Source organism: Herbiconiux sp. VKM Ac-1786, assembly GCF_015350805.1.
Taxonomy (GTDB): domain Bacteria; phylum Actinomycetota; class Actinomycetes; order Actinomycetales; family Microbacteriaceae; genus Herbiconiux.
Map to the genome: position 1 here is coordinate 1,756,715 of NZ_JADKSG010000001.1, position 53,248 is coordinate 1,809,962.

At 72.4% G+C, this 53,248-nt stretch carries 57 protein-coding genes and 1 pseudogene (2 of these 58 cut by a window edge); 27 read left to right on the forward strand and 31 right to left on the reverse strand.

Features of this window, described 5'->3' with window-relative positions:
* On the forward strand, positions 1 to 294 hold the end of the coding sequence (locus ITJ64_RS08635) for an alpha/beta hydrolase (protein ID WP_194680241.1). Its footprint begins 402 nt before the window's first position; only the last 294 of its 696 coding nucleotides appear in the window; its start codon lies off the left edge, out of view; it ends in the stop codon at positions 292 to 294.
* On the opposite strand, the gene ITJ64_RS08640 is transcribed toward ITJ64_RS08635, so the two are convergent.
* Complete coding sequence (locus ITJ64_RS08640) at positions 291 to 737, reverse strand: VOC family protein (protein ID WP_194680242.1); 447 nt, start codon at positions 735 to 737, stop codon at positions 291 to 293. The two genes, ITJ64_RS08635 and ITJ64_RS08640, sit on opposite strands and share 4 nt — an antisense overlap.
* A 136-nt stretch (positions 738 to 873) precedes the next feature.
* Here ITJ64_RS08640 and ITJ64_RS08645 point away from each other — a divergent pair, with 136 nt between their 5' ends.
* On the forward strand, positions 874 to 1,941 hold the full coding sequence (locus ITJ64_RS08645) for a 2,3-butanediol dehydrogenase (RefSeq protein WP_194680243.1): 1,068 nt from the start codon (positions 874 to 876) through the stop codon (positions 1,939 to 1,941).
* The gene (locus tag ITJ64_RS08650; RefSeq protein ID WP_194680244.1) at positions 1,938 to 2,930 is read left to right on the forward strand and encodes a zinc-binding dehydrogenase; all 993 of its coding nucleotides are present in this window, start codon (positions 1,938 to 1,940) and stop codon (positions 2,928 to 2,930) included. The genes ITJ64_RS08645 and ITJ64_RS08650 overlap by 4 nt, the downstream gene beginning before the upstream one ends.
* Here ITJ64_RS08650 and ITJ64_RS08655 read toward each other — a convergent pair.
* From ITJ64_RS08655 to map, 4 genes are all read right to left on the reverse strand, one after another.
* Positions 2,927 to 3,346 carry a VOC family protein gene (locus tag ITJ64_RS08655; RefSeq protein ID WP_194680245.1) on the reverse strand — a complete coding sequence of 140 codons (420 nt, stop codon included), beginning with the start codon at positions 3,344 to 3,346 and terminating at the stop codon, positions 2,927 to 2,929. The two genes, ITJ64_RS08650 and ITJ64_RS08655, sit on opposite strands and share 4 nt — an antisense overlap.
* The gene (locus ITJ64_RS08660; RefSeq protein ID WP_194680246.1) at positions 3,343 to 3,624 is read right to left on the reverse strand and encodes a metalloregulator ArsR/SmtB family transcription factor; all 282 of its coding nucleotides are present in this window, start codon (positions 3,622 to 3,624) and stop codon (positions 3,343 to 3,345) included. The genes ITJ64_RS08655 and ITJ64_RS08660 overlap by 4 nt, the downstream gene beginning before the upstream one ends.
* Before the next feature lie 69 nt (positions 3,625 to 3,693).
* Positions 3,694 to 4,329, reverse strand: coding sequence for an LppP/LprE family lipoprotein (locus ITJ64_RS08665; protein WP_194680247.1), 636 nt, complete (start codon positions 4,327 to 4,329; stop codon positions 3,694 to 3,696).
* A gap of 137 nt (positions 4,330 to 4,466) precedes the next feature.
* Positions 4,467 to 5,234 carry a type I methionyl aminopeptidase gene (gene map / locus ITJ64_RS08670; RefSeq protein WP_194680248.1) on the reverse strand — a complete coding sequence of 256 codons (768 nt, stop codon included), beginning with the start codon at positions 5,232 to 5,234 and terminating at the stop codon, positions 4,467 to 4,469.
* A gap of 60 nt (positions 5,235 to 5,294) precedes the next feature.
* On the opposite strand from map, the gene ITJ64_RS08675 reads away from it, so the two are divergent.
* On the forward strand, positions 5,295 to 5,564 hold the full coding sequence (locus tag ITJ64_RS08675) for a helix-turn-helix domain-containing protein (protein WP_194680249.1): 270 nt from the start codon (positions 5,295 to 5,297) through the stop codon (positions 5,562 to 5,564).
* A 9-nt stretch (positions 5,565 to 5,573) separates the two neighbouring features.
* Here the strand turns inward: ITJ64_RS08675 and ITJ64_RS08680 are convergent, their stop codons facing one another.
* From ITJ64_RS08680 to ITJ64_RS08695, 4 genes are all read right to left on the reverse strand, one after another.
* Entirely contained in the window at positions 5,574 to 6,053 is a 480-nt protein-coding gene (locus tag ITJ64_RS08680; RefSeq protein WP_194680250.1) for a GNAT family N-acetyltransferase, read from the reverse strand.
* On the reverse strand, positions 6,050 to 6,952 hold the full coding sequence (locus ITJ64_RS08685; protein ID WP_194680251.1) for a DUF808 domain-containing protein: 903 nt from the start codon (positions 6,950 to 6,952) through the stop codon (positions 6,050 to 6,052). The genes ITJ64_RS08680 and ITJ64_RS08685 overlap by 4 nt, the downstream gene beginning before the upstream one ends.
* A 100-nt stretch (positions 6,953 to 7,052) precedes the next feature.
* Positions 7,053 to 8,078 (reverse strand): YhcG family protein, encoded by a 1,026-nt coding sequence (locus ITJ64_RS08690; RefSeq protein WP_194680252.1) that lies wholly within the window; start codon positions 8,076 to 8,078, stop codon positions 7,053 to 7,055.
* Positions 8,079 to 8,113: 35 nt separating this feature from the next.
* The gene (locus ITJ64_RS08695; protein ID WP_194680253.1) at positions 8,114 to 9,190 is read right to left on the reverse strand and encodes an alkene reductase; all 1,077 of its coding nucleotides are present in this window, start codon (positions 9,188 to 9,190) and stop codon (positions 8,114 to 8,116) included.
* Positions 9,191 to 9,350: 160 nt separating this feature from the next.
* Here ITJ64_RS08695 and ITJ64_RS08700 point away from each other — a divergent pair, with 160 nt between their 5' ends.
* From ITJ64_RS08700 to ITJ64_RS08715, 4 genes are all read left to right on the forward strand, one after another.
* Positions 9,351 to 9,989, forward strand: a complete 639-nt coding sequence (locus ITJ64_RS08700; RefSeq protein ID WP_194680254.1) for a hypothetical protein — start codon at positions 9,351 to 9,353, stop codon at positions 9,987 to 9,989.
* A gap of 182 nt (positions 9,990 to 10,171) precedes the next feature.
* Positions 10,172 to 11,239, forward strand: a complete 1,068-nt coding sequence (locus tag ITJ64_RS08705) for a glycosyltransferase (protein ID WP_194680255.1) — start codon at positions 10,172 to 10,174, stop codon at positions 11,237 to 11,239.
* Positions 11,236 to 12,114, forward strand: coding sequence for a galactosyltransferase-related protein (locus ITJ64_RS08710; RefSeq protein ID WP_194680256.1), 879 nt, complete (start codon positions 11,236 to 11,238; stop codon positions 12,112 to 12,114). The genes ITJ64_RS08705 and ITJ64_RS08710 overlap by 4 nt, the downstream gene beginning before the upstream one ends.
* Complete coding sequence (locus ITJ64_RS08715) at positions 12,111 to 13,340, forward strand: glycosyltransferase (RefSeq protein ID WP_194680257.1); 1,230 nt, start codon at positions 12,111 to 12,113, stop codon at positions 13,338 to 13,340. Before ITJ64_RS08710 ends, ITJ64_RS08715 begins: the two co-directional genes overlap by 4 nt.
* Positions 13,341 to 13,625: 285 nt before the next feature.
* On the opposite strand, the gene ITJ64_RS08720 is transcribed toward ITJ64_RS08715, so the two are convergent.
* Together ITJ64_RS08720 and ITJ64_RS08725 are read right to left on the reverse strand one after the other, a co-directional pair.
* Positions 13,626 to 13,913 carry a PadR family transcriptional regulator gene (locus ITJ64_RS08720; protein ID WP_194680258.1) on the reverse strand — a complete coding sequence of 96 codons (288 nt, stop codon included), beginning with the start codon at positions 13,911 to 13,913 and terminating at the stop codon, positions 13,626 to 13,628.
* Positions 13,914 to 13,996: 83 nt separating this feature from the next.
* Positions 13,997 to 14,662, reverse strand: a complete 666-nt coding sequence (locus ITJ64_RS08725) for a helix-turn-helix domain-containing protein (RefSeq protein WP_194680259.1) — start codon at positions 14,660 to 14,662, stop codon at positions 13,997 to 13,999.
* A gap of 151 nt (positions 14,663 to 14,813) precedes the next feature.
* Here ITJ64_RS08725 and ITJ64_RS08730 point away from each other — a divergent pair, with 151 nt between their 5' ends.
* A complete protein-coding gene (locus ITJ64_RS08730; RefSeq protein ID WP_179546609.1) occupies positions 14,814 to 15,071 on the forward strand; it encodes a DUF6458 family protein in 258 nt (85 codons plus the stop codon).
* Between the two features lie 82 nt (positions 15,072 to 15,153).
* Positions 15,154 to 15,318, forward strand: coding sequence for a hypothetical protein (locus ITJ64_RS08735; RefSeq protein ID WP_179546608.1), 165 nt, complete (start codon positions 15,154 to 15,156; stop codon positions 15,316 to 15,318).
* A 68-nt stretch (positions 15,319 to 15,386) separates the two neighbouring features.
* Here the strand turns inward: ITJ64_RS08735 and ITJ64_RS08740 are convergent, their stop codons facing one another.
* The 3 genes from ITJ64_RS08740 to ITJ64_RS08750 all read right to left on the reverse strand — a co-directional run bounded on the left by ITJ64_RS08740 (position 15,387) and on the right by ITJ64_RS08750 (position 17,241).
* Positions 15,387 to 16,322, reverse strand: coding sequence for an aldo/keto reductase (locus ITJ64_RS08740; protein WP_194680260.1), 936 nt, complete (start codon positions 16,320 to 16,322; stop codon positions 15,387 to 15,389).
* Complete coding sequence (locus ITJ64_RS08745) at positions 16,319 to 16,702, reverse strand: hypothetical protein (RefSeq protein ID WP_194680261.1); 384 nt, start codon at positions 16,700 to 16,702, stop codon at positions 16,319 to 16,321. Before ITJ64_RS08745 ends, ITJ64_RS08740 begins: the two co-directional genes overlap by 4 nt.
* A 68-nt stretch (positions 16,703 to 16,770) precedes the next feature.
* The gene (locus ITJ64_RS08750; RefSeq protein ID WP_194680262.1) at positions 16,771 to 17,241 is read right to left on the reverse strand and encodes a MarR family winged helix-turn-helix transcriptional regulator; all 471 of its coding nucleotides are present in this window, start codon (positions 17,239 to 17,241) and stop codon (positions 16,771 to 16,773) included.
* Between the two features lie 182 nt (positions 17,242 to 17,423).
* On the opposite strand from ITJ64_RS08750, the gene ITJ64_RS08755 reads away from it, so the two are divergent.
* Complete coding sequence (locus ITJ64_RS08755; RefSeq protein ID WP_194680263.1) at positions 17,424 to 17,750, forward strand: hypothetical protein; 327 nt, start codon at positions 17,424 to 17,426, stop codon at positions 17,748 to 17,750.
* Here ITJ64_RS08755 and ITJ64_RS08760 read toward each other — a convergent pair.
* Positions 17,747 to 19,063, reverse strand: coding sequence for an MFS transporter (locus tag ITJ64_RS08760; protein WP_194680264.1), 1,317 nt, complete (start codon positions 19,061 to 19,063; stop codon positions 17,747 to 17,749). The genes ITJ64_RS08755 and ITJ64_RS08760 overlap by 4 nt on opposite strands.
* A gap of 82 nt (positions 19,064 to 19,145) precedes the next feature.
* Between ITJ64_RS08760 and ITJ64_RS08765 the strand changes: the two genes are divergently transcribed.
* A complete protein-coding gene (locus ITJ64_RS08765; protein WP_194680265.1) occupies positions 19,146 to 20,042 on the forward strand; it encodes a LysR family transcriptional regulator in 897 nt (298 codons plus the stop codon).
* A 44-nt stretch (positions 20,043 to 20,086) separates the two neighbouring features.
* Here the strand turns inward: ITJ64_RS08765 and ITJ64_RS08770 are convergent, their stop codons facing one another.
* Entirely contained in the window at positions 20,087 to 20,359 is a 273-nt protein-coding gene (locus tag ITJ64_RS08770) for a hypothetical protein (protein WP_194680266.1), read from the reverse strand.
* Positions 20,360 to 20,467: 108 nt separating this feature from the next.
* Between ITJ64_RS08770 and ITJ64_RS08775 the strand changes: the two genes are divergently transcribed.
* The gene (locus tag ITJ64_RS08775) at positions 20,468 to 21,397 is read left to right on the forward strand and encodes an aldo/keto reductase family oxidoreductase (protein WP_370545104.1); all 930 of its coding nucleotides are present in this window, start codon (positions 20,468 to 20,470) and stop codon (positions 21,395 to 21,397) included.
* Here the strand turns inward: ITJ64_RS08775 and ITJ64_RS08780 are convergent.
* A complete protein-coding gene (locus ITJ64_RS08780) occupies positions 21,369 to 21,566 on the reverse strand; it encodes a hypothetical protein (protein WP_194680267.1) in 198 nt (65 codons plus the stop codon). The genes ITJ64_RS08775 and ITJ64_RS08780 overlap by 29 nt on opposite strands.
* 104 nt (positions 21,567 to 21,670) lie before the next feature.
* Between ITJ64_RS08780 and ITJ64_RS08785 the strand changes: the two genes are divergently transcribed.
* Positions 21,671 to 22,198, forward strand: coding sequence for a hypothetical protein (locus ITJ64_RS08785; protein WP_194680268.1), 528 nt, complete (start codon positions 21,671 to 21,673; stop codon positions 22,196 to 22,198).
* Positions 22,199 to 22,207: 9 nt separating this feature from the next.
* On the opposite strand, the gene ITJ64_RS08790 is transcribed toward ITJ64_RS08785, so the two are convergent.
* Complete coding sequence (locus tag ITJ64_RS08790; RefSeq protein ID WP_194680269.1) at positions 22,208 to 23,116, reverse strand: hypothetical protein; 909 nt, start codon at positions 23,114 to 23,116, stop codon at positions 22,208 to 22,210.
* Positions 23,117 to 23,238: 122 nt separating this feature from the next.
* On the opposite strand from ITJ64_RS08790, the gene ITJ64_RS08795 reads away from it, so the two are divergent.
* On the forward strand, positions 23,239 to 24,255 hold the full coding sequence (locus ITJ64_RS08795; protein WP_194680270.1) for a PHP domain-containing protein: 1,017 nt from the start codon (positions 23,239 to 23,241) through the stop codon (positions 24,253 to 24,255).
* A 15-nt stretch (positions 24,256 to 24,270) separates the two neighbouring features.
* Here the strand turns inward: ITJ64_RS08795 and ITJ64_RS08800 are convergent, their stop codons facing one another.
* Positions 24,271 to 25,350: an SDR family oxidoreductase gene (locus ITJ64_RS08800; RefSeq protein ID WP_194680271.1), complete on the reverse strand. Its 1,080-nt coding sequence runs from the start codon at positions 25,348 to 25,350 to the stop codon at positions 24,271 to 24,273.
* A gap of 220 nt (positions 25,351 to 25,570) precedes the next feature.
* On the opposite strand from ITJ64_RS08800, the gene ITJ64_RS08805 reads away from it, so the two are divergent.
* The 4 genes from ITJ64_RS08805 (at position 25,571) to ITJ64_RS08820 (ending at position 31,409) form a co-directional block, all read left to right on the forward strand.
* On the forward strand, positions 25,571 to 26,584 hold the full coding sequence (locus ITJ64_RS08805; protein WP_194680272.1) for an ABC transporter permease: 1,014 nt from the start codon (positions 25,571 to 25,573) through the stop codon (positions 26,582 to 26,584).
* Between the two features lie 71 nt (positions 26,585 to 26,655).
* Positions 26,656 to 27,765 (forward strand): substrate-binding domain-containing protein, encoded by a 1,110-nt coding sequence (locus ITJ64_RS08810; protein WP_194680273.1) that lies wholly within the window; start codon positions 26,656 to 26,658, stop codon positions 27,763 to 27,765.
* A gap of 81 nt (positions 27,766 to 27,846) precedes the next feature.
* Positions 27,847 to 30,354: an ATP-binding cassette domain-containing protein gene (locus ITJ64_RS08815; RefSeq protein ID WP_370545105.1), complete on the forward strand. Its 2,508-nt coding sequence runs from the start codon at positions 27,847 to 27,849 to the stop codon at positions 30,352 to 30,354.
* Entirely contained in the window at positions 30,354 to 31,409 is a 1,056-nt protein-coding gene (locus ITJ64_RS08820; RefSeq protein ID WP_194680274.1) for a zinc-binding dehydrogenase, read from the forward strand. The genes ITJ64_RS08815 and ITJ64_RS08820 overlap by 1 nt, the downstream gene beginning before the upstream one ends.
* 921 nt (positions 31,410 to 32,330) lie before the next feature.
* On the opposite strand, the pseudogene ITJ64_RS19335 reads toward ITJ64_RS08820, so the two are convergent.
* The 3 genes and pseudogenes from ITJ64_RS19335 to ITJ64_RS08835 all read right to left on the reverse strand — a co-directional run.
* Positions 32,331 to 32,606, reverse strand: a pseudogene (locus ITJ64_RS19335) (putative protein N(5)-glutamine methyltransferase); the annotation flags it as partial.
* Between the two features lie 193 nt (positions 32,607 to 32,799).
* On the reverse strand, positions 32,800 to 33,807 hold the full coding sequence (locus ITJ64_RS08830) for a cell wall-binding repeat-containing protein (RefSeq protein ID WP_194680276.1): 1,008 nt from the start codon (positions 33,805 to 33,807) through the stop codon (positions 32,800 to 32,802).
* Between the two features lie 85 nt (positions 33,808 to 33,892).
* Positions 33,893 to 34,372 carry a glutathione peroxidase gene (locus ITJ64_RS08835; RefSeq protein WP_194680277.1) on the reverse strand — a complete coding sequence of 160 codons (480 nt, stop codon included), beginning with the start codon at positions 34,370 to 34,372 and terminating at the stop codon, positions 33,893 to 33,895.
* Positions 34,373 to 34,487: 115 nt separating this feature from the next.
* On the opposite strand from ITJ64_RS08835, the gene ITJ64_RS08840 reads away from it, so the two are divergent.
* Positions 34,488 to 35,681 carry a MarP family serine protease gene (locus tag ITJ64_RS08840; protein WP_194680278.1) on the forward strand — a complete coding sequence of 398 codons (1,194 nt, stop codon included), beginning with the start codon at positions 34,488 to 34,490 and terminating at the stop codon, positions 35,679 to 35,681.
* A 108-nt stretch (positions 35,682 to 35,789) separates the two neighbouring features.
* Positions 35,790 to 36,212: a VOC family protein gene (locus ITJ64_RS08845; protein ID WP_194680279.1), complete on the forward strand. Its 423-nt coding sequence runs from the start codon at positions 35,790 to 35,792 to the stop codon at positions 36,210 to 36,212.
* Positions 36,213 to 36,218: 6 nt separating this feature from the next.
* Here the strand turns inward: ITJ64_RS08845 and ITJ64_RS08850 are convergent, their stop codons facing one another.
* Positions 36,219 to 36,959 (reverse strand): SDR family oxidoreductase, encoded by a 741-nt coding sequence (locus ITJ64_RS08850; protein WP_194680280.1) that lies wholly within the window; start codon positions 36,957 to 36,959, stop codon positions 36,219 to 36,221.
* A gap of 101 nt (positions 36,960 to 37,060) precedes the next feature.
* Between ITJ64_RS08850 and ITJ64_RS08855 the strand changes: the two genes are divergently transcribed.
* Positions 37,061 to 37,918 (forward strand): helix-turn-helix domain-containing protein, encoded by an 858-nt coding sequence (locus ITJ64_RS08855; protein WP_194680281.1) that lies wholly within the window; start codon positions 37,061 to 37,063, stop codon positions 37,916 to 37,918.
* 16 nt (positions 37,919 to 37,934) lie between these two features.
* Here ITJ64_RS08855 and ITJ64_RS08860 read toward each other — a convergent pair whose 3' ends face one another.
* Entirely contained in the window at positions 37,935 to 38,321 is a 387-nt protein-coding gene (locus tag ITJ64_RS08860; RefSeq protein WP_194680282.1) for a hypothetical protein, read from the reverse strand.
* 46 nt (positions 38,322 to 38,367) lie between these two features.
* On the opposite strand from ITJ64_RS08860, the gene ITJ64_RS08865 reads away from it, so the two are divergent.
* Positions 38,368 to 39,816 carry an APC family permease gene (locus ITJ64_RS08865; protein WP_228507762.1) on the forward strand — a complete coding sequence of 483 codons (1,449 nt, stop codon included), beginning with the start codon at positions 38,368 to 38,370 and terminating at the stop codon, positions 39,814 to 39,816.
* A 57-nt stretch (positions 39,817 to 39,873) separates the two neighbouring features.
* Here ITJ64_RS08865 and ITJ64_RS08870 read toward each other — a convergent pair whose 3' ends face one another.
* From ITJ64_RS08870 to ykgO, 3 genes are all read right to left on the reverse strand, one after another.
* The gene (locus ITJ64_RS08870) at positions 39,874 to 40,383 is read right to left on the reverse strand and encodes an O-acetyl-ADP-ribose deacetylase (protein ID WP_194680283.1); all 510 of its coding nucleotides are present in this window, start codon (positions 40,381 to 40,383) and stop codon (positions 39,874 to 39,876) included.
* The gene (locus tag ITJ64_RS08875; RefSeq protein ID WP_194680284.1) at positions 40,380 to 40,676 is read right to left on the reverse strand and encodes a hypothetical protein; all 297 of its coding nucleotides are present in this window, start codon (positions 40,674 to 40,676) and stop codon (positions 40,380 to 40,382) included. The genes ITJ64_RS08870 and ITJ64_RS08875 overlap by 4 nt, the downstream gene beginning before the upstream one ends.
* Before the next feature lie 123 nt (positions 40,677 to 40,799).
* Complete coding sequence (ykgO, locus tag ITJ64_RS08880; RefSeq protein ID WP_173182450.1) at positions 40,800 to 40,922, reverse strand: type B 50S ribosomal protein L36; 123 nt, start codon at positions 40,920 to 40,922, stop codon at positions 40,800 to 40,802.
* Between the two features lie 50 nt (positions 40,923 to 40,972).
* Here ykgO and ITJ64_RS08885 point away from each other — a divergent pair, with 50 nt between their 5' ends.
* Positions 40,973 to 42,028, forward strand: a complete 1,056-nt coding sequence (locus tag ITJ64_RS08885; protein WP_194680285.1) for a GTP-binding protein — start codon at positions 40,973 to 40,975, stop codon at positions 42,026 to 42,028.
* A 64-nt stretch (positions 42,029 to 42,092) separates the two neighbouring features.
* Here the strand turns inward: ITJ64_RS08885 and purQ are convergent, their stop codons facing one another.
* From purQ to ITJ64_RS08900, 3 genes are read right to left on the reverse strand one after another with little or no spacing between them, the layout of a single operon-like run.
* Positions 42,093 to 42,791, reverse strand: a complete 699-nt coding sequence (purQ, locus tag ITJ64_RS08890; protein WP_194680286.1) for a phosphoribosylformylglycinamidine synthase subunit PurQ — start codon at positions 42,789 to 42,791, stop codon at positions 42,093 to 42,095.
* On the reverse strand, positions 42,788 to 43,078 hold the full coding sequence (gene purS, locus ITJ64_RS08895) for a phosphoribosylformylglycinamidine synthase subunit PurS (RefSeq protein WP_194680287.1): 291 nt from the start codon (positions 43,076 to 43,078) through the stop codon (positions 42,788 to 42,790). The genes purQ and purS overlap by 4 nt, the downstream gene beginning before the upstream one ends.
* Before the next feature lie 34 nt (positions 43,079 to 43,112).
* A complete protein-coding gene (locus ITJ64_RS08900) occupies positions 43,113 to 45,518 on the reverse strand; it encodes a LuxR C-terminal-related transcriptional regulator (RefSeq protein ID WP_194680288.1) in 2,406 nt (801 codons plus the stop codon).
* Between the two features lie 308 nt (positions 45,519 to 45,826).
* Here ITJ64_RS08900 and ITJ64_RS08905 point away from each other — a divergent pair, with 308 nt between their 5' ends.
* The 3 genes from ITJ64_RS08905 to ITJ64_RS08915 all read left to right on the forward strand — a co-directional run bounded on the left by ITJ64_RS08905 (position 45,827) and on the right by ITJ64_RS08915 (position 52,633).
* Positions 45,827 to 50,620 carry an ExeM/NucH family extracellular endonuclease gene (locus ITJ64_RS08905; RefSeq protein WP_194680289.1) on the forward strand — a complete coding sequence of 1,598 codons (4,794 nt, stop codon included), beginning with the start codon at positions 45,827 to 45,829 and terminating at the stop codon, positions 50,618 to 50,620.
* Between the two features lie 70 nt (positions 50,621 to 50,690).
* Positions 50,691 to 51,140, forward strand: coding sequence for a Fur family transcriptional regulator (locus ITJ64_RS08910; protein WP_194680290.1), 450 nt, complete (start codon positions 50,691 to 50,693; stop codon positions 51,138 to 51,140).
* The gene (locus ITJ64_RS08915) at positions 51,137 to 52,633 is read left to right on the forward strand and encodes a catalase (protein WP_194680291.1); all 1,497 of its coding nucleotides are present in this window, start codon (positions 51,137 to 51,139) and stop codon (positions 52,631 to 52,633) included. Before ITJ64_RS08910 ends, ITJ64_RS08915 begins: the two co-directional genes overlap by 4 nt.
* 15 nt (positions 52,634 to 52,648) lie before the next feature.
* On the opposite strand, the gene ITJ64_RS08920 is transcribed toward ITJ64_RS08915, so the two are convergent.
* Positions 52,649 to 53,248 carry the 3' portion of a VOC family protein gene (locus ITJ64_RS08920; RefSeq protein WP_194680292.1) on the reverse strand. The gene runs 270 nt beyond the window's last position, so only the last 600 of its 870 coding nucleotides appear in the window; its start codon lies off the right edge, out of view — the gene reads right to left on this strand; it ends in the stop codon at positions 52,649 to 52,651.

The following is a 53,248-nucleotide window of genomic DNA, read 5'->3' on the forward strand; positions in this document are numbered from 1 at the left end:
GCGGCGTTCGGTGCGCGGTTCCTCCAGGACGGCACGCCCGAGCAGCAGCGCGAGGCGTTCGCGCGCCTCGCGCGCCAGCACGTCGAATCATTCGTCACGCCCACCACGCAGGCCGGCTGGCAGGGCGTCGACTCCACCTACCTCGTCTGCGCCGACGACCGCAGCACCACGCCCGCCCTGCAGCGGACGCACGCGGCCCGTGCGACCCGCGCGATGGAGCTGCCGACGGGCCACCACCCGTTCCTGACCCGCCCCGACCTCGTCGCCGAGGCCGTCGCCGAGCTCGCGGGCTAGCGGGGCGACTGCCAGAGCTCCAGCTGGATGCCGTCGGGGTCGCGGAAGTACGCCCACCGCGACCCCGCCAGCGGCCCCTCGTCGATCGTGTTCGGCGGGCTGCTGAACACGGCGCCCTTGGCCGAGAGCTCCGCGACCGCCGCGTCGAGATCGTCGACCTCGAAGCAGACGTGGGCGGCCCCGACGTCGCAGTTGCGCCGGTCGAAGTCCTCGCCCACGGGCTCCTGGTACTCGAGGAACTCGATGCGGGTCGAGCCGACGGTGAGCATCGAGAAGGTCAGCCGCGCATCCGGAACCTGCACGCCGCGAGCGAGCTCGGGCCCCGCCCCGTGGTTCACCGGCCCCGGGGTCAGGCCGAACATGTCGCCGTACCAGGCGCGGGACGCCTCGAGGTCGCGCACCGTGATGCCGACGTGGTGCACGCCGTCCAGGACGAAGGTCATCGTCGACTCCTCTGCTTCGGGTAGTGTCACTGAACAGCCTCGCTTAACGGAGGCGCACATCGCTAGCGGTTGGCGAAAGTTCTCGACCGGTGTGTACAGTAATGATGAACTTTCCGACGACGCAAAGGAGCTGAGGATGCGGGCAGCCGTCTTCCACGCCGCACAGGACATCCGGGTCGAAGAGGTGGCCGAGCCGAACGGCGCCGGCCCCGGCGAGGTGCTCCTCCGCCCCTTCTGGTGCGGCGTCTGCGGCACCGACCTGCACGAGTACGCGATGGGCCCGATCGTCATCCCGGCCACGCCGCACGCGCTCACCGGGGCCACCGCCCCGCAGATCCTCGGCCACGAGTTCTCGGCCGAGGTGGTCGAGGTGGGTGCCGGCGTCACGAACGTGCGGGCCGGCGACCGCGTCTCGGTGATGCCGCTGCTCTCCTGCGGCACCTGCTACTACTGCCGCCGCGCCCTCAACCACCTCTGCCAGCGGATGGCCTGCATCGGCCTGAGCTTCGCCTGGGGCGGCATCGCCGAGCTGGCGGTCGTGCCGGCCACCCACGTCAGCGTGCTCCCGGATGCGGTCACCGACCTCCAGGGCGCGCTCGTCGAGCCCGGCGCCGTCGCGGCCTACGGCGTCGACACCGCGCAGGTGCGCCCGGGCGACACCGTGCTGATCACCGGAGCGGGCCCCATCGGTGCCCTCGCCGCCCTTTACTCCTCGTCGCTCGGCGCCTCGGTCTTCATCTCGGAGGTCAACCCGCACCGCGCCGAGTTCGCGCGGAACCTCGACGTGGGAGAGGTGCTCGACCCCACCGCGATCGACGTGCCCGCCTACCTCAAGGACCGCACGGAGGGCGTCGGCGTCGACGCCGTGGTGGAGTGCTCGGGCAACGAGCGCGCCCTGCAGGCGGCGCTCGCCTCGGTGCGCTCGGCCGGACGCATCTCGCAGACCGGGCTGCACACCAAGGCGGCGTCGATCGACCCGATGGTGCTCTCCGAGCACGACATCACGCTCGCCGGCACCTGGTGCTACCCCGTGACCGACTGGCCCCGCATCATCGATCTGATCGCCCGGGGACGCTACCCGGTCGAGAAGGTCGTCAGCGCCCAGGTGCAGATGGACGACGTCGTGCAGGGCTTCGAGACCCTGCTCTCGCCCCGCGGCGACCAGGTGAAGGTGCTCATCCAGGCCGGAAAGGGAACGCGATGAAGGCCCTGCAGTTCGTCCAGGAGGACAGCGCCGCCGTGCGCGAGCTCGACGTGCCCGCCATCGCCGCCGACGAGGTGCTGATCGCCTCCCGCCGGGTCGGCGTCTGCCACTCCGACATCGAGCTGCTCGAGGGCCGGTACATCATCCCGTTCGAGTACCCGGTGATTCCGGGGCACGAGTGGTCGGGCGAGGTGGCCGCGGTCGGCTCGGCCGTGACCGAGTTCGCCGTGGGTGACCGGGTCGTGGGGGAGTGCGTGATCGGCGACGACCACTTCGGCTTCTCGATCTCGGGCGCCGCTGCCGAGTACTTCGTGGCCAAGCCCGCGTGGCTGCACCGGCTTCCCGCCGAGCTGTCCTGGGCGGCCGGAGCCCTCGTCGAGCCGTTCAGCGTCGCGTACTACGCGCTGATGCGGGTGGGCAACGTCAACGGCAGCGACGTGCTCGTCGTGCTCGGCGCCGGCCCGATCGGCCTGGCCGTGACCGCCGCCGCGGCCGCGCTCGGGGCCACCACGCTGGTCGTCGAGCCCTCGGAGGAGCGCCGCGCCGTCGCGGTCGCGCTCGGGGCCGTCGAGGCCGTGCATCCTGATGACGCCGCCGCCACCCTCGACCGACTGTCGGGTTCCCGGGGCGCCGACGTCGTGGTGGAGTGCTCGGGGCGGCCCGAGGTGATGGCGACGGCGCTCGAGCTGGCCGCCTTCCGCGGGCGGATCGCGTACATCGGCATCGACGTGGGGCGCTCGGCGCCGGCGCCGCTCGGGCTGATCCAGTCGAAGGAGCTCACGATCACCGGCTCGATCGGCTCGCCCGGGGTCTGGCCGCAGACCCTCCGCTTCCTGGCGAGCTCGGGCATCGACCTGTCGCCCCTGATCACCCACGTCTACGGCATCGACGAGGCGACGGATGCGGTGGCCACCGCTCGCGCCCAGAGCGGCGTCATCAAGGCCCACGTGGAACTCTCGGCGCCGGCGCCGGTGGCTCCTTCGGCCTAGGCACCTTCGGTGCCGGGCCGGGCCGCGGCGCCGGTCGGCTGCGCGAGCTGGACGAGGTTGCCGCAGGTGTCGTCGAGCACGGCGACGATCACCGGGCCGTAGTCAGTGGGCGGCTGCGTGAACGTCACGCCGAGCGCCGTCAGGCGGTCGTGCTCGGCCCGCACGTCGTCGACCCCGAGCTGGCAGAACGGGATGCCGTCGGACGCCAGCGCCTCGGTGAACGGCCCCACCGCCGGGTGGCCCTTCGGTTCGAGCGACAGCTGCGTGCCGTCGGGCCGATCGGGGTCGACCACGGTCAGCCACCGGTGCTCGCCGAGCGGCACGTCGGCGGCCACGGCGAAGCCGAGCGGGCCGGTGTAGAAGTCGAGCGCCCGCTGCTGGTCGTCGACGAAGATGCTCACGGTCTGGATTCTCACGGGAGGGCCTTCCGGTCGGGCCACCGCTCGGCGATCTGCGTCAGCGGCGACGTGTCGATGGTGTGCAGTTTGTACCGGCCCCGGCGCTCGGTGAGCACGAGACCGGCCTGTTCGAGCACGTCGAGATGCTGCGAGACGGCCTGGCGTGACGGGGTCAGACCGTGCCGCATCGCGAGCGTGCTGCAGAGCTCGAACAGGGTCTGCTCGTCGCGCTCCAGCAGCACGTCGAGCAGGGTGCGCCGGGTCTCGTCGGCGAGGGCCTTGTAGACATCGGTCACGGGATGACCATAGGCAAGTGTTCACTTGCCTGTCAAGAGGTTTGCAGTCCGAGGTGGCGTCGCCGCTGCTCAGCCCGTGGGCGGGAGGTCGCCCGCGAGGTCGACCGATTCGGTCTCGGCGTTCCAGGTGAAGGTCGCGGTGGCGCGGCCCGCGGCGTCGGCGTTGGCCTCGTCGCCCTGGGGGAAGCGGTAGGTGACGGCGATGGCGTCGTCGGCGGTGCGTTCGACCGAGGGCGTGAAGCCGTAGGCCTTCGAGGTGGCCGTGCCGAGGTAGCTGCCGTCGTGGAACAGGAGCACCGCCGTGGGCGAGCTGACCGTGGCGTACTCGAGGGTGACGAGCGACCAGGAGAGGTCGGCGCAGGGGTCGTAGCCGGAGTAGTCGGCGTTCGCCGCGTCCCAGACGGCGCCCTCGAGACCGGCGGGGGCGGGCAGCGCGGCGATACCCGAGGCGGCGGCCTCCTGGCCGCTCGCCGGGCCGCACGCCGCGGGTTCGGGCGTGGGTGCCGCCGTGGGAGTGGGGCTCGGCGCGGGCGCGGGGGCGGACGGCGTCGTCGCGGGGGTGGGCGTGGAGCCGGCTTCGGTGCTCGCGGTGTCGGCCGTGCATCCGGCGGTCGCGGCCACCGCCAGCACCACCACCGGCAACCACCCGGCCCGGCGCACCCCCCGTCTCGTCGTCGCGGTCGTGGGCATCGTCGCTCGTCGCATCACCCCACCCTCCTCCAGATGCGCGCCCGCGTCGAGGGTGCGCGCTGCGTCGGCGGTTCTCCGCACGGCATTCGGCGGTTCCCGTGCGGGCGTGGGCGCGGTCCCGGTCGTGGGCTCGGTCGCGGTCGCAGTCGCGGCTACGGGAGGGTCAGGATCTCGGGGCCGTCGTCGGTGATCGCGATCGTGTGCTCGCTGTGGGCGGTGCGGCTGCCGGTGGCGCTGCGGAGCGTCCAGCCGTCGGGATCGGTGACCAGGCGGTCGGTGCCGATCATCGCCCAGGGTTCGAGCGCGAGCAGCAGGCCGGGGCGGAGGCGATAGCCGCGGCCGGGCCGGCCGGTGTTCGCGACGTGCGGATCCTGGTGCATGGTCGAGCCGACGCCGTGCCCGCCGAACTCGGTGTTCACGGGGTAGCCGGCCTCGGTGAGCACCGTGCCGATCGCATGCGAGAGGTCGCCGATGCGGGCACCGGGCACGGCGGCCGCGATCCCGGCGGCCAGCGCCCGCTCGGTCGCGTCGATCAGCGCGACGCTCTCCGCCGGGCGTGCCTCACCGACCAGGAAGCTGACGGCGGAGTCGGCCACGATGCCGTCGAGCGAGACCGCGAGGTCGAGCGTGAGGAGGTCGCCGTCGGCCAGGACGTGCGCCGAGGGCATCCCGTGCAGCACGGCGTCGTTCACCGAGGTGCAGATCCAATGCGCGAAGGGGCCCCGGCCGAACGAGGGCGCGTAGTCGACGTAGCACGACTCGGCACCTGCCTCGAGGATCAACTCGCGAGCCCAGCCGTCGATCTCGAGCAAGCCGGTACCGACGGATGCCCGCCCCCTCAGCTCCCGCAGGATGCTCCCCACCAGTGCCCCCGTGGCCCGCGCCCGCGGCAGTTCGCTTGCGTTCAGTATCTCGATCATGCGTCCTCGTTCCAATAACTATCCCGGTAATACTATCCCGGCTTACGATAGGATCGAGGCATGGTCCGGCTGCCGCTCACTCCCGCCGAGGTCGAGCGCGGGCGCCGGCTCGGTGCCCTGCTGCGGCGGGCCCGCGGCGAGCGGCCGTTGCTGGAGACGGCGCTCGACGCCGGGGTCTCGCCCGAGACCCTGCGCAAGATCGAGTCGGGACGGGTCGCGACGCCGGCCTTCTCGACGATCGCGGCCATCGCCGGCGTGCTCGGCCTCTCGCTCGACGAGGTCTGGGGCGAGATCTCGCCGCGGGTCGAGCGGCCCTCGCTCGCGTCCTGAGCGGAGCGGTCAGCGCAACGGCAGCTCGTAGTGGCGGTATTCCTCGTCGGGCTGCCAGCCGAGCGCCTCGTAGAGGCGCTGCGCCGTGACGTTCGTGTGCGCCGTCGACAGCTCCAGGCGCGCCGCGCCGGACGCCTCGCCGAACTCCCGGGCCGCCTCGAGGAGGGCGGTGGCGACGCCTTCTCCCCGCGCATCCGGAGTCACGAAGAGGTCGTACAGCACCACGATCGGGGCCAGCTCGAGCGAGCAGAACGAGGGGTAGAGCTGACTGAAACCGAGCAGCCGGCCGGTGCGCCCGTCGGCGTCGGGCCGGTGGGCGACGAGCACGGTGGAGGTGCCGGTGCGCATCCGCTCGTCGAGCCAGGCGCGGGCCGCTGCCGGGTCGCTCGGCAGGCCGTAGAACACGCGGTAGGCGTCGAAGAGCGGGGCCACCGCGTCGAGATCGGCGACGGATGCGCGGCGCACCTCCACCGCCACCGCGTCGTTCATCGCCCGGACGTGCTGCCGTGGGCCTTCGAACCGCCCGGCAGCACCCGGCGCACGAGCATCACGACCCCCACGACGAGGAGCCCCAGCACCAGGCCGAAGACGGCCGAGCAGGCGGTCTCGACGATCCACACCACGACGGGCCCGGCCGCCTCGATCGAGTGCGTGATCGCGTGCACGACGTCGTGCGGGCCGTGCCAGAACGTCTCGGCGAGGTTCTCGATCACGAGGTGCCCACCGACCCAGAGCATCGCGACCGTGCCGACGATGCTGATCACGCGGAACACCGCCGGCATCGACGCCACGATGCGCGCCCCGGTGCGGCGCACGCCCCGCGACGGGTTCTTCATCAGCCGCAGCCCGACGTCGTCGATCTTCACCAGCAGCGCCACCGCGCCGTAGACGAGGGCGGTCATGCCGAGGCCGATCACGGCGAGGGCGCCGAGGGTCATCCAGATGCCGAGCGCGGGGTCGAGGCTGTCGAGCGCGATCAGCATGATCTCGGTGCTCAGGATGAGGTCGGTGCGGATCGCCCCGAACACCAGCTTCTTCTCGTCGCGGGCCTCGGTCTCGCCGGCGTCGTGGTGCAGGCCGAACCACTCGAGCACCTTCTCGGCGCCCTCGAAGCAGAGGTACGTGCCGCCGATGATCAGCAGGAACGGCAGCACGAACGGCGCGAACGCCGACAGCAGCAGCGCGATCGGGATGATGATCACGAACTTGTTGACGAGGCTGCCGAGCGCGATCTTCCACACCACGGGCAGCTCGCGCGCGGGCGTCAGGCCCTGCACGTACTGCGGCGTGACGGCGGCGTCGTCGATGACGACCCCCGCGGTCTTCGCGCTCGCCTTCAGCGCGGCCGTCAGTATGTCGTCGACCACCGCCAGCAACCCGACCGACATCGACCCCTCCTCGCCGGCCCCGCCCCACGGCGACGCCGCCCCCCACGCTACCGGCTGCGCCCGCGGTCGGGCACGCCCGCTACCCGCTACCCGCTACCCGCTACCCGCTGCGCCCGCCGCCGGCCTCCGCGATCCGCACCAGGGCGTCCTCGCTGGGCAGCGACGCCTGCACCGCCGCGGCCAGCTCGTACCGTGACACGGCCAACGGCTGCGCCGCCCCGGCGAGCGCGTACCGCACGACTGTCTCGTTCTTCTCGCTCACGAGCAGCATGCCCACGGTCGGCTGATGCTTGCCCGGGTCGCGCAGTCGATCGTCGACGAGCGCCACGTAGAAGCCCAGCTGCCCGGCATGCCGCGGGTCGAATCTCGTCGTCTTCAGTTCCACGACGACATAGCGCAGCTGCTGCACGTGGAAGAAGAGCAGATCGACGTAGAAGTCGTCGCCGTCGATCTCGAAGTGCACCTGTCGCCCGACGAAGGAGAACCCCGGGCCGAGTTCTCTCAACGTATCGATGATCCGCTCGACCAGACGGTCTTCGAGCTGCCGCTCGCTGGTGTCGGCGTCGATGGCGAGGAAGCCGAGAGTGAAGGGGTCCTTCGTGATCTGCTGCGCGAGCTCGGAGTCCGAGCGTTCGAGCGAGGCGGCGAAGTTGGACGGAGAGGCCCCCTCGCGATCCCGAAGCCGGGTCGAGATCTGGTGGGCCAGAACCGACCTCGTCCAGCCGTGCTCCAGGTCGCGATCGGCGTACCAGTCGCGGTCGTCGGGCCCCGGCAGCCGGGTCAGCAGCTCGATGATGTGGCCCCAGGGCAATTGTGCAACGGAGCGTTGCACAATTAGGCCGCGGTCGGGCCAGGCTTCGGCGAACGACCGCATGTAGCGCAGATTGCGGCGCGAGAAGCCCTTGGTCTCGGGGAACTCGGCGCTCAGATCCCGGGCCAGCCGCTCGACGACCTTGCTGCCCCAGTCGGCGTTCGCGGCTCGCTCCGCGAGCACCGCGCCGATGTCCCAGTACAGGAGCACCATTGCGGTGTTCGCGTGCCGCTGCACCTCGTAGCGCGCCTCGTGGACGCGACGCTTCAGTGCGAGCAGAGCATCGGAATAGCCGCCGACCTTGAGTTCTGACATATCGTCATGTTACAAGGCGGTCGGCCACGGGAGGGTCAGGCCGTGAGGCGGGGGTAGTCGGTGTAGCCGGCCGCGCCCGAGGCGTAGACGGTGGCCTGGTCGGGGGTGTTCTCGGGGTGGGCGCCGCGCCAGCGCTCCACGAGGTCGGGGTTCGCGATGGCGGCGCGGCCCACCGCCACGGCGTCGGCCAGGTCGTCGGAAACCAGGGCGTGGGCCTCGTCGCGCGAGGTCATCTCCGAGAATCCGCTGTTCACCACGAAGACGCCGCCGAAGGCCGAGCGCAGCGACTGCACGAGCTCGTCCGAGGGCGAGCCGTGCAGGATGCTCAGGTACGCGAGCCCGAGCGGCGCGATGCCCGAGACGAGCGCCGTGTAGGTGGCGCGCACGTCGTCGGCGTCGGTCTCGAGCACGTCCTGGATGTTGTGCGACGGCGAGATGCGGATGCCCACCCGCCCGGCCCCGACCTCGGCCGCCACGGCCGTCGCCACCTCGATCACGAACGCGGCCCGAGCCGCCGGCGATCCGCCGTAGGCGTCGGTGCGCACGTTCGACACGGGCGAGAGGAACTCGTGCAGCAGGTAGCCGTTGGCCGCGTGAAGCTCGACCCCGTCGAAGCCGGCGTCGATCGCGCGGCGGGCGGCGGCCACGAACTCCGCGCGCACGGTGGCGAGCTCGTCCACGGTCAGCGCGTGCGGCAGCCCATACGGCGCCTTCGACCCGTCGGGCCCGTGGGTCTCGCCGTCGATCGCGATGGCGCTCGGCGCCACGATCCGCGGCGTGCCCGTGATGGCGGTGTTCGTGACGCGGCCGCCGTTCATCAGCTGCATCACGATGCGCCCCCCGGCCTCGTGCACGGCCGCGGCCACGTGCCGCCAGCCCTCCTGCTGCTCGTCGGTGACGATGCCGGGCTGCCCCGGGTAGGCCCGCGACTCGGCGCTCGGGTAGACGCCCTCGCTGATGATCAGCCCCATGCTCGCCCGCTGCGCGTAGTGCTCCGCGATCAGATCGGTGGGCACGCCGTGCTCGTCGGCCCGCAGTCGGGTCATCGGCGCCATCACGACGCGGTTGGGCAGCTCGAGATCGCCGGCGGTGAGAGGGGTGAACAGCTTCATGAGGGCCTTCCGGGTGGTTCGCGGTCGAGCGGATGCCCGTCCGCAGCATCGCAGGGCGCTCCCGCGCCCCTCACCCGAACCGTCCCCCCTCCCGGGCGATTCCGACGTTCAGGGCTTTCCCACCTGGGCCCGCCGCTAGGCTGACGGAGGAGGGTGCAGCGTGAGCAGGATCGAGATTCAGCGCCAGGCCGTGATGGCGCGGCTGGCGACCGCGGCCCGGGTGCCGCTGGCCGAATCCGGAGGCGTCACCCCGCAGCTGATCGAGGACGTCTGCCGCCAGGTCGGCGTGCACCCGCACTCGTTCCGGGCCCTGTTCCCCGACGACGACGCCTTCCTCGACGCGGTCACCGACCAGCTCGTCGAGGACTGCGCGGCGCGACTGCGCGGCGGGGTCGCCGCGTTCGAGCCGAGCGCCGAGGCGGCCGGGGGGTCCTCTGTCGCCTTCGCCGAGGCGGCCGTGGCGCTCGCCGACTCCTGGCCGCTCGACCGTGACGGCATGCTGATCCGCGCCGACCGCCGGGCCAGGGCCCTGCGCCGCAGCGACGGGGGCAGCGCCGTGCTGAAGGCCGAGAAGCTCTTCCTCGACGCCCTCGTCGACGTGCACTCCGAGCTGATGGCGAAGCTCGGCCGCCGCTTCGCGGGCTCCCCGGTGCGCTCGGTGCGGGTCATCCTCGACACCTACGAGCGCGCCTTCGAGACCTGGCTGCTCACCGGCGCCGACACCGCCGGCTTCCACTCCTCGCCCTACGTGCAGCGCACCCTGCCGACGCTGCTCGAGAACATGAGCGAGCCGGTCTAGAGGGCCCGCGATCATGCCCTGATCGCCCCGGGGCGGCAAGCCCCTTCCATCGCGCCCGGATGCGTGTAGACGGAGAAGAGGGCCATCTCGGCCCCTCTCCCGGAAGGAACGCCATCCCTGTGTCGACCCCGCGCCCCCTCCGCATCGGGTGGTACGTCCACCACCGCGGCGCGGGCCACCGGATGACGGCCGGCTCCGTCATCCCCCTGCTCGACGCCGAGGTCACGGTGTTCACCTCCGCCGCCGGCCCCGTCGCGTCACCCCGTGCCCGCACGGTGCACCTGCCGCTCGACTCGACGCCGCCCGCCGCGGTCCCCGCCGGCCCCGTGCACATCGGCGGCGGCCGCACCGCCCACGGCCGCCTGCACTGGGCGCCCACCGACTCCCCGGGCCACACCGACCGCCTCGCCACGATCGCCGCCTGGGTCGCCGCGACCCGCCCCGAGCTGTTCGTGGTCGACGTCTCGGCCGAGATCGCGGCCTTCGTGCGCCTGCTCGGCGTGCCGGTCGTGAGCTTCACGCTCCCCGGCCTCCGCGACGACCCCGCGCACCGCCTCGCCTACGAGCTCTCCGACGCCGTGATCGCCCCCTGGCCCGCCGCCTTCGGTCCGACCGCCGGCTCCGTGCCCGCCGACCGCCTCCACCGCGTCGGCGCCCTGAGCCGCTTCGCCCCCGACGACCCGGGCCGCGCGACCGACGGCACCGCGACCGACAGCCCCGCGACCGACCACCCCACGACCCACCACCCCGAGGCCGCCCGCCCCACCGCCCCCGAGGTGCTCGTCCTCCACGGCGCCGGCGGCCGAGGCGACGACCCGCTCGACACGGCCGCGAAGGGCCTCGAGGCGGCCGGCCACCCCGTGCGCCACCTCCGCGACGCCGGCCCCGCCGAGGTCTGGGCCGCCCTCCGCGCCGCCCCGCTCGTGCTCTCCCACTGCGGCTCGAACGCCGTGGCCGAGATCGCCGCCGCCCGCCGCCCCGCCATCCTGGTTCCGGATGCCCGCCCCCACGCCGAGCAGGAGCACCTCGCCGAGGCGCTGACGAGGGCCCCGCTGCCTTGCGTCGTCGTCGCCCCCGCCGACCTCGCCCGCACGGACTGGGCCGCCGCCCACCGCACCGCCGTCGCCCTCGACGGCACCGCCTGGCGGCTCTGGAACGACGGAGGTGCCGCCTCCCGCATCGCGGAGCTCCTGCAGCGGCTCGCCACCGCTGCCGCGGCCGGGCCAGAGCGCATCGGCACCGCCGCGTGATCGCCCTGATCACCGCGGTGGCGGGCCGCCGTCGGCACCTCGCCCGCCAGGAGGAGTGGCTGCTCCGTCGCCGGCGAGCAGGGACCGTGCGGGTGGTCGTCGCCATGGACGACGAGCCGATCGAGACGCCGAGCGCCCCCTCCGCCACCGTGCTGCGCGTGATCGAGCCCGGCGGCCCCCTCCCGCTCGCGGCCGCCCGCAACGCGGGGGCCGAGGCCGCCATCGCCGCCGGCGCCGAGCTGCTCGTCTTCCTCGACGTCGACTGCCTTCCCCGCCCGGGCCTCGTCGAGGCCTACGCCGACGCCGCCCGCGAACGGCCCGACGCGCTGCTCACCGGCTCGGTCGCGTACCTCCCCGAGGGCGTCGACTACGCCCGCCCCGCGACCTTCGAGGCGGTCGGGACGGTGCACGGCTTCCGCCCGAGGCCCGAGCCGGGCATCCGGGAACCCGCCGCCCACGAGCTGTTCTGGTCGCTGTCGTTCGCCTGCACCCCGGCGACCTGGCGCCGCATCGGCGGCTTCGACGAGGGCTACCGCGGCTACGGCGGCGAGGACACCGACTTCGGCTTCGCCGCCCGGGCCGCCGGCGTCGAGCTGCTCTTCGTCGGTGGCGCCGAGGCCGACCACCAGCACCACCCGGTGAGCGATCCGCCCGTCGAGCACCTCGACGACATCCTGCGGAACACCGACCGCTTCACCGCCCGGTGGGGCGTCGTGCCGATGCGCGGCTGGCTCGACGCCTTCGCCGAGCTCGGTCTCGTCAGCCATGACCCCGTCACCGACCGCTACGCCCGAACGCCCGAGCCGCATCTCCTCACCGCCCGCACCGCGCCCGCCTCCGCGGGCCGCCCCGACACCCGAACGGACGCCGCATGAGAATCGCCATCCTGTGCCACCTGCACCACCCCATCGCCGAGCCGTTCCAGGGCGGCACCGAGGCCCACACGGCGATGCTCGCCGACGAACTGGTGCGCCGCGGCCACGACGTGACGCTCTTCGCCAAGGAGGGCTCCCGCACCTCGGCCGCGCTGCACCCCCTGGTGCCGGGCGACTTCGAGTTCGTCTTCGCCGCCACCCCTCTGGTGCGCCGGCAGCAGGCCGGCTTCCTCGCCGAGGCCAGCCAGCACAGTCTCGACCTGATCGCCGCCGGCGACTGGGACGTCGTCATCAACAACTCCCTGAGCAGCCTGCCGTACCGGGGCCTCCGCGACCTCCCGATGATGACCGTGCTGCACACCCCGCCGACGCTCGACGACGTGAACGCCCTGGTCGACGCCCCCGGCTGGTCGCCGTCCCCCCTGCACTCCTACGTCGCCGTCTCGCCGCGGAACGCCCGGGCGTGGGCGCCGCGCCTGCCGGGCGTGCTGAGCATCCCGAACGGCATCCCACTCGAGCGCTGGCGCGTCGACGTGCCGCGCGAGCAGCGCCTGGCCGTCTGGGCCGCCCGCATCACGCCCGAGAAGGGCCTGCACATCGCCATCCCCGCGGCGCGCGAGGCGGGCTTCCGGATGCGCGTGGCCGGCCCGATCGCCGACCCCCGCTACTTCGCGGAGGAGATCGAGCCCTTGCTCGGCGACGACGTCGAGTACGTCGGCCACCTGGGTCACGACGCCCTGCCCGCCTTCTACGCCGCCGGATCGGTCTTCGTGGCGAGCCCCGTCTGGGAGGAGCCGTTCGGCCTCTCGGTCGTCGAGGCGCTCGCCTCGGGCACGCCGGTCGCGACGCTGCCGCACGGTGCCGTGCCCGAGCTCGTCGCCCCGGGCGCGGGCACGGTGCTCGGCCTGGTGCGCCCCGCGGCCGGCGCGGTCGCCGTCGACGACGCACCCGTCTCGCTGGCCGCGGCCATCCGGGCCGCCGCGGCGGTCGACCCGGCGGTCGCGCGGGCGCAGGCGGCGCGGTTCTCGCTCAGCGGCATGATCGACGCCTACGAGACCGAGCTGGAGCGGCTGCTCGAGCGGCGTCGCGACGGGGTCGCCTCAGTCCAGGGGCGGGTACGCCGAGCGGATGCGCGCGGCGATCGCACCCGTCATGCTGCTGATGCGCCAGTGCTCGTCGACTCCGTCGGGGGCGGCGAGGGCCGGCTGGTCGCGGTAGGCGGCTGAGATCTCCGAGGCGTAGCGGGCGGCCTCGTCGGGCGTGGGGGTGGTGCACAGGCGCCGCTCGTCGAACGCCACCGGGAGGTCGTCGCGCCGCGATCGGATCTCGCGCAGCACCAGCACCGTGCCGGTGAGGAAGATCTGGTCGGACACGTCCATCCGCCGCAGCCAGGGCGCGAGCTCGGTGCGCGGCGGTTCGGTGGACACAGTGCAGAAGCTAGTGCAGAACGGGTGGGACTGCGACTCCCAAGCCGGGGAGCGGCCATCCGGAACGACTGCTCGCGGTCGCCGTCAGGCGCGGTGCTTGGCGAGGAAGGTGTCGCGGATGTCGCGTGCGGCGGCCTCGCCCTCCTCGGTGAACTCGTACAGCCGCCGGGGCGGGCTCTCGCGGCTGCCGAGCTCCTCCCAGGTCGACCGGATCCAGCCCTGGCGCTCCAGCCGGTCGAGGATCGGGTAGACCGTGCCCGAGGGCCGGCCCGACTCCTTCACGATGCGCAGGCCCCAGATGGGCTCGGTGCCGCCGAGCATCGCCGTCAGCACGTCGACGGTCGGAGCGGTCACTCGCTGCAGCGGTTGCATGGGCCCAATGTAGCGAGGCGTCGCCGTCGGCCACAACGAGTCGCCGCGCATCCGTCACCCCGGATCGCGCGGAGCGGGGGCGCTCACGCGGCGGGGGCCACCCGGGTGACCAGGGCGCCGACGCGTTCGCGCAGGGAGCGGACGGTGCGGTCGAAGGCCGAGTCGCTGCCGTCGGCCGCGGGATCGGGCAGCGACCAGTGCAGGTCGTCGGCGCCGTGCAGCTGCTCGTGCGCGGCATCGCAGACGCTGATCACGAAGTCGCCCTCGCCGACCACGTCGTCGACGTGCCGGGGCACCGAGTGCGGGTCGAGGATCAGCCCGTGCCGCTCGGCCGCCGCCACGGCGCCGGGGTTCACGACCGCGGCGGGCCGCATGCCGGCCGAGACGGCGGGGATCGAGCTGACCGTGCGCCAGACGGCCTCGGCCAGCTGCGAGCGGGCGGAGTTCGCCGTGCAGACGAAGACGACCCGGCCGGTGAGCGTGAGGAGCCCGGGCATCAGCGAGTCGAACGCCGACTGCACGAGGTGCAGGTAGGTGCGGCGGCCGTCGAACTCGGAGCGGGTGCGGGTGAGGATGCCCGCCTTCTCCAGCACGCGCACGTGATGGGCCACGAGATTGGAGGGGACGCTGAGTGCGGACTGGATCTCGGTCGACGACAGATCGCCCAATACGAGGAGGTCGACGATCCACAGCCGCGTCGGATCGGAGAGCGCTGCGAACACCGCAGCCCGCTGCTTCAGATCGATCATCGCTTCAAACAACTTCCATTGAGTCAATCGCTGCTGACCCAATCATGGTAGGCAGGACGGAGAACGGCTCGCGAGCGACAGTCAGACGATTGTCAGGAGATCGTCGTTCCCCATCATCGTGCCCCCCGGCGCAGACGAAAGGACCATCTCAATGGGTATCGGAACCGGCATCGCGCTGTTCGTGATCGGGGCCATCCTGGCCTTCGCCGTCAACGTCGACCTGGGCGGGTTCGTCAACCTCGCCCTGATCGGCTACATCCTGATGGGGGCCGGCGTCGTCGTGTTCCTGATCAGCCTCGTGCTCATGCTGCGTCGCCGCTCCTCGGTGTCGACCACCCGCTCGGCCGTCGACCCGGCCAGCGGCGAGCAGGTCACCCGCCGCACCACCGACAGCGACCCGCTCGTCTGAGGACGGCCCCACCCCGTACGCCCACGAGGCGTCGAAAACGAGGCCGCGATCCTGCGGCCCTCACCCCTACAAAGGAGAACTCGTGAACATCCTCGTCATCATCATCGCCGTCATCGCCGTCATCCTGCTGTTCACGGGCGGGTTCGTCTCGTCGCTGAACTTCCTTCTCTACGTCGGCGCCATCCTGCTGGTGCTCGCCATCATCGTGTTCCTGGTGCGCTTCCTCACCGGCAACCGCCGCGTCTGATCCCACCGACTCGAAGGCCGGCTCCGCCCCACGGAGCCGGCCTTCGGCGTTCCCGGGCATCCGTCTCGTCAGGCCCAGGAGCGCGCCGAGCGGGCCGCCCAGTACTGCGATGCCGGTTCGGCCAGGGCGGAGAGCCGCTCCTCGTCGAGCTCCGGCACCCGCGCCACGGTGCCCGCCCGCAGCTGCGCTCTCGTGACCGCCCCGCTCAGCACGATGTCGGCCCACGGATGCGCGACCGCCGCCCCCACGGCGAGACCCTCGAGCGACTGCCCGTCGGCCTCGGCCGCGGCGAGCGCCTCGGCCGAGCCCTCCGCCGCGGTGAGCCGGCCGTTCGCCAGCACCTCCTTCACGACGACGAGCCACCGGGCCCCGTTCGCGGCCTCGAGCGCCGGAGCGGCCGAGGGCTCGAGCAGGTTCCAGGTCGCCTGGACGGCCGAGAACGGCGAGTCCCGGAGCGCCAGGGCGCGCTCGATCACCTCGCCCTGCGCGGGTCCGCTGGTCGAGAAGCCGATCCGCACGCCCTCGGCGGAGAGCTCCCTCAGCCGGTCGAGCAGCGCCCGGTCGGTCAGGGCGGGGCTGTCGGGCGTGACCGAGTGCACGAGGTACACGTCGGGGGCGGTGCCGAGCGCGTCGAGCGTCTCGGGCCACTGCCGGTCGAGCATCCGGAGGCTGTGCTCCTTGCGCTCGTGCACGGGCGCGTCGACCTGCCAGTCGCCGAGGTACTCGTAGCCCCACTTCGAGCCGATGGTGAGCTCGTCACGGCGACCCGGATGCGCGGCGAGCCACGAACCCAGGAACTGCTCGGCCCGGCCGTACGAACGGGCCGCGTCGAGGTAGCGGATGCCGAGGAACCAGGCGGCGTCGAGCAGGGAGTGGGCCCGTTCGCGCATCACCTCGACCGACCGGGACTCGGCGGGGCCGAGGTCGGCGGCGCGGCCGGCGGTGATGTAGGCGGGGCGCCCGACCGCGGCGAGACCGAGGCCGAGGCGGGATTCGAGCGTCACTCGGCGGCGGTCTCGCCCGCCGGCACCGGCCCGAGCGAGTGGAGGTGCTCGAGGGAGCGGCGCTCGAGGTAGGCGCAGAGCTCGGCCGCGGCGGCGAGCTCCTCCGAGAGCGCCACGACGTCCTCGGTGCTGAGGGCCAGGTCGCGGTCGCGGGCGGCGAAGGTCACCTCCCAGTGGGGATCGCCGAGGGCGACGGGCTGCATGTAGACGTCGGTGGTGGCGTTCCGCAGGGCGATGACGACGAGACCGGTGTCGGAGCCGTCACTGCCGTCCTGCACGGCGACGTCGGCGTACTCGGCGATGCGGGGGCCGCCCGACGTCGACCCGGGTCGGTACTCGCTCAGCCACGACTCGAGCACCTCTTTGCTGCGGAACGGCACCTCGGACTCCTCCTGCTCCTCGGCCTGCTCCGAGGCCGGAGCGACGAGCCCAGCCTAGCGATCCCGGGTCATCCCGTGACGGGGAACGACCGTCCGGCCGCGTCGGCGAGATCGGCCAGCACCCGTTCGACGAGGGCGGCCGCCGCGGGGGCGAGACGGGCGGCCACCGCCAGCTCGGGAAGGTGCGCGCGGTCGTGGCGGTCGGTGAACTCCCGCCCCTCGGGGGTGAGGGCCAGCGTGAGCCCGCGCCGGTCGGTGCTGCTCGCCGAGCGGTCGACGTAGCCGAGCCGCACGAGCTTGTCGACCAGGGCGGTGATCGAGGCGCTCCGCAGGTCGAGACGGGAGGCCAGCTCCTTGGGGGTGAGGGAGCCGCCGCGCTCGCCCTCGGCGCGCAGCTCGAGCAGCGCGTTCCAGGCGCTGTCGGAGAGCTCGGTCTCGGTGCGGATCAGCCGGCGCAGTGCGCTGCGTGACGCCAGGTACTCCTCGAGGGCATCGAGCACGTCGCCCGAATCGAGCAGCTCGGCACGATCGTCCAGCATCTCGGCGATACGATCCCTCCTCGAACGGCTCCGGCCCCGTCGGCCCGACCCTGAGCACCCTACGCCGTCGTGGACGATCGGAGGAGGCGTCCGTCGGCGAAGTGGGGCATGATGGCGGCGATGCGGTCGCCGGGCCCACCCGAGAGCGGGTGCTCGCCGGGCCGCGAGAAACGGATGCACCGATGACGAACCCCGCCGCCTTCGACGACGTGACCCGCGCCCTCCTGGCCGACCCCGACGACGACGTGACGCTGGAGGGCACGACCCTGCTGGTGAAGGGAGCCGTCTTCGCGGCCCTCGACGGCGAGCTGCTCGTCGTGGCGCTTCCGGCGCATCGCGCCGACGACCTCGTGGGCCGCGACGTGGCCGCGCCCGCCGAGGCGCCCTCGGCCGCTCCCGCGGGCGTCGCCGGCCGCTGGGTCGGCATCGCCGACAGCCAGAACTGGGTCGAGCTCGCCACCGAGGCGCACCAGTTCGTGGGCGAGCCCGCGGTGGGCGGCGACTCCTAGCGGGTGGTGCGGATCATCCGCGGGCCCGCCCAGAGGATGAGCACCAGCACGAGCCCCACGAATCCGAGCAGCACCGGCACGAGCGGCAGCGCGAGCAGGGCGGCGCCGACGGCCAGCGGCGGCACGGTCATCCCGGCGAAGGCCAGCAGGAAGATGCCCGAGGTGATCTCGCTGCGGTTGCCACCCGTGGCGAGCGACCCGGCGGTGGCCAGGGCGCCGCGGAAGACGAGGCCGACCCCGGCACCGGCCGCCACGCCCCCGCCGACGAAGAGCACGGTCGCCGCCGCGGCGTCGCCCGCCGCCCCGGCCACGAGCGCCGCGGCACCGAGGGCGAGCAGCCCGCCGGCCATGCCGACGACGCCGAGGACCAGCTGGCGCCGGGTCGACAGCCGTGAGAAGACGATCTGCGCGAGCGCCGCGGCCCCGAACACCGAGAACGAGACGACGCCGGCGACGAGGTGGTCGGTCTGGTGCAGCAGCTGGGCGAGGAAGGTCGGGGCGACCGAGCCGAACAGGCCGGTGATCGCGAACGCGGCGAACCCGCCGAGCCCCGCCGCCCAGTACGCCCCGCGGCTCTCGGCCGGCACGCGCACCCGCTGGGGGCGGTAGGCCGCCGGAGCGGTCGGCGGCGTGACCGTCTCGGGCACGAAGGCGTAGGCGAAGCCGACGGCCACGAGCGCCGCGGCGAAGACGAGGTAGGGCGTCACGAGCGGAGCCCCGACCCACTCGGCGAACACGCCGCCGATCAGCGGTCCGAGCGCCAGGCCGCCCATGTTGGCGACGCCCGCGATGGTGGCGGCGAAGCCGATGCCGGCTCCCGGCCGGGCGATGCGCCGCAGATCGGCGAGGTGGGCCGTGGCGGTGGCGGTGAGCACTCCGATGCCGAGCCCGGCGACGAAGCGGGCGACGACGAGGCCCACCGCATCCGGCCACACGACGAACAGCACGGCCGCCACGAGCTCGATCGCCGCGGCCGTGAGGATGACCCGCCGACGGCCGAGCCGGTCGCTGAGGTGACCGGCCAGGTAGAGCGCGAGCATCACCCCGGTGGAGTAGGCCGCGAAGACGATCGTGATGACCACGGTGGGGAAGCCGTCGCGCTGCTGGTACAGCGCGTACAGCGGCGTCGGCACCGTGTTGAAGGCCATCATCACGAGGAAGGCGACGGCGGTCACCCAGAAGCCGGCGGCGTGCGGCAGCCGCAGCTGCCCTCGGCCTCGCCCCGGCCCTCGTGGAGCGGTGTCGGCGGCAGCGGCAGCGGTGGCGGGAACGGGGACGGAGGCGGTGCGGGGCTCGGAGAGCAGTGCGGTCATGATTCGAGGATGCTCCCGCGCTGTCATCGTGTCCAACGAATTATGCTGCAAAGTCTCATCGATCAGCTCTATGATCGGGTGCATGGAGACGCGCCTGCTGGAGTACTTCGTGACCGTGGCAGACGAGCTCAGCGTCACCCGCGCGGCCGAGCGGCTGTTCGTGGCGCAGTCGACCGTCTCGGCGGGCCTGCGCAGCCTCGAGGGCGAGCTCGGCGTCGCCCTGTTCGAGCGCACCACCAAGTCGGTGCGCCTGCTCGCCGCGGGCGAGGTGCTGCTGCCGCTCGCCCGGGCGCTGATCGACGACGCCGAGGAGCTGCGGCGGGCGGCCACCGAGTCGGGCAGCGGCTTACGCGGGCGGGTGCGCATCGGCACCTTCACCGGCATGCAGCTGCTCGACCTCCCCGGGGTGCTCGGGCGCTTCCGGCGCGAGCATCCGCTCGTCGACATCCAGCTGGTGTCCTCGCCCGTCGGATCGACCGGGCTGGCCGACGACCTCGGGCACGGCCGGCTCGACCTCGCGTTCCTGGCGGTGCCGGCGCCGCCGACCCTCGACGCCTGGCCCATCGCGACGTTCGACTTCGTGGCGCTCGTGCCCGAGCGGCACCCGCTGGCGACGCGCGCCTCCGTGTCGCTCGCGCAGCTGGCCGGGGAGGAGTGGGTCGACGTGCTGCCGGGCTACGGCAACCGCCTGCAGCTCGACTGGGCCCTCGCCGACCGCGGCCTCGCGCGGCACCTCGCCGCCGAGCTGCCCGACCTGCCGAGCGTGGCGCCGTGGGTGGCCGCGGGCTTCGGTGTGGCCGTGGTGCCCGACGTGATCGAGGCGAGCGGATGCGCGCGCCTGCCGCTCAGCGATCCGCCCCCGCCGTGGGTGGTGTCCCTGGCCGTGCGGCGCGGGGCGTCCCGGCGGCCGCTGATCGCCGCACTGGCCCAGGTGCTGCGCGCCCCCGGGGACGACGAGGCGCCCCGCCTCACCGACTGAACGGGGACGCGGGGCGCCGGGCGCCGGAGCGCCTGAGCCGGGGCTCAGTAGGTGGTGGTGCCCATCATCGACATCGAAGCGACGACCGACAGGATGCCGATGATCAGCCCGACCACGAAGAGCACGGCGCCGATGATCACGCCCGCGAGCGCGGGGGTGTTCTTGTAGCCGGCCTTCTTGGACTGGCTCAGCGCGATCGCCGAGATGATCAGGCCGATCAGGTTGAAGAAGATGGCGACGATCAGGCCGACGATGCCGAGGGTCTTGCCCGGGTAGTCGGTGCCGGCGGGGGCGGCCTGGGGTGCGGATGCGGTCATGGTGTGATTCCCTCCAGAAAACAACGGTTCCTCAAGAAGGTACTGGGTCCGGTGCCGGAACGGGAGTCCCGGTGGCCGAATCGGGTCGGATGCGGGAGGCTGAAGCCCGTGAAGAGCCAGCGCATCGCCCGTACCGACCTGTCCGTCTCCGCCGTCGTCCTCGGGCTGATGCGCATCGCCGAGCTCGACGACGAGGAGATCCGCACCCTCGTGGGTGCCGCCCGGGACGCCGGGATCACGATGTTCGACCACGCCGACATCTACGGCGGCGAGCGCCACGGCAGCGAGCGTCGCTTCGGCGACGCCGTCTCGTTCTCGCCCGCCGAGCGTGAGCAGGTCGTCGTGCAGTCGAAGGTCGGCATCCGCGACGGCTACTTCGACTTCTCGACCGAGCACATCCTGACCACGGTCGACGAGTCGCTCGCCGCACTCCGGCTCGAGCACCTCGACCTGCTGCTGCTGCACCGACCCGACGCGCTGGTCGAGCCCGAGGAGGTCGCCGCGGCCTTCGACGCGCTCGAGAGCTCGGGCAAGGTGCGGTACTTCGGTGTCTCGAACCACACGCCGGGCCAGATCGACCTGCTCACCCGCACGGTGCGCCAGCCCCTCGTCGTGAACCAGGTGCAGCTGAGCCTCACCCACGCGCCGATCATCGCCCAGGGCGTCGCCGCGAACATGGTGCGCCTCGACCAGTCGATCGACCGCGACCTCGGGATGCTCGACCACGCCCGCCTGCACGACATCACCCTGCAGGCGTGGTCGCCCTTCCAGAAGGGCTTCTTCGACGGGGTGTTCCTCGGCGATCGCGAGCACTTCGCCGAGCTGAACGACGTGCTCGACGAACTGGCCGCGGCCTACGGCGTGACGCCGATGGCCATCGCGACGGCCTGGATCACCCGGCACCCCGCCGGCATCCAGGTCGTGCTCGGAACCACGAACCCGGGTCGCGTCACCGACGCGGCCGCGGGCGCCGACGTCGTGCTGACCCGCCCGGAGTGGTACCGGCTGTTCACGGCCGCGGGCCACGCCCTCCCCTGAGCCGCGCGGCCAGCCAGGCCTTCAGCCGGGCGGTGTGGCGGTCGGTGAACTCGTTCGAGAGCGCCAGGGTCTCGGCGCCGAGGTCGCCCCCGTGCACGATCGTCTCGAGGGCCTGCAGGGCGCGGCGCTCCTGCTCGTCGGCCAGCCGTCTCCGCTCCGCGTCGTCCATGCAGCACACCCTACGTCCGGGCCGCCGGATTCCGACAACCAGTCGGGCCGACGGGGCACCGCTCGCCCTATACCTGGAGGAACCGATCGTTCGAAGGAGGCACCGTGACCGAAGCCCCGCCCCGTCGTCGGCACGACGAGCTCGACGGCCTGCTCGGCGCGCTCGACGGCATCCCGGTGATCGTGCACGACCGGTATCTCACCGTCGTCGGCGCGACCCGGCTGGCCCGAGCCGTCTCGCCCTTCTTCCGCGAGGGCGTCAACCTGGCGCGGGCGGCCTTCCTCGACGACTCCGTGGTCGAGAGCCAGACGGCGTGGCCCGAGTTCGCCGAGCACGTCGCCGCGACCCTCCGTGTCGAGCTCGACCGGCATGACGCCGATCCCGAGTTCCGGCGGCTCGTCGGCGAGCTCTCGGCCCGGAGCCGGGCGTTCGCGCGCGCCTTCGCCGACGATTCGGGCCGGCAGCGGCCGAGCGGCTCGTGGGTCTTCGGCGCCGACTCGCCCGAGCCCTTCACGCTCGCGTTCCACCGGCTCGAGCTGCCGGATGCCGGCGACACCGTGCTCGTCTGGCGACCCGACGGGCCGGCGGCCGAGCGGGCCCTGGCGGCGATCGCGCAGACGCTGCCGCGCTGACGCGCCGGGCTACCGGGTCTGCGGGTTCTGCCCCCACACGGTCGTGCCGTCGGGCAGCCAGCTGGCCTCGACGTCGACGAAGCTCTGCGGAAGCTGGTCGCCCTGCGAGGGCCGCCCCGTCACCGCGATCGAGCCGCGGATCAGCAACCCCGTCGCCGGGAAGCGGTCGGGGGGCACGCAGTTCGCGGTGTAGGTGCCGTTGTCCTGCACCAGCACGATGCAGACGTCGTCGTCGATGTCGCGCGCGACGTAGAGCGGGGTGTCGGCCATCGACAGCGTGCGCAGCGTCTCCTCGCGCAGCTGCACCGCGTAGAGCACGGGCGGCTGGTCGGCCGGCTGGGACGGCCGGTCGAAGATCGCGAGGGCACCCGAGGCGTCGGCGAACGGCGCTCCGCTCCCCGCCCCGAGCCCGGGCAGACCGCCTCCCGAGACGGCGGCCAGGGTGAACCCGGCGGCCCCGCCCACCAGGGCGAGCACGAAGCCCGCGGCGGCCACGGCGGCGAGCCGGCGCCGCCCCCGGTGGGGGCGCAGGGCGCCGCTGCGGTCCTCCTCGGGTTCCACGTCCTCCCCGGCGTCGTCCGGGCCAGGCGATCCCACGGCGCTCGCCGCGGTCACGGCCCGGTCGATCGCCCGCCGCTCCTCGTCGAGGGCCGCATCCAGCTGCGCGAGCTCGGCGGCCGCACGATCCGCGCGCGGCACGGCGTCGGCGCTGCCCTTGGCCGCGGGCGCGAACGCGATCCGCTGCAGCTCGGTGCGGCGCGCGGCGGGCGACTCCACCCCGGCCGGCGTCGGCGATCCCGGATGCTCGCGCCACCACAGCGCGTCGAGCACGTCGTGCGCGCCGTCGTACCCCCGCGCCACCCGCTCGCGGAACTCCGGGTCGCGCCGGGCCCGCAGGTACTCGCTCGGAGCCGCCATGCTCCACCTCCTCGTCGAAGGGTATGCCCCCTCGAGCATTCGTCGCCGCCCCGTGCGCCGATTGGCCCGGCCCGCCCCGGCCCGCCTCGTCGCGCCGCGGGCACCGGGCTAGGGTCGGGGGCATGGACCCCGTCGACGCCCTCACCGAGACCGCGTTCCTGCTCGAGCGGGAGCTCGCGCCGGGCTTCAAGGTCAAGGCGTTCCGCCGGGCCGCGGCGGTGGCGGGGGAGTTCTCGCCCGAGGAGCTCGCGGCACGGGCATCCGACGGCCGTCTGGCCCGCACGAAGGGCATCGGCGACCGCTCGCTCGAGATCGTGCTGCAGGCGCTGGAGGGCCGCGTGCCCGACTACCTCGAGGCGCTGCGCGCGCGCACCGGCGAGAAGCTCGGCCCCGAGGCGAAGGCGCTGCGCGCGCAGCTGCGCGGCGACCTGCACGCGCACAGCGACTGGTCGGACGGCACCACCGACATCCCCTCGATGGCCGCCGCCTCCCGTGCGCTCGGGCACGAGTACCTCGCGCTCACCGACCACTCGCCGAGCCTGAAGATCGCGCACGGCCTCACCGCCGAACGGCTCGAGGCCGAGCTCGAGGTGGTCGCGTCGGTGAACGCCTCGGGCGACGACGGGTTCCGGCTGCTCGCCGGCATCGAGGTGGACATCCTCGCCGACGGCGCCCTCGACCAGGAGCCGGCGCTGCTCGACCGGCTCGACGTGGTGGTGGCGAGCGTGCACTCCAAGCTCCGCGACGAGAAGGGGCCGATGACGGCACGGATGCTCGCCGCGATCCGCTCCGGCCGCGCCGACGTGCTCGGCCACTGCACGGGCCGCCTCGTGCAGGGCTCCCGCGGCACCCGGCCGCAGTCGGAGTTCGACGCCGACGCCGTCTTCGCGGCCTGCGCCGATGCCGGGGTCGCCGTCGAGATCAACTCCCGGCCCGAGCGGCAGGACCCGCCCGACGAGCTGATCGCCCTCGCGCTCGAGGCGGGCTGCCTGTTCAGCATCGACTCCGACGCGCACGCGCCCGGCCACCTCTGCTTCATCGACCTCGGTGCCGAGCGCGCGGCGACGGCGGGCATCCCGCCGGAGCGCATCGTGACGACCTGGCCGCTGTCGCAGCTTCTCGCCTGGACCTCCCGCTGACGGCAGGACCTCCCGCTAGGGGAGGATGCGGGACGCCCGGTAGCGCTCGACCTTGTCGAAGAAGCTCGCCGGGGTGGTGCGGAAGCCGAGGAACCCCGCCTCGCGGCTCTTGTTCATGCTCGTGAAGCACTCGAGGTTGCGGCCGAGGTCGCCGTCGGTGTGCCACCAGCTCGCCAGCCGCGACACGTCGGCCTCGGCGAGTCCGTGCTCGGCCGCGATCTCCCGCCACACCTCGTCGGCGTGGCCCATCCGGCCCTCGAGGGGTGCCGGCTCGGTGTCGAAGCCCTCCCAGGCCACGCCGAAGTGCTCGGCGATCCGCGGCCACAGGGTGCGCCAGCGGAACACGTCCCCGTTCGCGATGTTGAAGGCCTGGTCACGGCCGGCCGGGTCGGTCGCCGCCCAGACGAGCTGCTCGGCCAGCAGGTCGGAGTCGGTGACGTCGGTGACCCCGTTCCACTGCGTCGCGGAACCCGGGAAGCGGAACGGCTCGCCCGTGCGGGCGCAGATGGTCGCGTACACCGAGAGGGTGAGCGCCATGTTCATGGCGTTGCCCACGGCGTAGCCGAAGACGGTGTGGGCGCGGTGCACGCTCCAGCCGTAGCCGTGCCGGGCGGCGCCGGCGAACAGCTCGTCCTCCTGCGCGTAGTAGAAGTTGGGGCTGTCGAGGCGCTCCGACTCCTCCTCGAAGGGGGTGTCGGCCATCACACCGGTCGCATAGTCGTCGAACGGCCCGAGGTAGTGCTTCAGCCCGGTGAGCAGGGCCACGTGCTGCACGGTGCCGCCGGCCGCGGTCGCGTCGATGACGTTCCGCACGATGGCCGAGTTGACCTCGATGTTCTGCGCCTCGCTCGGCTGCCGCATCCAGGCGGTGATGAAGACGAGCTCGGGACGCACCTCCGACAGGGCGGCGGTCAGGCCGGCGGCGTCGAGCAGGTCGGCGGCGATCGGCTGCACGCCCGGCACGGGGGCGGTCGCCGAGCGCGAGACCCCGAAGGTCTCGAAGCCCTGCTCGAGGAGCAGCCGGCAGAGGGCCTGCCCCGCGATCCCGGTCGATCCGATCACCAGCGCGCGGCGCCCGGTTCCAGCAGTTGACATCGTCGTCCCTTTCGTCGGTCTGTTCAGAGCCAATGTACACTTCTGCTTCACGCGGCCACGAGCGGATGCGGCGGAGTTCGGCCAAGATCGCCGAGAACAGGCCGAATTGCTCCAATAGTTATCAAAAGCAGTTGTGAACGCTTGGCCGCGAGTGTAAAGCTATACTCAACGACGAGCCCGACGAGGGGTTCCTCGGCAGCCCACCCACCAGGGAGACAGTATGAGCGCAACGGAGCGACGGCAACCCGCCCTGACCAGTTCGCGCTGGTCGATCTCGCGGGGCCTCGTCACGGTGGGCATCGCGGTGATCGCCCTGTTCGTGGTGAGCGCGCTGTTCGCCCCGTCGAGCGTCTCGCAGGGTGCCGTGCTGGGCATGCTGCCCTTCGCCGCCGTGCTCTCCTGCGTCGGCCTCGGCCAGATGCTCGTGGTGCAGCAGGGCGGTATCGACCTGTCCATCCCGGGTGCGGTGTCGCTGTCGATCGTGGTCGTCAGTCGCATCCCGAACGGTGACGACTCGCTGCTCGTGCCGGCCGTGCTGCTCGCCGTCGGCCTGGCCGTGCTGGCGGGCATCCTGAACGGCCTGCTGATCGGGCGGCTCGGGCTGAACGCGATCATCGCGACGCTCGGCACGAACGCCCTGCTCTTCGCCGTGGTGCTCGGCATCTCGGGCGGCAGCCCGACCACGACCACCCGGCTGCTCCGCGACGTGGCCGGCGGCCTCAGCTTCGGCATTCCGAACTCGGTGTTCTTCGCGCTCGCGGCGTTCCTCCTCGTCACCGTGCTGGTGAAGAAGACGGTGGCCGGGCGGCGGTTCGAAGCCGTCGGCGCGAATCCCGTCGCCGCTCGGGCCACCGGACTGCGCGTGCGCACCCACCAGGCGGCGGCCTACGTCTGGGCCCAGCTGCTGTACTGCCTCGCAGGCATCCTGCTGGCCGGCATCACGGCGCAGCCCACCGCGTTCCAGGGGAACGCGTACCTGATCCCCGCCGTGGCCGTGGTGGTCCTCGGCGGGACCAGCCTCCTCGGCGGTCGCGGCTTCCCGCTCGCGACCGTCGTGGCGGCGGTCTTCCTCAGCCAGCTCGACCAGTTCGTGCTGGCGGCGGGCGTGCCCTTCGCGGTGCGCTCGATCATCCAGGCCGCGGCGCTCGCCGTCGGCGTGGCGCTCTACACCATCGACTGGGCCGGCCTCCGCGCACGGCTCGGCTCCCGGCAGCGCGTCGGCGCGGCCGCCTGATCACCCCGACACACCCCAACCCGAGAATCACCCGCGGCAGAGGCGCCGCGCACAGTGAGAGGAACCATCCCATGGCCATCCGCAAACGAATCGCACTGACCGCGGCGAGCATCGGCGTGCTCGCCCTCGCGCTCACCGCCTGCAGCTCGGGCGCCCCGTCGTCCAACGACACCGTCACCACCGGAGCCCCGGTCGCCGGCGCCCCCGACTGGTGCGGGCCGAACGAGATCACCCTCGGCCTGCTCGACGGCTTCGGCGGCAACAGCTGGCGCAAGGTCACCACCGCAGCCGGCGCCGACGAGGTCGCCAAGTGCCCGAGCGTCACCGGCTACGAGTACGCCGACGGCCAGGGCGACACGCAGAAGTCGATCGCCGACATCCAGGGCATGGTCGCCAAGGGCGTCAACGCGCTCGTCGTGTTCCCGGATGCGGGCGAGGCCATGCTGCCCGCGCTCCGCAGCGCCTACCAGGCCGGCGTCGTCACGGTTCCCTACCGCGTGAACCCGGGCGGCGAGGACGGCGTCGACTACGACGCCTGGATCGGCGCCGACTTCACCACCGACGGCGAGAACTGGGGGACGTGGATCAAGACCAACTTCCCCGACGGCGCCAAGATCCTCTTCCTCTCCGGACCCAAGGGCAACAGCCAGGGCGAGGACGAGCTCGACGGCATGAACTCGGTGCTCGGCGACGGCGGCGAGTACGAGTTCATCGGAGAGACCCCGTTCGAGCCGACCAACTGGGACCCGGCGGTCACCCAGCAGGTGCTCACCAGCGCCATCGCGAAGAACCCGGAGATCGACGTGATCGTCTCCGACTTCGGACCGTCGCTCGTCGGCGCCCTGCCCGAGTTCACCAAGAGCGGCCGCTCCATCCCCGCCCTGGTCGCCTCGGACGGCAACGTGCTCGGCTGCTTCTGGAAGGACAACCAGGAGGCGAACCCCGACTTCAAGATGATGACGGTCGCCACCGGCAACGACAACGTGCGCCTCGCCGTGCAGTACGCGGTGGCCAAGGCGACCGGCGGAGTGCTCCCCGACACCACGACCTTCGACGCCCCGGTGTTCGAGGACTCGGTCTCCGGCACCCCGAACCCCGTCGAGTGCGAGGCCGACCTGCCCGGTGACATCTTCCTCTCCGCCGAGATGTCGCCCCAGGACCAGGCCGACCTCCTGAAGTAGGAGCCGGGCCGGCCCCCGCACGGGGCCGGCCCGTCCCCGCACCGACCGCTTCACGCACGCATCGATCGCAAGGGCATCCCCGTGGACACACAACTGCACGACGTCGACACCACCGTCGCCGTCCTCTCGCTGACCGGCATCTCGAAGTCGTACTCGGGCGTCGCGGCGCTGACCGACGTCTCGCTCGAGGTGCTGCCGGGCGAGGTGCATGCGCTCCTCGGGGAGAACGGTGCCGGCAAGTCGACGCTGATGAACGTCGCCTCCGGCACCGTCCAGCCCGACGGCGGCCGCATCAGGGTCAACGGCGAGGAGATCGACGGCCTCAGCCCGGCGCTCGCCGCGAAGCTCGGCATCGCGATCGTGCACCAGCACCCGGCGGTGCTGCCCGACATGACCATCCTCGAGAACCTGCGGGTGGCGCTGCCGCCCTCGGTGTTCGAGGGCAAGGGGCCGATCGAGGAGTACGCGACCCGGCTCATCCGCGAGTCGGGCCTCACCGCCCACCTCGGCGACCGGGTCGAGACGCTCAGCGTGGCGCAGAAGCATCTGCTCGAGATCACCAAGGCGCTGGCCCTCGAGCCGCGCGTGCTGGTGCTCGACGAGCCGACGGCCCCGCTCGGGCAGGACTCGGTCGACCTGCTCTTCGCCCGGGTGCGCGAGACCGTCGCCCGCGGCACCGCGGTGGTCTACATCACCCACCGCATGGCCGAGGTGCGCCAGCTCGCCGACCGGGTGACCGTGCTCCGTGACGGACGGCTGCGCGGCATCGCCCGGGTCGACGAGGTCACCGACGACGAGCTGCTGACCATGATCGTCGGCCGGCAGATGGAGTCGACCTTCCCGCCGAAGTACACGGCGACCGAGGGCGACGAGACGAACCTCGTGCTGAGTCACCTGACGGGCGACGGCTTCGTCGACGTCTCGGCCTCCGTGCGGCGGGGCGAGATCCTCGGCATCGCGGGCGTCGTCGGCAACGGTCAGAGCGAGCTGCTCCGGGCGCTCGCCGGCCTCGACGGGTTCACCGGCCGGGTCGCGGTCGGCGGGCGCGAGCTCTCGGCCTCGCAGCTGCTCGGCCGCACCGCCTACATGCCCTCCGACCGGCACAGCGAGGGTCTGATGATGACCCTGACCGTGCGAGAGAACGCCGCCATCTCGGCCCTCAAGCGCTTCAAGCGCTGGGCGCTGGTCAGCCGTCGCGACGAGGTGACCACGGTCGGTGCGACGCTCGACTCCCTCTCGGTCAAGGCGTCGTCGATGGATGCGGTTGTCTCCTCACTCTCGGGCGGCAACCAGCAGAAGGTCGTGATGGCCCGGGCGCTGCTCTCCGAGCCGTCGATCGTGATCGCCGACGAGCCCACCCAGGGCGTGGACGTCGGGGCTCGGCTGGAGATCTACCGCATCCTCCGCGAGGTGTCGGCCTCGGGCATCCCGGTCGTCGTCGCCTCCTCGGACGCGAAGGAGCTCGAGGGCCTCTGCGACCAGGTGATCGTGATGTCGCGCGGCAACGCCGTCGGCACCCTCGCCGGCGAGGACATCACCGAGACGCGCATCGTGCAGACGGCGGTCACCTCCACCGCGCACACCGCCAACACGCAGCTGGCGACCGAGAAGGTCGCGCGCTCGACGCCGCTGCGCCGCTTCATCCAGGGCGACTACGCGCCGTCGGCGTTGCTCGTGGCCGTGATCGCGGTGCTCGGCGCCTTCATCTTCAGCCAGAACGTGCGCTACCTGTCCGACTTCAACATCTTCTCGGTGCTGATGCTCGTCAGCGCCCTCGGCTTCATCGCGCTCGGGCAGACGATCTCGCTGCTGATCGGCGGCATCGACCTCTCGGTCGGTCCGCTGGCCGGCTTCCTGGTGGTGGTCGGGTCGTTCTTCGTCAACGACGGTCAGCCGTTCGGGGTGATGGGCCTCGGCATCCTGCTGATGTTCGTGCTGGCGGTGGCGACCGGTCTCGTGAACGGCTCGCTCATCCGCTTCGGGAAGTTCACGGCCATCGCGGCGACGCTGACGCTCTACATCGCGCTGCAGGGGCTGAGCTTCCTGCTGCGCGACTCGCCCGGCGGCTACATCGCCGGATCGTTCACCGCGCTGATCACCACCCGCGTCGGGCCGGTGCCGCTGATCTTCATCGTGCTCGTCGTGTTCACGGTGCTGCTCGAGCTGGCGCTCCGGAAGCGCCGCTGGGGCTGGCGCCTGCGGGCCACCGGCTCGAACGAGGAGGCCGCGCGCCGGATCGGCGTGAACATCGACCGCACGGTGGTCTTCGCCTACGTCGCCACCTCGGTGCTCGCCTTCCTCGGCGCGATCGTGCTGATGACGCAGATCGGCGTCGGCGACCCCGCCCAGGGCGTGTCGTACACGCTCTCCAGCATCACCGCGGTGGTGCTCGGCGGCACCTCGCTGCTCGGCGGCCGCGGCACCTTCGTGGGCAGCCTGTTCGGCTCGATCCTGCTGATCCAGGTGCTCAACGCGACCACCTTCCTGGGACTGTCGCAGATGTGGCAGTACATCTTCCAGGGCGTGCTCATCCTGATCGCCGCCGTGTTCTACTCGGTCGCACGTCGGCGCCGCACGGTGCTCGTCTGATGCGCGCGGCGGTCTACCACGGCGACCACGACATCCGGGTGTCGTCCGTGCCTGCACCCTCGCGCGGTGCCGGCGAGGTGCTCCTGCGGGTCGTCCGCTCGGGCCTCTGCGGCACCGACGCCACCGAGTGGGCCGTCGGGCCCAAGGTCTTCCCGGTCGCGGTGGCCCATCGCGTCACGGGTCACACGGGCCCGATGATCCCGGGCCACGAGTTCGTCGGCGAGGTCGTCGAGGCGGATGCGGACAGCGGCTTCCAGCCCGGCGACCGCGTCGCGAGCGGGGCCGGGGTGTGGTGCGGCACCTGCGCGCGCTGCCTCGAGGGCCGCACGAACATGTGCGAGCGCTACTGGACCCTCGGGCTCAGCACCGACGGCGGCATGGCGGAGTACGTCTCGGTGCCCGCGCGGACGCTGGCGCGCATCCCCTCGGAGCTGTCGTTCGACCATGCCGCGCTCGCCCAGCCGCTCGCGGTCGGCATCCATGCCGCGCGCCGCTCGGGTGCCCGGGACGGCGACCGGGTGGTGGTCATCGGCGGCGGAGCGATCGCGTCGTTCGTGCTCGCGGGGCTGCAGCACCTGATCTCGGCGACCGTCGTGGTCGTCGAGTTCCCCGGGCCGAAGCAGGAGCGGGCACTGCGGTTCGGCGCCTCGGCCGTGCTCGCCCCGGCGCCGGTGCCCGAGCTCCTCGACGCCGTGACCTCGGCGTTCGACGGGGCGCGTCCCGACATCGTGATCGAGGCCAGTGGAGCGCCCGGGCAGCTGGCGACCGCGGTCGCCCTCGTGCGCGACGGCGGACGGGTGCTCGCGGTCGGGCTGCCCAAGGCGAAGCCGGAGCTCGACGTGCACTCGCTGGTCTTCCGCGAGGTGACTATCGACTCGAGCCTCGCCCATGTCTGCGACGCCGACCTGGGCCCGGCGCTCGAGATCCTCGCCGAGGGCGTGGTGGGGCCGGAGCTGCTCGCGGGCGTCGTGCCGCTCTCGGCCCTGCCCGAGCAGCTCGAGCTGCTCGCCGCGGGCCGCCTCGACGGCAAGGTGCTGATCGACCCCTGGGCCTGAGCGCCCCCTGAGCCTGACCGCCCGCTCGGCGGCGCACGCTAGGCTGGCCCGGACGTTCTAGGAGGCGCACATGCTGGTCGGAGATCTGCTGCTCGGATTCATCGGGCTTCTCAGCCTGGTCACGGGAGTGCTGGGCCTCGCCGCCCTCATCGCCATGGTGAAGGCCCCCTACAACAGCTAGTCGGCCCGCCGGCTCGTGCGCTCTGGCTTGCCATCCCGCCTGGAGCAGCGAGCGCCCTGGTGGCCTGGCGCCGTGGTGCCGCATTCGCGCTGCGGTGCCCTCGCTCCAGCGTGCCCGACGACGACCGTCGCGTCGAGCGACTCGTCGCGAACCACCCGCGGCGCCAGCCCCGCGGCCTCGAAGAGCGCCGACGTGAGCGGAGCCTGATCCTCGCTGGTCTCGATCAGCAGCCGCCCGCCGGGGCTCAGCCACTCCCGCGCCCCGGCGACGATCCGCCGCTGCACGTCGAGCCCGTCCCCGCCGCCGTCGAGCGCGATCCCGGCCTCGTGCAGCCGCGCCTCGGCCGGCATCGTCGCTATCGCCGCACTGGGCACATACGGCGCATTCACCACCAGCACGTCCACCCGCCCCCGCAGCCCCACCGGCAGCGCCCCGAACAGATCCCCCTGAAACACCCGCCCCGCGCCGAGGTTCCGCCGAGCACTCGCCACCGCGGCCCCGTCCACATCCGCGGCCACCACCTCGAACCCGCCCCGCCCTCCCTCGCCGTCGCCGTCGACAACCCCAAACCCGCCCCACTCTCCCTCGCCGTCGGTGTCGACCGCCCCGAACCCGCCCCGGCCAGGCCCGCCGTCGGCTCCACCACCGCGCTCGCCGTCGGCTCCACCACCGCCTGCGTCGCCGGCCTCCCCATCACGCGCCGGCCCGACCGCCCCACCGCGCCCACGCTCGCCGCCGGCCGGCACGGCCTCGAAGACGGTGTCGCCGTCGGCGTCGGTCGTGAGACGGATGCGCCCCTCCCCGTACGCCGCGATCGCCGCCCCGATGGCTCCCGACCCGCAGCACAGGTCGACCACGACGGCGCCGTCGGGCGCCTCCCGCACCGCTTCGCGCACGAGCAGCTCGGTGCGCCGCCGCGGAACGAAGACCCCCGCCTCCACGACCACCCGCAGCCCGGCGAACGCCGCCCACCCCACCAGATGCTCGAGCGGCCGTCCCGCCACGCGCTCCCGCACCAGCCGCTCGAGCTCGCCCCCGTCGCCCCCGGCCGCCTCCAGGATCACGGCCGCCTCCTCTTCGGCGAACACGCACCCCCCACCCCGCAGCGCCCCCACGACCCACCTCACCCCGTCGCCGCGCGTCGCTTCCACGCGCGCCACTCTACTCAGCCGCCCGAGAACCAAGCCTTCAGGCCCTGGTCGCCACCCGTCACGGCGCGAGGAAGCCGCGGAGCTCGTTCTCGACGTCGGTGCCGATGGCCGCCGTTCCGCCGAGGATGACGATCTTGCTCGGCTTCAGGCGCCGCAACTCGGCCGCGACAGGCGCCGGGATGGCGGACTTGGTCACGAGCAGCACGGGCGCTTCGACGCGGGCGGCCGCGGCCGACCCCGAGAGCGCGTCGGGGAAGGCTTCTCCCGACGCGATGTAGACGGTGGTGGCGGCGCGGAAGGCATCGGCCGCGATCGCGGCCGACACGGCGAAGCGATCACCGCCGGTGATGCGCCGGGTCTGGGGCTGCACCGCGGTCAGCTCGGCGAGCACGCCCGCACCGACGGCCGACGGCCCGCCCACGACGGCGATCGACTTGGGCTCCTCGAGCAGCAGCTCGGCACGCGCCGCCGGCGGCAGCGAGTCGCGCTGGGTCAGCAGCACGGTGCCGCCGAGGTGGGCGGCAGCTGCCGCGCCCGAGAGTGCGTCGGGGAAGTTCTCGCCCGACGCGACGAACGCCGTCGCGGCCGGCACGACGCCGAAGAACGATCGGGCCGCGGAGGCCGACACGACATACCGGTCGGCGCCGCCGATCCGTTCTACGACGGGAGTGACCTTGCGCAGTTCCCGGTAGACCGCATCGCTCACGGCCGCCTCGCCGCCGAGCAGGACGATGCGCTCCGGATCTAGGCGCTCCAGTTCGGCCCGAACGGCCGGCGGCAGCGCGACCCGGGTCGTGAGCAGCACGGGCCCGCCGCGGAGCCCCGCCAAGGCCGAGGCCGAGAGGGCGTCGGCGAACGTCTCTCCCGAGACGATGTAGGCCACCGGCGGCCGGAATCCGGCGGGGAAGATGTCGTTGGAGATGGCTGCCGAGACCTCGAAGCGATCGGCTCCGCCGATGCGCTGCACGCCGTCGGGAACTGCGGAGGCCGGCGCGGCCAGCCCACCGATCAGGACCAGGGCGCCGAGCCCGGCGGTCAGAGCGAAGGGGATGCGGGGCGAGGCCATGGTTCTCCGATCGGAAGCGCCGGCCCCCACGGACCGGACGCGTCCACCGTAGCGAAGAAGCGAGGATTAATCGACTACGGGAGGGCTACTGCGGGAGGGAGGACTCGATGAGGGCCACGATGGCCGGGTCGTCGGGCTCGGTGGAGGGGCGGAAGCGGTGCACCGCGCCGTCGGGGGTGACGACGAACTTCTCGAAGTTCCACTTCACCCGCCCCGCCTTGCCGTCGGCGTCGGGGGTCTTCGTGAGCTCCTGGTAGAGCGGGTGCGCCGAGCGCCCGTTGACCTTGACCTTGTCGAACATCGGGAAGGTGACCCCCCAGGTCATCGAGCAGTACTCCTTGATCTTGTCGGTGTCGCCGAGCTCCTGCAGGAACTGGTTGCTCGGGAAGCCGAGCACGGTGAAGCCGCGCGCCTCGTAGCGCTTCTGCAGCTCCTCGAGCTTCTCGTACTGCGGGGCCAGGCCGCAGCGCGACGCGACGTTCACGATCAGCTTGACGGGCGCGTAGTCGGCGAGCGTCGAGGAGGCTCCGTCGATCGTGGTGAGGGGGATGTCGTCGAGTGCCATGATCCGCATCCTACGCGCCGCCGCACCCCGCGAAGCCGAGAGCGGGACAACGACGAGAGGCGACGCAGAACACTCCCAGCGACCGCCGGAACCGCCCGCGTAGCCTGATCCGCACATGGACATCCTCATCGACCTCGTGCTGCTCCTGATCGCCCTGCTGGCCGTCGTCGGCGGCTGGCGGCGCGGCGCCCTGATGACGGCCGCGGCACTCGCCGGCATCGTCGTGGGCGCCTGGCTCACGGGCGTCGTGGCCCCGCCCGTCGTCGACTGGCTCGCGACGCAGGGCTGGAGCAGCCCTCTGCAGCGCACCCTCGCCGCGGCGGCCGTGCTCATCCTGAGCATCGCGCTCGCCTCGGCTGTGCTCACCCTGGTCGCGTCGCTCCTGCGCCGCGTGATCGGCGTCGTGAGGATCGGCCGCGGCATCGACGCGCTCGGCGGCGGCGTGCTGGGGCTCGTCACCTGGGCCGTCGTGGTCTGGCTGCTGGCCGGCTTCCTGCAGACGACGGGCATCCCGCCGGTCACCCAGGCCGTCGCCTCCTCGCGCGTGGTCGCGACGCTCGACCGCATCGCCCCCGTGCCCGCCGAGAGCGCCCTCGGCACGCTCGGCCAGGCGCTCGACGGCGCCGGCTTCCCCGAGGTCTTCGCGTTCGGCGAGGAGATCATCCCGGGCGCACCCGAGCCCGATCCCTCGGTTCCGGATGCGGTGAACCAGGCCTCGGGCGGCGTCGTCCGCATCCTGTCCTCCGCTCCCCGGTGCGGCTCCGACGCCGAAGGCAGCGGCTGGGTGGTGGCGGGTGACCGCGTCGTGACGAACGCCCACGTCGTGGCGGGTGGCGACGCGCTCACGGTGCAGCTCGGCGGACAGGGCCGCCTCTACGACGCCCGCCTCGTGGTCTTCGACCCGCAGCGCGACCTCGCCGTGCTCGACGTGCCCGGCCTGCCCGCCGACCCGCTGCCGCTCGGCACCGAGCTGGCCTCGGGCGACTCCGCCACGGTCGCGGGCTACCCCGAGAACGGCCCCTACTCCGTCATCCCGTCCCGCGTGCGCGACGTCGTCGACGCGGTCGGCCGCGACATCTACGGGGCCGACGCTGTGACCCGCGAGATCTACTCCCTCCGCTCCACCGTGCGCCCCGGCAACTCGGGCGGCCCCCTCTTCGACGACGCGGGCCGGGTCGTCGGCGTGGTCTTCGCGCGCTCCACCGTCGACGCCGAGACGGGTTACGCCCTCACCCTCGACGAGATCGCGCCGGTGCTCGCGGCGGTCGCGTCGACCGAAGAGGTGCCGTCGGGGGCCTGCGCCGCCTAGGGCGGTGAGGCGGGTGACGGATGCCCGGGCATCCGTTCACCGAGACGATGTGTACAGCGTTCACATGCTCTGCTACCGTACCCACACGACCACACGGAGGAGCCGTCGATGACCACCCTGAACCCCTACATCAACTTCCGCGGCCAGGCGAAGGAGGCGGCCGAGTTCTACCAGTCCGTCTTCGGCGGCGAGCTCGGCATCAGTACCTTCGGCGACTTCGGCATGCCCGTCGAGCCGGGCGAGGAGCACCTCGTCATGCACGCGCAGCTCACCACGGCGGGCGGGCTGGTGCTGATGCTCTCCGACACGCCGACCCACATGGAGCTGAACGTGGGCAACAACATCTCGGTGTCGCTCAGCGGGGGCCCCGGCGACAGCGACGAGCTGCACGACTGGTTCGACAAGCTGGCCGAGGGCGGCACGATCTCCGAGCCGCTGGTGGTGGCGCCGTGGGGCGACAGCTTCGGCATGCTCGTCGACCGCTTCGGCATCAACTGGCTCGTCAACATCGGCGGCGCCCCCCAGCAGTAACGGGGGCTAGCCGTTCACGGCGGCGACCGCCGCGTCGTAGCGCCCCTCGATCTCGGCGAAGCGCAGGAACCCCACCCGCTCGACGAGGATCTCGGGCGCCTGCGGGTTCGCCCGCAGCAGCGCCATGACCTCGTCGGCGAAGTCGTCGAGCGGCAGGAAGTGCGGCTCCTCGGCCTGGCCGGGCATGAGGTCGGTCTGCACGGCCGGCGGCACGAGCTCGACGACCTCGACCGAGGTCGACGCCAGCTGCAGGCGGATGGTCTCGCTGAAGCGGTGGATGAAGGCCTTCGACCCGTTGTACGTGGGCGTCGTGGCGAGCGGCACGTGCGCGAGGCCCGACGACACCGTCATCACGGTCGCGTGCGGGCGGGTCTGCAGGTGCCCGATGAAGGCGGACACGAGGCGCAGCGGCCCGACGATGTTCGTCTCGACCACGCGCAGGGCGTCGTCGAGGAAGCCGGGGTCGCGCACGTCCTCGGCGGTCATGATGCCGGCCATCGCGATGATCGCGTCGAGCTCCGGGTGGCGCTCGAGCACGGTGTCACGGGCGGCGGTGACCGAGGCGGGGTCGGTGATGTCGATGGCGACGGTATCGAAGCCGTGCTCGGCGGCGAGGCCGACGAGCAGCTCGGTGCGGCGGCCGCCGATGACGACGGTGCTGCCCGCGGCCTTCAGGCGCAGGGCGAGGGCGAGGCCGATGCCGGAGGTGGCGCCGGGGATGAAGACGGTGCTGGTTGTGATGTCCATGCCCCCACCCTGCGCGCGTCCGGCGCCGGGCGGGAGGGGAGCGCTTGTCGGGGGATCGGCGATCCCTGTCTCCGGATGCGCGCTGCGCCGATAATCGGAGGATGAACCGTGCCGCCCTCGCCGACTTCCTCCGCGCCCGCCGAACCGAGCTGCGGCCCGAGGACGTCGGCCTCTCGGCGGGTGCGCGCCGCCGGGTGGCGGGGCTGCGACGCGACGAGGTGGCGGCGCTCGCCGGCATGTCGACCGACTACTACGTGCGGCTCGAGCAGGTGCGCGGCCCGCAGCCGTCGGAGCAGATGCTCGCCGCACTGGCCCGGGCGCTCCGGCTGAGCCTGGACGAGCGGGACTACCTCTACCGCCAGGCCGGTCACACCGCGCCGGCCCGCACGCCGCTCGACACCCACGTCGCCCCGGCGCTGATGCGCGTGCTCGACCGGCTCGAGAACTCGCCGGCGCTCGTGCTGTCGAGCCTCGGCGAGACGCTGCTGCAGAACGAGCTGTCGAAGGCGCTGATGGGCGACCACTCGCGTCTCACGGGCCCGGCCCGCAGCGGGGTCTACCGGTGGTTCACCGACCCGGCCGAGCGCGAGCTCTACCCCGAGGCCGACCGGGCGCGGCAGAGCCGGGCCCAGGTCTCGGGGCTGCGGGCCGCCTACGGCGCCGCGGGCGAGCGCTCCCGCGCCGGGTCGCTCGTGCGCGAGCTGCGGGGCGTCAGCGAGGAGTTCGACGCGATCTGGCAGACGCAGGTGGTCGCGCAGCGCTTCGAGGACCACAAGACGCTGATCCACCCGGAGCTCGGCCCGATCGAGCTGGACTGCCAGGCCCTGTTCACCGAGGACCAGGGGCAGGCGCTCCTCGTGCTCACGGCGGCGCCTCGCACGGAGGCCGCGGCCAAGCTCGAGCTGCTCGCCGTGCTCGGGCGCGAGCGCTTCCCGGCGGAGTCGACCGCGCGCCCGTGAGGCGCGCGTGGCGGCGTCAGGAGGCGGCGGGCGTCGACTCCTGGGCCGCGGCGTCGGACGGAGCGCCGTCGGAGTCGGCAGGGGCGGCGGCAGCGGCGGGCGCCTCGGGCGCCGCGTGCTTCGACGACTTCTTCTGCGACTGCTTGGCGACGAGCGCCTCCTTCTCGGCCTTCAGCGACGCCACGGTCGACTCGTCGAGCCCGGGGTCGGGCAGGTCGAGGAAGGGGCTCGCGCCGCCGGTGCGGGAGTAGACGGCCGAGGCGTAGGCGATGGCGGCGGTGCGCACCTTCGCGGTCGCGCGGTCGCGCTTGCCGTGCCCGCTCTTCTTGTCCTCCAGCACCCCCTGGTGCTTCTCGAGGGCCGTGATGAGGTCTTTCAGAGCAGTCTTCGTCTTCTTCGCCATGCCCGCATTATGCCCGTCGAAGGTTAACAGGGTGCATAGTGGCCTCATGACAGCCACGGCAGCGTCACCCTCGAGTTCGACGAGCGAACCGGAACTGAAGAAGGTGATGGGCCCGAAGCTCCTGCTCCTGTTCATCATCGGCGACATCCTCGGCACCGGCATCTACGCCCTCACCGGTCAGGTCGCGGCCGAGGTGGGCGGGGCCGCCTGGCTGCCGTTCCTCATCGCGTTCGTCGTCGCGACCATCACGGCGTGCTCCTACCTCGAGCTCGTGACCAAGTACCCGCAGGCGGCCGGGGCGGCGCTGTACGCGCACAAGGCCTTCGGCATCCACTTCGTCACCTTCCTGATCTGCTTCACGGTGATGTCGTCGGGCATCACCTCGGCCTCGGCGGCCGCCGGAGCCTTCGCGAGCAACTTCGCCATCGGCTTCGGGCTCGGCGAGGGCCCGGGGCTCGCGCTGGTGATCGCGCTCGCGTTCATGATCCTGATCGCCGCGGTCAATCTCCGCGGCGTCGCGGAGAGCGTCGGCCTGAACGTCGTGCTCACGCTGGTCGAGCTGTCGGGCCTGCTGCTGGTGATCTTCATCAGCTTCTTCGCCATCTTCGGCGGCCAGGCCGACTTCTCCCGGGTGGTGGCCTTCGACACCCCCGACGACAAGAGCGTCTTCCTCGCCATCTCGACCGCGACCTCGCTCGCGTTCTTCGCGATGGTCGGCTTCGAGGACTCGGTGAACATGGCCGAGGAGACGAAGAACCCCTCGAAGATCTTCCCGAAGGTGATGCTGACCGGGCTCGGCATCACGGCCGTCATCTACATGCTGGTGTCGATCGTGGCGGTCGCCATCGTGCCCGTCGGCGAGCTGGCCGGCAACGACACCCCGCTGGTGACGGTGGTGCAGACGGCGGCCCCCGATTTCCCGATCTCGGCGCTCATCCCGTTCATCTCGCTCTTCGCGGTCGCGAACAGCGCGCTGATCAACATGATGATGGCGAGCCGCCTGCTCTACGGCATGAGCAAGCAGGGCGTGCTGCCGCCGTTCCTGTCGAAGGTGCTGCCGAAGCGCCGCACGCCCTGGGCGGCCATCCTGTTCACCACCGCCATCGCGCTGGGGCTCACCGCGTTCGTGTCGATCGATCCCGACAACCCGATCGCGGTGCTGCTGGGCGGCACGACCTCGCTGCTGCTGCTCGCGGTGTTCTCGGTGGTGAACGTGAGCGTGCTGGTGCTGCGCAAGAAGCCGGTAGACCACAAGCACTTCCGCACGCCGACGGCGCTGCCCGTGATCGGCGCGATCGCGTGCCTCTACCTCGTGCTGCCGTGGACCTCGGGGCGTCCGCCGGAGCAGTACGAGATCGCGGGCATCCTGCTCGTGCTCGGCATCGTGCTCTGGGCGATCACGTTCCTCCACCGACGCCGCAGCGGCTACGGCGGGGCGGCGGCACTCGACACCCAGGCGCTGACCGCGGTCGAGCGCGGGCCAGAGGGCGACTGACCCCGGGGCGCGTCGACCCCGAACCCACCGAGCCCGACCACGAGCAGAGCGGATGCTCTACCCCACCGCCCGCACGAACTCCCGCAGCATCGCGTCGCCGAACAGGGCGAACGACACCGCCCCGGCGTAGCGCGACTCCCGCACGGTCTCGACCGCGATCCGCGCTGCGCTGTCGGCCGGCCAGCCGTAGACCCCGGCGCTGATCGCGGGGAACACGACGGAGGCGGCGCCGAGCCCCTCGGCGACCTCGAGCGAGCGGCGGTAGGCCGACGCCAGCACCGCCGAACGGTCATCCGTCGCACTGAACACGGGGCCCACGGTGTGGATGACCCAGCGCGCCGGCAGCCGCCCCGCCGTCGTGGCGACGGCGTCACCGGGCGGGAGGCCGTCGGGGAAGCGCGTGCGCCGGAGCTCCCGGCACTCCGCGAGGATCTCGGGCCCGCCCCGGCGGTGGATCGCGCCGTCGACCCCGCCGCCGCCGAGCAGCGAGCTGTTGGCGGCGTTCACGATCGCGTCGGCCTCGACCGTGGTGATGTCGGCTCGGAGGAGGGTGATCGCCCCCGTCATGCCCCGAGGGCGCTCGGCACGGCCAGGGGGAACGGCGCCGGCAGGGCGTGCCGCTCGAGGGCGGCCTGGGCCTCGGTGAGGCTCTCGTGCTGCCCGAGCGCGTGACCCGTCACGGCGGTGGTGACGAAGAGGGTGCGGCGACGCTGCGAGACGATCCCGGCGGGCCGGCCGTGCTCGTCGACGGCGACCCACAGGTCGGGCTGCGGGCAGCGCCAGGTGAGAGCGGCCACGTCGGGCCGTGGGGCGCGGTCGGGCCCGCCGGTGGGGTCGGTCGTGAGTTCTGCGATCGTCATCGATGCCTCCAGTGCTCCGGAGCTCCGTGCCTCGTGGCATCGCTCCTCACCATCAGGACTACCCGGGGTGCGGATCGGCCGCGAGGGCTTGACGAGCAGCCGCTCGCGGTGCAGGCGGACGGGTCAGCCCTGACGCGCCTTGAAGCGCGGGTTCAGCTTGTTGATCACGAAGACGCGGCCGCGACGGCGCACGACCTGCGATCCGGGCATGGTCTTCATGGACTTGAGGGAGTTGCGGACCTTCATGTCGGTCTCCTCGACTTCTTATTGAGAATGGTTATCGATAGAGTACCACCATGAGCCCCGACCGTGTCACTCCGCCCCGTTTCCGCCCCGTGCTCGCCGTGACGCTCGTCAGCGGGGCCTCCTCGGCGGCGGTGAACGCGGTGGCTCAGCGCCTCGCCGGGCCGGGGACGTCGACGGCCGTCGCACCCGAGCAGCTGGAGTTCGCGGGCGACGACGGCGACGCCGCGGCCCTCGCCCTCGGGCTCGCCGACGCGCTCGACGCCGACGCGCGCGCCACCGGCTCCGGCCAGCGCGTCATCGCGATCGAGCCGGGCGTCGACGTGCTCGAGGCGGCGCTGATGCTCGAGCACCTGCTCGAGTCGCGCGAGCCGCACCTGATCCCGATCGCGGTGCGTGACGTGGTCGCCGTGACCACGTCGGCCGACATCGACCGCCTGCTCTTCGGATGCCCGCCCGAGCGCCCTGACGGCGGTGACGGCCGCATCCACGCGAACAACCGCAGCCACGGCGAACCGCACGACGCGGCGGAGCGCCTCGCCTCGCGCCTCGAGGCGTCCTCGCTCATCGTGCTGCACGACCTGCCGACGCGCCGGGTGCTCGCCCTGCTCGAGCGGCTGTGCCCGGCGGCGAGGGTGCTGGGGCGGGATGCACTGGACGCCGTCCACGCCGCGCCGGCCCGCCTCGAGCGGCGGCTCGTGCACCGGATCGCCGCCTCGATGGGCTGGCAGCGGGAGCTCGACCCCTCGGCGCGGGGGCGGGCATCCGGGAGCCCCGTGCAGACGCTGGTGTTCACCGACCCGCGGCCGTTCCACCCCGAGCGGCTGGCGCGCACGGTCGAGCGCTTCACGCCCGGGGAGGTGGGGCGCATCGTGCGCTCGCGAGGCCTGACGCGGCTGGCCTCACGCCCGGGCGTCGTGGGCAGCTGGTCGAGCGCGGGGGAGCTGCTCAGCCTCGACCCGACGTCGATGCCGAGCTGGCACGCGTCGGCGCCGCTCGGTCAGGAGCTCGTGTTCTTCGGCGAGGGGATGCGCGTGGAGCGGCTGATCGGCCTGCTCGACGAGGCACTGCTCGATCCCGGTGAACTGCTGGCCGGGCCGGAGCTGTGACAGCGGCTGCCCGACCCGTTCCCGAGCTGGGACGCCGGTCAGCACCATCACTAGGAGCGGAGGGTCAGACCGCCAGGAGCGACTGCAGCGCCGAGGTGAAGATGCCGAGCCCGTCGACACCCGAGCGCATGGCCACGGCCGTGTCGGGCCCGAAGCCGGCCTCGATGGCGTGCTCGGGGTGCGGCATCAGACCGACCACGTTGCCGCGCTCGTTCGAGACCCCCGCGATGTCGTTCAGCGAGCCGTTCGGGTTGACCCCCAGGTAGCGGAACGTGACGAGACCCTCGCCCTCGAGCCGCTCCAGCGTCTCGGCCGAGGCGATGTACCCGCCCTCGCCGTTCTTCAGCGGGATGGTGATCTCCTGGCCGACCTCGAACGCGTTCGTCCACGCCGTGGCGGCGTTCTCGACGCGCAGCACCTGGTCGCGGCAGATGAACGAGCCGTGGTCGTTGCGGATCAGGCCGCCGGGCAGCAGGTGCGCCTCGGTGAGCATCTGGAAGCCGTTGCAGATGCCGAGCACCGGCACGCCGCGCTCGGCGGCCGCGACGACCTCGCGCATGATCGGCGAGTGCGAGGCGATCGCGCCGCAGCGCAGGTAGTCGCCGTAGCTGAAGCCGCCGGGCAGCACGACGGCGTCGACGCCCTGCAGGTCGTGGTCGCCGTGCCAGAGCGCCACCGGCTCGGCGCCGGCGAAGCGCACCGCGCGCTGCGCGTCGCGGTCGTCGAGCGAACCGGGGAAGGTGACGACGCCGACGCGGGTCATGCCAGCGCCCCGGAGGCGGCCGCGCTGTGGGCGCCGGCCTCGTCGAGCACGGTGATGTTCACGACGTCCTCGATGACCGAGTTCGACAGCAGCTCCTCGGCGATCTCGCGCACGTCGGCGAGCACCGCGGCATCGACGTCGCCGTCGACGGTGAGCTCGAAGCGCTTGCCCACTCGCACCCCGGTGAACTCGGTCTTGCCGAGCCGCGTCAGGGCGCCGGCGACGGCCTTGCCCTGCGGGTCGAGGAGTTCGGCTTTCGGCATGACGTCGACGACGATTTTCGGCACGGCTGCTCCTCGGGGAGTGACGGGGGAGGACGGCCTACAGTCTATCGTCCGCCGCGCGGTCCCGGGCGTCCTGCTCCCGCACCCGCTCGCCGAGCTCGCGGCGGGACCCGGCGCCGAGCTTGCCGCGGGCCGCGTAGATGTGCGATTCGACGGTGCGCACCGACAGGAACAGCTGCTGCGCGATCTCCTTGTTGCTCAGCCGGCGGGCAACCAGCAGGGCGATCTCGTGCTCCCGCTCGGTCAGCACCCGGCTCGCCAGGCCGTCCGCGCGGGCGGCGGGGGCGAGGTTGTCGATCGTGCGCGCGAGGCTCTCGCGCCGCTTCAGGTCGGTCACCGAGGGACCGGCGGCCGCGTCGCCGGTGGCGCGCTCCGTCTCGGCGGCGACCAGGGCCGCCTCCGCCGTGCCGAGCTCCCCGGCGGCGATGGCGATGTCGTACTCGACGATGTGCCGGGAGTACCGGAACAGCCGGTGCGTGCGCAGCTGCTCGATGTCGATCTCGTCGAGCACCTGACGGGCGTCGGCCACCCGGCCGAGCCGGGCGAGCGCGCTGGCCCGCAGGTTGCCGACCAGCGGCCGGAACACGGCGAACTCGATGCGGTCGATGCGGTCGATCGCGGCGCCGAACTCGAGCTCGGCACGCGCGTCGTCGCCCGCCGCGAAGCCCAGGGCGACGCCCGAGACGATGCCGGCGAGGGCGAGACCGCTGCGGTCCTTCCGCTGCGCGGCGACACCGACGGCGTAGCGCAGCCGGGCGTCGAGGTGGGGCGGGACGCTCCGGGCCACCACGCCCGTGAAGGCCTGGAAGCAGATCAGCACGAGCTCGGTGCGGAGCGAGACGGGCCGGCTGGTGACCGGATCGCGGTTGATCCGCTCGGCGCGGGCCAGCATCGCGAGGCCGTCGGCGCCCCGCCCGAGCTGGGCGGCGCACATGGAGGCCACCACGGCGGCCCGGAGCCGCACCAGCGTGCCCGCCTCCGGGTGCTCGACCACCCGCAGTGCGTGCTGCTCGCCGCCCGTCCAGTCCAGGTCGAGGTAGTGCTCCTCGGCGCGCTGCGCCTCGAGCTCGCACTGCACGCTCGCATCCGACACCCCGGCCGCGGCGAGCCACGCCTCGATGTCGCCGAGCGTCTGCCCCGCGGGGTGCCAGCCGATCATGCTGGCCCACCACCGCACCAGCCGGCGCAGCTCGGGCACCGGCACGGTGGAGGCGTCGACCCGCGAGATCTGGGCGTACGCCTCGTCGATCTCGTGCAGCCGGGCGAGCGCGCGCGACGCCTCGAGGTTCAGGGCCGGATGCCCGTCCACCGCGAAGCCGAGGGCGACGTAGTCCAGGGCGAGCTGCGCGCGGCCCCCCGTGTTGGCCGCGGCGGCCGCGGTGGAGAGCACGAGTCCGCGGAGCTCCGGATCGACGTCGCCCGGCGAGGGCACGGACTCCCGCCCGGAGTGCCACGACGCGGCCGCGGCGAGCATCACGGGTTCGCTCGGCGTGACGCCGGGCTCGGTCAGCATGCGGGTGACCAGCTCGTCGACCACCGCGTCCACCCGCCCCGGGGGCAGCCGGTGGTCGGCCTCCTGGGCGATCGGCGCGGTGGCGTGCAGCAGGCGGCGCGGCCCCGTCTCGCGCAGCACCCGCCGGGCCTTCAGGGCGTCGAGCACCGCGGGGCGCACCACCCGGCTGAGCGTGGAGTACTCGATGCCGTCGAGCCGGCCGACCAGGGCCAGGGCGAGCTGCTGCTCGGCGTCGTAGGCGTCGACCACCGTGCGCAGGGCATCGGCGAGCCGCGATCCGGCCCGTGCCCGACGCGACTCCCACGGGTCGTGCCCGCCCCCGCGCTGCGCCTCGGCGGCGTCGAGCGCGAGCTCTCTGAGGAGCATCCGGGAGCCCGCCGACCGCTGGGTGACCACGGCGCGCGTGACCGAGTCGAGCACGTCGTCGCCGACGATGCAGGAGATCAGCTGGTCGGCGGTGAGGTCGTCGAGCAGCTGCAGGTCGTGGCGCACGGCGACGCCGTCGAGCCAGAGCTGCGCGAGCACCGGCGGCAGCCCCGAGGTCTGGGTGCACGGGTCGGTGTCGGCCGTCAGCAGCACCCGGGCCGAGCCCGTGTAGGCGGCGCGGCTGATCGCCTCGAGGCCCGCCTCGGCGACCGCGGGGGCGTCGTCGACCACGAGCACGAGCGGGGGAGCGCCCGGCACCGGATGCTCGCCGAGTCCCTCGGGAACCGGCTGGCCCGCGCGCAGCACCACCGGGTCGACGCCGCGACGGCGCAGCTCGGCGATGACGGCGCGGGTGAGGTGGCTCTTGCCGCTGCCCGGCACGCCCACGATCACGACGCTGCCCCCGTCGACGAGCAGCTCGGCGATCTCCGTGGGGTCGCGATCGAGGCCGACGACCTTCTCCGACGGAGCACCGACGATCCGTCGTCGTGCGGTACCCGGCATCCTGGACCCCCCCAGGGTCAGCGTGTTACAGACGATCCTCGCGACGGTGCCAGGGCGAGCGGATGCTCGACCGCTCCATCGCGTTGTCAACACCCTATCCGGCACCGTGCGGAATGTGGACAGCGAGCCCCTCGGGTGGTCTGCAGTTGTCGTTCAGCGGGCAGGCGCGGTACGCTTCTTGTCCCCCATCGGGGTGACAATGATTCAGTTTTCCTTTGTTAACCTGCTCGAAATGTTCAGTCTTTCTTTCGTTGTCCAGGGCCCCTAGCATGACGGCATCCGTGTGAGCCCTCTCGTCTAGGAGATCCATGTCCGAATCACCCTCGAGGTCGCTGAAAGCGGTCCTCGCCACGATCGCCGGAGGGGCGCTGTTCGCCTCGCCCTTCGTCGGCGTCGTGTCCAGCGCCTCCGCCACCGAGGCGCCCGCCGCCGCGGCGGAGTACACCATCGCCGAGATCCAGGGCACGGGCGACGCCTCGCCCTTCGCCACCGCCGAGAAGCCGGTGGTGACCACCAGCGGCGTCGTCACCGCGGCCTATCCGGTGGGCGGGTTCAACGGCTACGTCATCCAGACGCCCGGCACCGGTGCCGAGACCGAGGGTCGCACCGCCAGCGACGCGATCTTCGTCTACTCGAAGGCGACCGTCGCATCCGTCGCCATCGGTGACCACGTGCAGGTCACCGGCACGGTCACCGAGTTCCAGGGCCTGACCGAGTTCGAGGTGGCCTCGGCCGACGGACTGGTGAAGCTCGACCCGGCCGAGGCCGTGACGCCGCTCGCGCTCACGCTGCCGCTGGACGCCGCCGGCCGCGAGGCCGTCGAGAGCATGCTCGTCGCCCCGCAGGGCGAGTTCACGGTCACGAACAACTACACGACCAACCAGTACGCCGAGATCGGCCTCGCCGCCGGCGACACCCCCCTGATCACCCCCACCGAGCTGGCGCGTCCCGGCACCGACGCCTACGCCGCCGCCGTGGCCGACAACGCCGCCCGTGCCGTGACGCTCGACGACGGCTCGAGCATCAACTTCCTCGGCTCGGACGCCAACAAGGACATCCCGCTGCCCTACCTCACCGAGAACCCCGACATCGTCGTGGGCTCCTCGGCGACGTTCGCGGCACCGGTCGTCTTCGACTACCGCAACAACGCCTGGAAGTTCCAGCCGACCGCGCAGTACGTCTCGGGTGCCACCGCCCCCGCGACCTTCGCCGGCGAGCAGGACGCCGAGCCCGAGGACGTCGGAGGCGCGCTGCAGATCGCGGGCTTCAACGTGCTCAACTACTTCACGACCACTGGCGACACGCTCACCGGATGCACGTTCTACACCGACCGCGACGACGACCCCGTCACGGTCAACTCCGGCTGCGACGCCCGCGGTGCCGCCGAGCCCGAGGACCTCGCCCGCCAGCAGGCCAAGATCGTCGCGGCGATCAACGGCCTCGGCGCCGAGGTCGTCTCGCTCGAGGAGATCGAGAACTCGGCGAAGTTCGGCGCCGACCGCGACGCGGCCCTGTCGACCCTCGTCGCGGCGCTGAACGCCGCCGCCGGCTCGGACGAGTGGGCCTTCGTGCCCTCGCCGGCCGCCGACGCGCTGCCCCCGATCGAGGAGCAGGACGTCATCCGCACCGCCTTCATCTACAAGAAGGCCGTCGTCGCGCCGGTGGGCGCCTCGCGCGTGCTGCTCGACCCCGCGTTCGCCAACGCCCGTCAGCCCCTCGCCCAGGAGTTCGCTCCCGTCGGCGTCGAGGGCGGCGAGTTCCTCGCGATCGTCAACCACCTCAAGTCGAAGTCGTCCTCCGACACGGCCACCGGCGACAACGCCGACGGCCCGCAGGGCTACTTCAACGGCGACCGTGTGCGCCAGGCGACCGCCCTGCTGGGCTTCTCGAAGTCGCTGCAGACCGAGCTCGGCACCACCGACGTCTTCCTGATCGGCGACTTCAACGCCTACACGCAGGAGGACCCGGCCGTCACGATCACCGACGCCGGCTACGTCGACCAGGGCGCCAAGTCGGGCAAGTACAGCTACTCCTTCAGCGGCACGAGCGGCTCACTCGACCACGTCTACGCCAGCCCCTCGGCCGACGCCAAGGTGAGCGGCGTCGACATCTGGAACATCAACTCGGGTGAGACGATCGCGAAGGAGTACAGCCGCTACAACTACAACGCGACGAACTTCTACGACGAGAGCGTCTTCCGCTCGAGCGACCACGACCCGGTGATCGTCGGCTACACGCCGTCGGCCGGCGAGCAGCCCTCGACACTCGACCTGAACCTGATCGACATCAACGACTTCCACGGCCGCATCGACACCAACACGGTGAAGTTCGCCGGAACGGTCGAGCAGATCAAGGCGCAGAGTCCGAACTCGCTCTTCATCTCCTCCGGCGACAACGTGGGCGCCTCGCTGTTCGCCTCGGCGGTGCAGCAGGACCAGCCCACGATCGACGTGCTGAACGCGCTCGACCTGAAGACGAGCGCCGTGGGCAACCACGAGTTCGACCAGGGATACTCCGACCTCGTCGACCGCATCATCGGTGCCGACGACGCGCGGAACGCGAAGTGGGACTACCTGGGCGCGAACGTCTACGAGAAGGGCACCCAGACCCCGGCGCTCGACGAGTACTCGCTGCAGGAGGTGGGCGGCCTCACGGTCGGCATCATCGGCGCGATCACCCAAGAGACCCCCTCGCTCGTCTCGCCCGGCGGCATCGCCGACCTCGACTTCGGCGACCCGGTCGACGCGGTCAACCGCGTGGCCGCCCAGCTGAGCGACGGCGACGAGTCCAACGGCGAGGCCGATGTCATCATCGCCAGCTACCACGAGGGTGCCGGCGCCGGCCTGGTCGAGGGCGCGACCCTCGAGCAGGAGGTCGCCGAGGGCGGCGCGTTCGCCAAGATCGTGACCGAGACCGACGCCCGCGTGGCGGCGATCTTCACCGGCCACACGCACAAGCAGTACGCGTGGGACGGCCCGATCCCGGGCAGCGACAAGACCCGCCCCGTGCTGCAGACCGGCAACTACGGCGAGAACATCGGTCACGTCGTGCTCTCGCTCGACCCCGCCACCGGTGAGGTCGAGGGCTACACGGCCGAGAACGTGAAGCGCCTCGCCGCCGCCACCGGCGCGACGCCCGAGGAGACGGCCGCCCTGAGCGCCGCACTCGACGCCCAGCTGGTGAGCACCTACCCGGCCGTGGCCGAGGTGAAGACGATCACGGATGCGGCGCTCGCCAAGGCCGCCGAGATCGGCAACCAGCCCAAGGGCTCGGTCACCGCGGACATCACCACCGCCTTCAGCGGCGGCTCCTACGTCGACGGCGTCTACACCGGGGGCAAGCGCGACGACCGCGCCTCGGAGTCGACGCTCGGCGACCTGGTCGCCGACTCCCTCGTCTCCTCGCTCGGCTCCGCCGACCGCGGCGGTGCCGAGATCGGCGTGGTCAACCCCGGCGGACTCCGCGAGGAGCTGACCTTCGCCCCCGACGGCGTGGTCACCTACGCCGAGGCCAACGCGGTGCTGCCGTTCGTCAACAACCTCTGGACGACGACCCTCACGGGTGAGCAGTTCACGACGGTGCTCGAGCAGCAGTGGCAGACCAACCCCGACGGCACCGTGCCGTCGCGGCCCTACCTGCAGCTCGGGCTGTCGAAGAACGTGACCTACACCTTCGACCCCGACGCCGAGCGCGGCTCGCACATCACCGGCGTCTTCATCGACGGGAAGCCCATCGACCCCGCGGCCTCGTACCGCATCGGCTCGTTCAACTTCCTGCTGCAGGGCGGCGACAACTTCCGCGAGTTCGCGGAGGGCACCGACACCCGTGACTCGGGTCTGGTCGACCGCGACGCGTGGATCGCCTACCTCGAGGCGAACCCGGGCCTCACGCCCGACTTCGCCCGCCAGGCGGTCGCGGTGACCGACGTCACCGCCGGCCCGGTGGAGCTCGGCGCCGAGGTGTCGGCCACGGTGTCGGGTCTCGACCTGACCTCGCTCGGCAGCCCGCAGAACACCACGGTCCAGGCCTCCTGGCCCGGGTCGGCGGCGACCTTCGAGGCCACCCCGGTGACGGGTGGCAGCGCCACGGTCACCGTCGAGGTGCCCGCGGACGCCTACGCCTCGAGCCAGCTGGTGCTGACCGCCCAGCCGAGCGGCACCGTCGTGCGGATCCCGGTGAGCGTCACCGGCGGACTGCCGACCCCGCCCGAGGTCGACCGCATCGGCGGCGCCGACCGCTTCGAGGTCGCGGTGAACGCGTCCAAGGACGGCTGGCCCGACGGCTCGGACACGGTCTACATCGCCAGCGGTGAGACCTTCCCCGACGCCCTGTCGGCGGCTCCCGCCGCGACGCGGGCCGACGCTCCGGTGCTGCTGAGCACGCGGGCCTCGGTTCCCGACTCGGTGAAGGCGGAGATCCAGCGCCTCGGTGCAACGAAGATCGTCATCGTCGGCGGCGAGCAGGCGGTGTCGGCCGAGGCCGAGGCCGCTCTGAAGGAGCTCGGCTCGGTCACCCGCATCGGCGGCGTCGACCGCTTCGAGGCCTCGCGGAACATCGCGAAGGCCGCCTTCCCCGACGGAGCCGAGGTCGCCGTGCTGGCGACCGGCACCACCTACGCCGACGCCCTGTCCGCGGGTGCCGCGGTCGACGGTGCCGGCCCGGTGCTGCTGGTGAACGGCCCCGCCTCCAAGCTCGACTCCGAGACCGCCGACCTCCTGGAGGAGCTCGGCGTCTCGAAGATCGTGATCGTGGGCGGCACCGACTCCGTGTCGGTGGGCATCCTGAACAAGGCGGCGACCATCGCCCCGACCGTCCGCCTGGGTGGTGCCGACCGCTACGCGACCTCGCGCAGCATCAACCGGTACTTCTTCGACGAGGCCGGCCGCGTGCTGCTCGCCACGGGTGAGCGGTTCCCGGATGCGCTCTCGGGCTCGGCCTACGGGCCGCGCATCGACGCCCCGCTGTTCACGGTCCCCGGCTCGTGCATCCCCGCCGAGACGCTGAAGCGGATCACGGACCTGGGTGCGACGAGCGTCACGCTGCTGGGTGGCGAGAACGCCCTCCCGGTGGCCGTGGCCGACCTCACGGTGTGCACCGGCTAGTCACCTGATCGACACGCCCACCGTAGCCGCCAATTATGAATCGTTCATAATTGGCGGCTACGGTCGTTCCATGACCAGTGAGCTCGAGACGCGCATCCGGAGCACCGGTCTGCGTGTCACCGAGCAGCGACTGGCCGTGCTGCGGGCGCTCGAGACGCACCCGCACGCCGATGCCGATGAGGTGCGGCGGCTGGCGCTCCGGGAGCTCCCCGGGCTGTCGCTGCCGGCCACCTACGTCGTGCTGAACGCCCTCACCGAGGCCGGGCTGCTGCGGCGCATCGAGCCGGCGGGGTCTCCCGCCCGCTACGAGCGGCGCATCGGTGACAACCACCACCACGTGGTCTGCACCGGCTGCGGCGCGGTCGACGACGTCGACTGCGTGCACGGCGCCGCGCCGTGCCTCACCCCGTCGTCGACGAGCGGCTTCCGCGTCACCACCGCCGAGGTCACGTTCTGGGGCCTGTGCCCCGCGTGCCAGGCGGCGGAGACGATCACCACAACCGAACCGGAGAGAACATGACCGACTTCACCACCACCAACTCGGGCGCCCCCGTCGCCAGCGACGACCACTCGCAGAGCGTCGGCGCCGACGGCCCGGTCGTCCTCCACGATCACTACCTCGTCGAGAAGCTCGCCCAGTTCAACCGCGAGCGGGTTCCGGAGCGCGTCGTGCACGCGAAGGGCGGCGGAGCTTTCGGCGTCTTCGAGACCACGAACGACGTCAGCGCCTACACCCGCGCCTCGCTCTTCCAGCCCGGCGCCAGCACCGAGCTGCTCGCGCGCTTCTCGACCGTCGCCGGAGAGCAGGGCTCGCCCGACACCTGGCGCGACCCCCGTGGCTTCGCGCTGAAGTTCTACACCGACGAGGGCAACTACGACCTCGTGGGCAACAACACCCCCGTCTTCTTCATCCGCGACGGCATCAAGTTCCCCGACTTCATCCGCTCGCAGAAGCGCCTGCCGGGCACCCACCTGCGCGACCACAACATGCAGTGGGACTTCTGGACCCTCTCGCCCGAGTCGGCGCACCAGGTGACCTGGCTGATGGGCGACCGCGGCCTGCCCGCCTCCTGGCGGCACATGGACGGCTTCGGCTCGCACACCTACCAGTGGATCAACGCCGCCGGGGAAAGATTCTGGGTCAAGTACCACTTCAAGACGAACCAGGGCATCGAGATCCTCTCGCAGGCCGACGCCGACCAGATCGCCGGAGAGGACGCCGACTTCCACATCCGCGACCTGTCCGAGGCCATCGCCCGCGAGGAGTTCCCCACCTGGACCCTCTCGGTGCAGGTCATGCCCTACGCCGACGCGGCCTCGTACCGCTTCAACCCGTTCGACCTCACCAAGGTCTGGCCGCACGCGGACTACCCGCTGATCGAGGTCGGCACCATGACGCTGAACCGCAACCCGGAGAACTACTTCGCGCAGATCGAGCAGGCGACCTTCGCCCCCTCGAACTTCGTGCCCGGCATCGCGGCCTCGCCCGACAAGATGCTGCTCGCCCGCATCTTCAGCTACGCGGACGCCCACCGCTACCGCGTCGGCACGAACCACGCCGAGCTGCCGGTCAACGCGCCGCACAGCCCGGTGAACTCGTACTCGAAGGACGGCGCCATGCGCCACGACTTCGCGTCGCCCGAGCGCCCCGTCTACGCGCCGAACTCCTACGGCGGACCGCACGCCGACCCGGCGCGCCACGGCAACGACGCGGGCTGGGAGGCTGACGGCGAGCTCGTGCGCACCGCCGCGACCCTGCACCCCGAGGACGACGACTTCGGCCAGGCCGGAACGCTCGTGCGCGAGGTGCTCGACGACGCCGCGCGGGACCGCCTGGTGGCGAACATCGCCGGCCACGTGTCGAAGGTCACCATCCCCGAGCTGCGCGAGCGCGTGCTGCAGTACTGGGCGAACGTCGACGTGACGCTGTCGCGTCGCGTGGCCGCGGCGCTCGAGCCCTCGGCTCCCGGCGCCGACGTCGCCCCCGAGGCGGTGGGGATCGGCCAGGCGTAAGCCTCGGCCTCTGCTCTAGACGGCGGGCTTCAGGAGGATGGTGTTGTCCCACGGGTCGGACACCGTCACCTGGAGCCCGTCGTTCGCCGTCTGCAGACCGCGACCCCGCAGCCGCTCGTCGGCCGCGGCGACGCCGTCGGCATCCGGGAGCATGATCTCGACCTGGCCGAGCCCGAGCGCGGGCTGCCGGCGACCGGCGCCCCTCGAGTTCCAGACGTTCATCGCCATGTGGTGGTGGTAGCCGCCGGCCGAGACGAACAGGGCCGACGAGCCGTAGGCGATCGTCGTCTCGAAGCCGAGCGCGTCGACGTAGAAGTCGCGGGCCCGGGCGACGTCGCCGACCGAGAGGTGCACGTGGCCGACGGATGCTCCGCCCACGCGGGGGTCGGCCACCGTCTCGGTGCTGAGGTGCTCCTGCAGATAGGCGTTCGGGTCGAGGAACACCGTGCCCATCTCGATCTGGCCGTGCGCCCAGCTCCATTCGGTGCGGTCGCGGTCCCAGTAGAGCTCGACGCCGTTGTGCTCGGGGTCGTCGAAGTAGAAGGCCTTCGAGACGAGGTGGTCGCTGGAGCCGGTGAACGACTGCGGGAAGCGGGTGGCCACCGAGTAGACCGC

Excerpts from the sequence above, each read along its gene's own strand:
- ITJ64_RS08640 (WP_194680242.1), bottom strand. The coding sequence starts at position 737 with ATGACCTTCGTCCTGGACGGCGTGCACCACGTCGGCATCACGGTGCGC.
- ITJ64_RS08645 (WP_194680243.1), top strand. The coding sequence starts at position 874 with ATGCGGGCAGCCGTCTTCCACGCCGCACAGGACATCCGGGTCGAAGAG.
- ITJ64_RS08650 (WP_194680244.1), top strand. The coding sequence starts at position 1,938 with ATGAAGGCCCTGCAGTTCGTCCAGGAGGACAGCGCCGCCGTGCGCGAG.
- ITJ64_RS08665 (WP_194680247.1), bottom strand. The coding sequence starts at position 4,329 with ATGCGACGAGCGACGATGCCCACGACCGCGACGACGAGACGGGGGGTG.
- map (WP_194680248.1), bottom strand. The coding sequence starts at position 5,234 with ATGATCGAGATACTGAACGCAAGCGAACTGCCGCGGGCGCGGGCCACG.
- ITJ64_RS08675 (WP_194680249.1), top strand. The coding sequence starts at position 5,295 with ATGGTCCGGCTGCCGCTCACTCCCGCCGAGGTCGAGCGCGGGCGCCGG.
- ITJ64_RS08680 (WP_194680250.1), bottom strand. The coding sequence starts at position 6,053 with ATGAACGACGCGGTGGCGGTGGAGGTGCGCCGCGCATCCGTCGCCGAT.
- ITJ64_RS08685 (WP_194680251.1), bottom strand. The coding sequence starts at position 6,952 with ATGTCGGTCGGGTTGCTGGCGGTGGTCGACGACATACTGACGGCCGCG.
- ITJ64_RS08690 (WP_194680252.1), bottom strand. The coding sequence starts at position 8,078 with ATGTCAGAACTCAAGGTCGGCGGCTATTCCGATGCTCTGCTCGCACTG.
- ITJ64_RS08695 (WP_194680253.1), bottom strand. The coding sequence starts at position 9,190 with ATGAAGCTGTTCACCCCTCTCACCGCCGGCGATCTCGAGCTGCCCAAC.
- ITJ64_RS08705 (WP_194680255.1), top strand. The coding sequence starts at position 10,172 with ATGACGGCCGGCTCCGTCATCCCCCTGCTCGACGCCGAGGTCACGGTG.
- ITJ64_RS08715 (WP_194680257.1), top strand. The coding sequence starts at position 12,111 with ATGAGAATCGCCATCCTGTGCCACCTGCACCACCCCATCGCCGAGCCG.
- ITJ64_RS08720 (WP_194680258.1), bottom strand. The coding sequence starts at position 13,913 with ATGCAACCGCTGCAGCGAGTGACCGCTCCGACCGTCGACGTGCTGACG.
- ITJ64_RS08725 (WP_194680259.1), bottom strand. The coding sequence starts at position 14,662 with ATGATCGATCTGAAGCAGCGGGCTGCGGTGTTCGCAGCGCTCTCCGAT.
- ITJ64_RS08730 (WP_179546609.1), top strand. The coding sequence starts at position 14,814 with ATGGGTATCGGAACCGGCATCGCGCTGTTCGTGATCGGGGCCATCCTG.
- ITJ64_RS08750 (WP_194680262.1), bottom strand. The coding sequence starts at position 17,241 with ATGCTGGACGATCGTGCCGAGCTGCTCGATTCGGGCGACGTGCTCGAT.
- ITJ64_RS08755 (WP_194680263.1), top strand. The coding sequence starts at position 17,424 with ATGACGAACCCCGCCGCCTTCGACGACGTGACCCGCGCCCTCCTGGCC.
- ITJ64_RS08760 (WP_194680264.1), bottom strand. The coding sequence starts at position 19,063 with ATGACCGCACTGCTCTCCGAGCCCCGCACCGCCTCCGTCCCCGTTCCC.
- ITJ64_RS08765 (WP_194680265.1), top strand. The coding sequence starts at position 19,146 with ATGGAGACGCGCCTGCTGGAGTACTTCGTGACCGTGGCAGACGAGCTC.
- ITJ64_RS08770 (WP_194680266.1), bottom strand. The coding sequence starts at position 20,359 with ATGACCGCATCCGCACCCCAGGCCGCCCCCGCCGGCACCGACTACCCG.
- ITJ64_RS08780 (WP_194680267.1), bottom strand. The coding sequence starts at position 21,566 with ATGGACGACGCGGAGCGGAGACGGCTGGCCGACGAGCAGGAGCGCCGC.
- ITJ64_RS08790 (WP_194680269.1), bottom strand. The coding sequence starts at position 23,116 with ATGGCGGCTCCGAGCGAGTACCTGCGGGCCCGGCGCGACCCGGAGTTC.
- ITJ64_RS08795 (WP_194680270.1), top strand. The coding sequence starts at position 23,239 with ATGGACCCCGTCGACGCCCTCACCGAGACCGCGTTCCTGCTCGAGCGG.
- ITJ64_RS08800 (WP_194680271.1), bottom strand. The coding sequence starts at position 25,350 with ATGTCAACTGCTGGAACCGGGCGCCGCGCGCTGGTGATCGGATCGACC.
- ITJ64_RS08805 (WP_194680272.1), top strand. The coding sequence starts at position 25,571 with ATGAGCGCAACGGAGCGACGGCAACCCGCCCTGACCAGTTCGCGCTGG.
- ITJ64_RS08810 (WP_194680273.1), top strand. The coding sequence starts at position 26,656 with ATGGCCATCCGCAAACGAATCGCACTGACCGCGGCGAGCATCGGCGTG.
- ITJ64_RS08820 (WP_194680274.1), top strand. The coding sequence starts at position 30,354 with ATGCGCGCGGCGGTCTACCACGGCGACCACGACATCCGGGTGTCGTCC.
- ITJ64_RS08830 (WP_194680276.1), bottom strand. The coding sequence starts at position 33,807 with ATGGCCTCGCCCCGCATCCCCTTCGCTCTGACCGCCGGGCTCGGCGCC.
- ITJ64_RS08835 (WP_194680277.1), bottom strand. The coding sequence starts at position 34,372 with ATGGCACTCGACGACATCCCCCTCACCACGATCGACGGAGCCTCCTCG.
- ITJ64_RS08840 (WP_194680278.1), top strand. The coding sequence starts at position 34,488 with ATGGACATCCTCATCGACCTCGTGCTGCTCCTGATCGCCCTGCTGGCC.
- ITJ64_RS08845 (WP_194680279.1), top strand. The coding sequence starts at position 35,790 with ATGACCACCCTGAACCCCTACATCAACTTCCGCGGCCAGGCGAAGGAG.
- ITJ64_RS08850 (WP_194680280.1), bottom strand. The coding sequence starts at position 36,959 with ATGGACATCACAACCAGCACCGTCTTCATCCCCGGCGCCACCTCCGGC.
- ITJ64_RS08855 (WP_194680281.1), top strand. The coding sequence starts at position 37,061 with ATGAACCGTGCCGCCCTCGCCGACTTCCTCCGCGCCCGCCGAACCGAG.
- ITJ64_RS08860 (WP_194680282.1), bottom strand. The coding sequence starts at position 38,321 with ATGGCGAAGAAGACGAAGACTGCTCTGAAAGACCTCATCACGGCCCTC.
- ITJ64_RS08865 (WP_228507762.1), top strand. The coding sequence starts at position 38,368 with ATGACAGCCACGGCAGCGTCACCCTCGAGTTCGACGAGCGAACCGGAA.
- ITJ64_RS08870 (WP_194680283.1), bottom strand. The coding sequence starts at position 40,383 with ATGACGGGGGCGATCACCCTCCTCCGAGCCGACATCACCACGGTCGAG.
- ITJ64_RS08875 (WP_194680284.1), bottom strand. The coding sequence starts at position 40,676 with ATGACGATCGCAGAACTCACGACCGACCCCACCGGCGGGCCCGACCGC.
- ykgO (WP_173182450.1), bottom strand. The coding sequence starts at position 40,922 with ATGAAGGTCCGCAACTCCCTCAAGTCCATGAAGACCATGCCCGGATCG.
- ITJ64_RS08885 (WP_194680285.1), top strand. The coding sequence starts at position 40,973 with ATGAGCCCCGACCGTGTCACTCCGCCCCGTTTCCGCCCCGTGCTCGCC.
- purQ (WP_194680286.1), bottom strand. The coding sequence starts at position 42,791 with ATGACCCGCGTCGGCGTCGTCACCTTCCCCGGTTCGCTCGACGACCGC.
- ITJ64_RS08900 (WP_194680288.1), bottom strand. The coding sequence starts at position 45,518 with ATGCCGGGTACCGCACGACGACGGATCGTCGGTGCTCCGTCGGAGAAG.
- ITJ64_RS08905 (WP_194680289.1), top strand. The coding sequence starts at position 45,827 with ATGTCCGAATCACCCTCGAGGTCGCTGAAAGCGGTCCTCGCCACGATC.
- ITJ64_RS08910 (WP_194680290.1), top strand. The coding sequence starts at position 50,691 with ATGACCAGTGAGCTCGAGACGCGCATCCGGAGCACCGGTCTGCGTGTC.
- ITJ64_RS08915 (WP_194680291.1), top strand. The coding sequence starts at position 51,137 with ATGACCGACTTCACCACCACCAACTCGGGCGCCCCCGTCGCCAGCGAC.